The sequence below is a fragment of the Streptomyces sp. NPDC047117 genome, assembly GCF_040643545.1.
In the GTDB taxonomy this organism is placed as follows: domain Bacteria; phylum Actinomycetota; class Actinomycetes; order Streptomycetales; family Streptomycetaceae; genus Streptomyces.
Genome location: NZ_JBEYUN010000018.1, coordinates 57,672 through 115,342, shown reverse-complemented (window position 1 = coordinate 115,342; position 57,671 = coordinate 57,672). Strand labels below are relative to the sequence as shown.

Genomic DNA, 57,671 nt, shown 5'->3' with positions numbered 1-57,671 from the left:
GAGCCGTTCTTCGCGAACTTCACCATCTCGGCGGTCGGGACGGTGGCGAGGAAGCGTTCCGCGGCCTCGACCTCCACGATGGACGGGCGGACGAAGTTGCTGCCGCGGTCGAGTTGGCGGCGTACCGCCTCGGTCACGCGCGGGTGGGCGTGGCCGAGGCTGACCGACCTCAGCCCTGACCCGTACTCGATGTAGCGGTTCCCGTCGACGTCCCACACGTGGGCACCGCGGCCGTGGCTGATGACCGGGGCGAGGTGCTCGGGGTACTGGTCGTCGCCCTTGGCGTAGGTGTGCGCCCCGCCGGGGATCAGGGCGTGCAGCCGCTCGTTGGCCGCCCGGGACCGGGGCAGGAGGAACTCTTCGGTGTCCACGGTGACTTCAGCTCTCCTTCTGCTTCAGGGCCTCGGCGAGGCTCGGTGCCTCCCGGTCCCGCTGGGACATCGAGGTGACCGGCAGCGGCCAGGGGATGGCGAGTTCCGGGTCGTCGTGGGCGATCGTCACGTCCTCGGCCGGATCGTGCGGGCGGTCGATCCGGTACGAGGTGTCGGCGGTCTCGGTGAGCGCCTGGAAGCCGTGCGCGCAGCCCGCCGGGATGTACAGGGTCACCTGCGTCTCGCCGGAGAGATCGAAGGAGGCCACGTTGCGGTAGGTCGGCGAGTCGGGCCGCAGGTCGACGACGACGTCGAAGATCCGCCCGTACGAGCACCGCACCAGCTTGGCCTCGCCCGCACCGGAACGCAGGTGCAGACCGCGCAGGACGCCCCGGACCGAGCGGGAGACGCTGTCCTGGACGAAGGCGTACGGGTCGAGGCCCACCGAGCGGATCACATCGGTGTCGAAGGTGCGGCAGAAGAAGCCGCGTTCGTCGGCGTACGGCGTCGGCTCGAAGAGGTACGCACCGGCGATTGCCGGGACTTCGATCGCTTTCATGGAGTCTCCTGGAACAGGGTCCTGGTCAACGCGTTGAACTGGTCGTGGAGTTGTCGGGTGGCGAGCTGGTTGCGTCCGACGAGAAGCTGCCGCAGTTCCGCCGATCGCTTCTCCAGCTCACGGAACTGTTCGAGGAGTCGGTCGGCGTCGACCTCGCGGGCCGAGTGGCAGTACGCGGCGAGGCCCATCCGGTCCATGAGCGCTTCGCTCTTCGCCGCATAGCTGAGTGCGAGCACCGGTGTACCGGTCTTCAGCGCGCAGATCAGGTTGTGGTAGCGGACCGCCACCACGGTGTCGGCAGCCGCCATCTCTGTCATCAGGTCGGCCAGTGAGGCCGGCTCGGCAGCGGTGACCAGCGGCGAGTCCACCGCTTCCAGGATCGCGTCGACCACCGACACATCGCACTCGTCGCCGGTGAGCAGCCGGACCGGCCTGCCCTCCTCGACCAGCGCGCGGACGAACCGGATCGTCCCGTCGAGGTAGCGGCGGTATATCGCCTCGGCCCGGGCGCGGTCGTCGTTGCCGCCGTGGAAGTCCATGACGCCGACGCAGACCAGGCCCGGCGTCGCGTTCGCCCCGGGCGTGGGCAGGGCGAACGCGAGGTCCGGGTAGACCTCGTCGCGTGCGGTGTCCACGCCCATCGCGCGCATCGCGTCGCGGGACAGGCCGTCGCGGTACGAGCGGTAGGTGGCAAGCCGTGCCGACCAGCGCACCAGGGCGCGGGTCGGCCGCTCGGAGATCGTGTCCGCGCCGACACCGACCAGTGCGACCCGGGTGCCGAACAGCCGGCCGGATGCGCAGAGCAGGAACAGCGAGTACGGGAAGCCCCACGGCCGCAGCGGCAGTGTGGCCTCCAGGACGCCCATGCCCGGCACGATCACCACGTCGTGCCGGCGCACCCAGGCGGCGGTGCGGAAGACATCGACGAGTTTGCCCAGGCCCTTCGCCGCGATCGCGGCCGCACGCGACGCGGTCCGGTACTCGCCGCGGTTCCAGTGCAGCCGCGTCGCGGGTATCCCGTACCGGGTCGTCACGGCCTCCGGGCCGCCGCACAGCGCGTCCACGACCGCCTCCGGGTGCTCGGCGCCGAGGTACCCGAGGACGGCCTCCAGCGATCCGTCGTTGCCGAGGTTGCCGGAGCCGAGCAGGCCGAACACCCCGACGCGTACCGGGGGCCTTCTCGGGGACGTCACCCCTGCCTCCCCTCGCGTCCGGCGACGATCGCGTCGACGGACACGCTGAGCAGCGCCGGATCGACCGGAGCCCGGTCCTCGACCCGCTCGCCCGCGCCGCCCGGCCGGACCCGGCTGGTCAGCCACGCGGCCAGGTGGCGGTGGCACGCGCGCCGGTCGGCAGCGGACAGCGGCGCCCGCCGGATCGCCGAGGCGAAGCCCCAGATGTACTCGGCGAGCAGCCGGGGCGTCGGGTGCAGCGGGCCGGCCCGGCGGGGGTCCAGGTTGACGCACCGGGAGCGCTTGGACGGGTTCGCCCGCTCGGCGCGGGTGGGGTGGTCGCGGCGGAAGTACAGCAGCTCCGGCACCTGGTGGAAGGCCCCGTGCAGGGTGATCTCGGCGACGTACGTGCGGTCCGCGTGGTGGTAGCTGTCCATCGGCTTCACCCGGCGCAGCACATCGGCCCGCATCACCCCGTAGAAGTCGTCACCGCCCGGCTCGAACAGCAGGCTGCGGAACCGCTCGGGCGGGTGCGGCGAGTCGGTGGCGAGCCCGTACTCGTAGGGGACCTTCACCCGGCCGTCGCCGTCGATGACTGCCTGGCCGGTGTGTGCGAGGATCACGTCCGGCCGCTCGTCCAGCGCCTCCACGCAGCGCCGCAGCAGGTCACGGCCGTACAGGTCGTCGTGCGAGGCCCACTTGAACAGCTCGCCGCGGGACTCGGCGAGTACCCGGTTGTGGTTCGGCGTGGCGCCGATGTTGCGGGGCAGCCGGAGGTACCGGATGCGTGCGTCCTGCGCGGCGTACTTGCGGCAGATGTCCTGGGTGCCGTCGGTCGAGGCGTTGTCGGAGATGACCAGTTCGAAGTCCTCGTAGGTCTGGCCGAGCAGCGCGTCGAGGGACTCGGCGAGGTACTCCTCGCCGTTGTACACGGGCAGGCCGATGCTCAGCCTGGGTCGGGCGGTCATGAGGTCCTCACTTCGGGGTGGGGGTTGTGGTGGTGCTCGCGCAGCGCGGACCGCAGTTGCAGCCACCACACGGCCGAGCCGCTGACGGTCGCGGCGGCGACGCCCCAGGCCGAGCCGACCGTGCCGGCCGCGACCGCGCCGCCGAGCCCGCCGCCGACGTAACAGGCGGAGGCGAACAACTGGCAGCGCAGGCTGCGCCGGGCCGCGCCGAGCGCGCGCAGTCCGGCAGCAGCGCCGGTGCCGAGGCCTGCACCCGCGACGCCGAGGGTGATCGGCACGATGAGCAGTGCGGCGGAGTGCCAGACGTCGCCGAGCACGAGTGCGCCGAGCCGGTCCGGCATCAGCAGCAGGGCTCCGCCCCAGAGCAGTGCGGCGGCGGCCTGCCCGCCGCCCAGCAGGAGGCAGAACCTGCCGAGGCGGTGCGGGGCCTGCCGCAGCACCCGTGCCGCCTCCGGGACGGTGACCAGCGACAGCCCCATCAGCACGGCGAGGAAGGGGCCGAGCAGCAGCTCGGCGCCCCGCACCGCACCCACCGCGCCGACTCCGACGATCGCGCCGAGCCCGTAGGCGCGCAGCTGGCTCGCGCCGCTGAGGCTGACGTTCTCGACCAGGTACCGGTAGCCGAGGTCGCGCTGCTCGCGAAGCCATCCGCGCGCTCCGGACAGCCGGGGCCGGATGCCGGACTGGAGGCAGCCGTACGCGGCGGCCACCGCGGCGGACGCGCCCCAGGCCAGCACGAAGGCGGCCACACTGCCCACGCGGGCCGCCACGAGCATGGCCGGGACGAGCGCGGCGCCCCACACGAGGTCGTTGACGAACGCCTTGCGCCCGGTGCCCGCGGCGAAGAACGCGAACCGCCAGGCGTCCTGGAGCAGCAGCCCCGGCAGTACGACGCCGAGGCAGGCAAACGCGGACCCCACGCTGCCGCCGAGAGCGAGGCCGGCCACCAGGCACGCCGCGCCGATGGCGGCCCCGACGCCGAGCGCGGTACCCGACGACCGGGCCACCCCCCGGCGCCAGGCCGCTTCCGGCACGCCGCTGAAGCGCACCACGAGCGGGTCGGTGGCCAGCCCGCGGGAGACGTTGAGCACCACGCCGTAGGTCACCCAGGCGAGGCTGAACACGCCGAACGCGGTCACCCCCAGCGAGCGGGCCACGTAGATGCCCACCACGAAGTTGGACATGCTGGAGGCCGCCTGGTCGGCCAGGCCCCAGGACAGCCGGCCGACGAGGGCCCGTTTGGCGGACCCGGCCGGTGCCGCCGCGGTCGCCGCCGGCTGTGGATTCTCCCCCTCGGTGGTCATCTGCTTCATGCCTTGATCAGCCCGGCGCCGTGCAGGGCGTCGGCCGCGTCGGCGACGGTGTCGAACGGCAGCCCGGACCGCTCGGCGACGTCCAGCAGAGTGTGGTCGCCGTCGGAGAGGTTGAGTACCCAGAGCATGGCCATCTGGGCCTGCTTGGTGTCGCTGCGGCCGCCGAGCGCGTCGTACAGCCCGCGCCGGCCCAACTGCGGTTCGCCGTAGGGGCTGAGGTTGAGGTACCGCCGGTTGCGGTCGAGGACGGTGAATGCCTCGCGGCAGACGGCGAGCGTGTCCGCCATCGCCTCAGGGGAGACGAAGTCCGGGTTGTCCGCCGAGGTGTGGTACTCGGGGTAGCTCGCGTACGGGGTGCGGGTGAGCGAGCCCACGCCGAGATCGAAGCCGGGCGAGCAGTACTGCCGCTCGTCGTAGCCGTACGGGGTGAACTCGGCTATACGGTGCGGACGTTCGGAGGCTTCGAGCACATGCCGCAGCACCCGGTCGATCTCCGCGTCGCCACGCCTGCTCTGCTTGTACGTCAGTTGGCCTCTGTCGCCGGCACAGGCCAGCACCAGGCCGTGCTTGACTTGATAAACGCGGTCCTTGTTGCGGGCCAGCCACGTGATCGCCCCGATGGTGCCGGGCGCGTAGATGAACCGGTAGGTGTAGTACGGCGTCGTCTCCGCCAGTGCGCGGGCCAGGAACGTCGCCACCGCGATGCCCGCAAGGTTGTCGTTGGCCAGCGACGGGTGGCAGACGTGGCAGGAGACGATCACTTCGTCGGGGACCTGACCGGGGACCACGTGCTCGGCGTAGGTGAGGTGGCCGTCCGCGAGTGTGGAGTCGATGCGAACCTCGTACTCGCCGTCCGGCATCGCGTCCAGGGTCTCCTGGGCCAGGCAGAACCCCCATTCCGGCTTGTAGTAGCTGGTGCGGTACGGCACCCAGGCCGGGTGGTCGGGAAGGGTGTGCAGGTGGTCGCGCAGCTCGGAGAGGGGCATGGTCCGCGACACCGGCACGCTGTAGCCGAGCACGTGCAGGCTGGACGCGGCGAAGTCGACGACCCGGTTGCCGGAGGCGTCGGCGATGTACGCGTCCCGGATGTTCCACTCCTGCGGCACCGTCCAGTCGAGCACCTGCGTCCCGGTCGGCACCTCGTGCACCTGCAACGGGAGGTACTCATTGACGATGTCCAGGGTGGCGCGCACACCGTCGCCGGTGATGCTCCGGCAGAGCGGGTACAGCCGCTCCACCAGAGCATGCATCTCCTCGCCGACAGCGGTCATCGCCGCCACCGCAGGGTGTCGTCGACGGAGCCGGCGTCGGAGGCCGCGCGCAGTACGGCGAGGCGGGTGAAGCGCTGCTCGAAGTCCTCCCGGGTCAGCCCGTGTGTCCGGTAGGCGTCGGCGAGTTCCCGTGCGCCCTGCTTCACCGTCCACTCGCAGTCGAAGCCGGGGATCGCGGTGCGGAACCGGGAGAAGTCCACCCGGTACGACCGCGGATCGGCGCCGTTCTCCCCGGTGATCCGCACCTTTGCGCCGGACACCGCCTCGGCTACCTGCTCTGCGATCTCCGCGACCGTGACGTTGTTGACCTCGCTGCCGATGTTGAAAGCGCGGTCGTGCACCGCTTCGCGCGGCGCGGTCAGCGCGGCCGTGAAGGCCCGTGCGATGTCGGCGGCGTGCACCAGCGGGCGCCAGGGGGTGCCGTCGGAGAGCACCAGCACCTCGCCGGACAGGAGCGCGTGGCCCACCAGGTTGTTCAGCACGATGTCGGCGCGCAGCCGGGGCGAGTAGCCGAAGGCCGTGGCGTTGCGCATGTAGACCGGGGTGAAGTCGTCGTCGGCCAGTGCGTGCAGGTCGTCCTCCACTCGCACCTTGGACTCCGCGTACGGCGTCACCGGGCGCAGCGGGGCGTCCTCGCCCACCAGGTCGTCGCCGCCGGCGGCGCCGTAGACCGAGCAGGTGGACGCGTACAGGAAGCGCCGCACTCCGGCCTCGCGGGCCAGCCGGGCGAGCTGTACGGAGGCGTGATGATTGATGTCGTAGGTGAGTTCCGGTGCAAGCGATCCCAACGGGTCGTTGGACAGCGCGGCCAAGTGGATCACGGCGTCCACCCCGGCCACGTGTTCGGCGGTGAGGTCGCGCAGGTCCACCCGGTGTCCCTGCGGGTCCGCGGGCGGCGGGCCGAGCACGCAGTCGGCGAACAGACCGGCGTCGAGGCCGACGACTTCGTGTCCGGCGGCCGTGAGAACCGGGGCCATCACGGTGCCCAGGTAGCCCTGGTGTCCGGTGAGCAGTACGCGCAAGGTTCAGTCCCCCAGGTGGAAAGTGCCGAGATCGAGCGTGAGTTTGGTGACGGCGAACGCCTCGGCGTATCGCTCGTGACATTCGATGCCGCGGATCCGCGCGAGACCGAGGAATGCCTCGCGGTCGTACCAGGGCCGGTGCCGCTGCGAGGGGTAGTGCTCCGCCAGCAGCCGCACCTTCTGTTCGGCGATCGCCGGCGACAGCGGTTGGTACGCCGCCATACGGCCGAGATCGCCGTCCCACTTGACGATCTCGTAGCCGAGCACGAGGTGGTCGCGGAACGCGGTGGGTATCAGCTGCGCCAGGCCGCGGTGGTCCTGGTGCGCGTCCTCGGTACGCGGGGCCAGGATCAGATCGGGGTCGGTCTGCGCGCGCAGTTCCTCGACCGCGGCCTTGGCCTCGTCCCAGTGCGCCTGCTGCCGGCCGTCGGGCAGCTTGAGCACGGTCAGCCGCAGGTCGGCGCCCGGGCAGAAGGCGGCGAGCGCGGCCTGCTCCTCCTGCTCCCGCTCGGTGCCGCCGCCGGAGAGCACCAGTGCGTCGACGCGGATGCCCGGTCGCGCGAGGCACAGCGTCAGCAGCGTGCCGCCGGCGCCGATGGCGATGTCGTCGCAGTGCGCGCCGACCGCGACGATCCGGTCCGGACGACCGGCTCCGAGCCGGATCATGCGCTCACCCCGGCATTGTCCCGCTCCCACACGGCCCACGGCCGGTCGCCCCGGGCGTACGCGGCGTCGAGCGCGGCCTTCTCCTTCACGGTGTCGGTCGGCTTCCAGAAGCCGCGGTGCTGGTGCGCCACCAGCCGTCCGCGCTTGGCCAGTTGGGCGCATCCGTCGGCGACCAGGTCCCCGTTCTCCGGTATGTGGTCGAAGACCTCCTGGCGGAGCACGAAGTAGCCGCCGTTCTCCCACAGGGGCATGTCGCTCACCGCGGTGATTCCCCCCACCAGGCCGTCCTCGCCCAGGTCCACGCAGTGGAACGAGGACTGCGGCGGCACGACCATCATCGACGCACCGGCGTCGCGCCGGGCGAACCGGTCGATCATCTCCGGCAGCGGCGCGTCGGTGAGCACGTCGGCGTAGTTGGCGAGGAACATCTCGTCGCCGTCCAGGTGGTGCCGCACCCGGCGCAGCCGCTCCCCGATCGGTGACTCGATGCCGGTCTGCGCGAACGTGATCGTCCAGTCCGAGATGTCGGTGGACAGCAGTTCGGTCCGGCCGCCTCTGAGCACGAAGTCGTTGGACGTCGTCTCCTCGTAGTTGAGGAAGAAGTCCTTGATGTGTTGGGCCCCGTAGCCGAGGCACAGGATGAACTCGGTGTGCCCGAAGTGCGCGTAGTAGCGCATGACGTGCCAGATCAGCGGTCGCGGTCCGACCATCGCCATCGGCTTGGGCACGTCGTCGGAGGCGCCGTTGCGCATCCGCATCCCGTAACCGCCGCAGAACAGTACGACCTTCATCGCTTGACCTCGACAATGCTCAGTTCCGGGATGGGAAAGACAAGGCGGCCGCCCCACTCGTGCACGTACGACAGCTGCTCGACCAGTTCGGCCCGCAGGTTCCACGGCAGGACGAGGACGTAGTCCGGCTTGTCGGCGGCGATCCGCTCGGGCGGCAGGATCGGGATACGGGTGCCCGGGGTGAACCTGCCGTGCTTGTAGGGGTTGCGGTCGACCGTGTAGGCGAGCAGGTCGGGACGGATGCCGCAGTGGTTGAGCAGGGTGTTGCCCTTGCCCGGGGCGCCGTAGCCGACGACCGTCTTGCCTTCCTCGGCCGCTGTGATGAGGAACTTCAGGAGATCCCGGCGCACCTTGGCCACCCGGGCGGAGAACTCGGTGTACCCGGACAGCTCCTGCAGCCCGGCGGCCTTCTCCCGGGCCAGTACGTCTGCCACCCGCTGCGTCGGCTCCCCTGCCACCGCCTCCGGCCGGGCCCACAGCCGGATCGAGCCGCCGTGCGTGGGCAGCAACTCGACGTCCACGAGGGCGAGTCCACCAGTGGCGAGGGCCCGGATCGCGGACGCGACGGTGTAGTACTGGAAGTGCTCGTGGTAGATCGTGTCGTACTGGTTCTCCTCGATCAGGGTCAGCAGGTGCTGCACCTCGATGGAGACCCAGCCGTCGTCGGCGACCAGGGCGCGCAGTCCCCGGGTGAACCCGACGACATCGGGGATGTGTGCGTACACGTTGTTGGCCACGACCAGATTCGCCGGGCCGTGCTCGGTGCGGACGGCCGAGCCGGTGTCCGGGCTCAGGAATTCCGTGAGCGTGGGCACGCCCGCGTCCCGCGCCGCCGCGCCGACGTTCACCGACGGCTCGATGCCCAGGCAGCGGATCCCCCGGTCCACCACGTGCTTCAGCAGGTACCCGTCGTTGCTCGCGACCTCCACCACGAAGGCGTCGGGGCCGAGCCCCACCCGCTGTACGGCGTCGTCGACGAACGTGCGCGCGTGCTCCACCCAGGAGGTCGAGTAGGAGGAGAAGTACGCGTACTCCGTGAACGTCTCCTCCGGCTTGATCAGCGGCGGGATCTGCGCGAGCCAGCAGTCGGTGCAGACCCGCAGGTGCAGCGGGTAGGCCGGCTCCGCCGTGTCCAGTTGGTCCGCGGCGAGAAAGCTCTCGCACGGTGGCGTCGCGCCGAGATCGACGACGCTCGCCGGCGTCGCCGAGCCGCAGAGTCGGCATCGTGTCATTTACTTGCCCCCCATTGTTTCCGTCCGACCCGCGATCGCGGTGCGGTACTCATCCACCAGGCGCTCCAGCCCGACGGCCGGGCTGAAGCCCTGTTCGTAGCGGCGCCGGGCCGCCTGTCCCATCTCCCGGTTGCGGTCCGGTCCGGCCGCGATCCGGCGTATGCAGGACGCGAGCGAGGCGGGCTCGCCCGGCCGGTGCAGCAGCCCGGTCACCCCGTCCTCGACGAGTTCGACGAAGGCGCCGTGACCGGCGGCGACGACCGGGACCCCGGCCGCCATCGCCTCCACGACCACCAGGCCGAACGCCTCCAGCCACGTCGAGGGGGCCACCACGGCGACCGACCGTGCGATGGCCATCTGGCACTCCGCCGTGTCGTACAGGCCGACATACCGCACGTCGTCCCGGCCCGCGGCCCAGGCGGTCACCTCACCCTCCAGCGGCCCCGTACCGGCGATCACCAGCGGCACGCCCACCCCGCCGGCCGCGGCGAGCTGGTCCCACGCGGCCATGAGCTGCCGTACGCCCTTGGCCTCGGCGAGCCGGCCGAGGTAGAGCACGTGCTCGCCCGTGGCCGTTCGGCGGGCTTCCGGGTCGGGCACGAAGTTGTGCTTGACCGCGAGCCGCTCGGGCGGCATGCCGGCGCCCACCAGGATCTCGCGCTGCGCCGCGGAGATGCAGAGGAACCGCGCCACGCCGGACCACCACCGCCGCCGGTTGACCGACAGGCTGACCGCGAGCGGCACCGTCGCCAGCCGGGAGCCGCGGTAGCAGCCGTGCCGGACCGCGGGCAGCGGCGTCGATCCGACGCAGTCGGTGCACGGCCGGCCGTCCCGTTGCAGCGTGCCGGGCGGGCAGATCTGGGTGTAGTTGTGCAGCGTGGCGACGGCGGGCACGCCGGCGTCGGCGCAGGCGGCCAGGACCGCGGGCGACAGGAGCGGGAAGACGTTGTGGACGTGGACGACGTCAGGGCGCTCGGTGCGCAGCCGGGTGGCGAGTTCCGCGCGTACGGCCGGGTTCCACGGCACCAGCAGCGGTATCGCGGCCTTGCCGGGCAGGGACCGGGTGGCGATGTCGTCGCTGCGCCGCTCGAACACCTCGACCCGATGGCCCGCGCCGCGCAGCAGCGCCACCTCCTGGTCGACGACCTTGTTCTCCCCGCTCGGCTGCGCCGAGGCGTAGCGGTTGTGCACCACGAGGACGTGCATGCTCAGATCACCTCCGATCTCTGGGCCCGTCGCGGGATGCGTCGTCGAGGGCCTTCGGGCGTGGAAAGGGGACCGGCCGCGGCAGGTGCCACCAGCAGCGAAGCGGCGACGGCCAGATGCAGCAGATACGGCGAGGCGTCGCCGAGCCCTGCCTCGGTGTACGACGCGATCGCGCAGTAGCTGATCAGGAAGATCGCGCAGGCCCTCGACAGCGACGGTGGCCGCAGCAACGCGACACCGCCCAGCACGATGACGACCGCCGCCACCAGGACGACGCCGGTCAGCCCCTGTTCCTGGTAGACGGCCAGCCAGCTGTTGTCGATCGGCAGCCCGCCGAACGACTTGTCGCCCAGCCCCACTCCGAACAGCTGCTCCACGGTCGACCGGGGCGCCGCCAGCAGGGCGTCCCAGACCTTGGCCCGGCCGGTGAGGTTGGAGAAGTTCTCCTGGCTCTGTCCGCGCAGGAACCACGCCTGGAGCGCGGAGCTGAACGCCACCGCGGCCACCACGGCGCACAGCACCGCCCAGCTGAAGAACCGGCGCGCCGCGGCGCTGGTCAGGAGGAGCGAGCCGATCGCCAGCGCCAGCCCGATGAGCAGGCCGACCGTGGCCGTCCGGGTATGGGTCAGCGCGAGCAGGACCACTGCCGGCACGATGACCACCGCCGCGCTGGTCCTGTCGGTCCGGCGGCCCAGCAGGAGCAGCACCGTGAGCCCGATGATCACCGCGGCGTACTGGCCGATCTGCGGCGGCGTGAGCGGCCACAGCGCGCCGACGAGGCGTCCGCCGTACAGCTCGGGCATGGCCGCGCCCGGTGAGACGACCAGCCCCGCGGCCACCGACCCGAGCACCGCGAAGTACATCCGGATGTGGTGCCGGACGAACGTCGGGCCACCGTCCCACCAGCGGCTGAGCAGCCAGAGTGTGCCGACGAAGAGCGCCAGCCGGGCACACCGGAACAGCGCGCCGAAGCCGGACTCCAGGTGCGCACTGGAGAGCACGCTCGTCACCAGCAGCAGGGTGAGCAGGCTCAAGTAGGCGCTCGCCCGGATGCGCAGCCGGGAATTGAGCGCGAGCGCCAGCGAGAACGCGACGGCCAGCGCGCCCATGGTGACCAGCTGGATGAGGGAGCGGGGAATGGGGATGATGGTCTCGGCGCCGGCGGAGCCGAGTGTGTTGAGGACCAGCAGCCCCCAGATGATCCCGACGGTCTTCGGTGTGCCCACGGAGTCCCGGTCCATCTCAACCACCGGCCCGTGGGGCGAAGGTGCTGCCCGCGTCCTGCTGGTACGGCGTGCTCTGCCACTGCCCGGAGTCGATTACCCGGCTCGGGTCGTGGGCGACGAACTGCCATGGGCCGAGGTACGTGTTGTCGTGCCAGCGGTTGTGCTGCTCGCCGGTGATCGCCTCGGCCACCCGCTCGCCCTGGTACGGCGACCAGTCCGGATAGGTGCCGTAGTTGGCCAGCACCGCCATGCGGTCGCACTTCACCGTGCACTTGACGACGGACTTGTCGAGTACGAAGCGGTTGTTGTGGATGTCCACCCGCTGGGTCTTCCACCGGCAGTCGGCGTAGAGCGGTGCGGTGGCGATCGCCGGCTTCGCGCAGCGGTCGGTGTCCCGCACCAGCAGTGTGCAGTCACCGGAGGAGGTGTTGGCCGGGCTGTTGCAGAACCGGTCGGCGTTCTCCCACAGGGTGATCCCGGACCAGTTGTTCTCCAGCACGTTCCGGTAGATCTCGATCTTGTCGGTGCGGGCCCGGACCCGTGGTTCGCCGCCGGACTCGGAGAGGTAGACGGTCGCGAAGGGGAAGGTGTCGCCGCGGTCGGCCGCCCTGCGGCCCTCGACCCAGTTGTTCCGCCGGATCGTGTTGTTGCGGATGACCGCGTTGTAGCTGGTCTCGTAGATCAGCGCGGCACCGTCGTTGGCCTCCAGCACGTTGTTCTCGATGCGGAAGTCGTTGTTGTTGGTGTCCGCCCACAACCCCGTTCCGCGGTTGTCGTGCACCCAGTTGCCGCGCACATCAGCGCCGTTGACGGCCCAGAACTTGATGCCCCCGGTACAGCCGCAGCCCTTGCGCCGCCGCTCCCAGTCGCCGGTGTTGTTGCCCACGACCTCGTTGCCCTCGACCACCAGGCCGCCGATGCGGCCCCCGGACTTGTACGCGTTCATGCCGTACTGGCCGTTGTCGCGCAGGCAGCTGGCGCGGACCCGCTGGCGGTCACCGGCCATCAGCCCGGCACCGGAGTTGTGCTGGATCGTCGCGTGCTCGATCACCCAGCCGTCGGCCGAGTCATGGTTGACCACGCCCTCGTTCTGCGGCGCGACAAAACCCTGCACGGTCAGGTAGCGCAGGGTGACGTCGCGGGCGGTACCGCCGAACGCGTACTGGTTCTTCTTGCGGCCGTCGAGCACCGCGCCCGGCGCGCCGAGGTAGCTGTTCCCCTCCTTGGGGATGACCTGGGCGTAGCGGTCCGGGTCGAGCCGGTGCCTGCCCGGACGAAGCCAGAACGTGGTGCCGGGCGGACTGCTCTTGGTCTTCGCCGCCAGGTCACCGACCATCGCCGGGTCGACCGTCACCGCGCCCGCGGGTGCCTTTACCGGCCCGGCCGCGGGCTCGGCGCACACCCGGGCCACGGGCGTGGCCGACGGCGTGGCGGTCGGCTTCGCCTCTACGTCCGGTGTGCTCTCACAGCCGGCCATCGCCAGCAGGGCCAGCGTCAGCGGTGCCGCCGCCCACGCCCAGTGCCGTCTCTTGCTCCCCACGCGCGCCCCTAGCCGTGGAACCTGAGCACGGTGGTGAACTCCCCGGACGGCACAGTGCCGTCGGCACTGTGCCGTCCGGGGAGGGCGGTGCCGATCAGCGTGGTCGAGGGTTCCTTGCGCCCGAATCCGGCGGAGTACCAGCCCAGCATGGGGTACCCCCTGTCCGAAGAGCTCGGGGAAGGTCCGGTCTCGCCGCGATGCGCCTGCCAGGACAGCTGCGCGGGCAGGTCGAGCACCGCGGAGCGGTCCTCGCCGTCCCGGGTCCAGGTGAGCACTGCCCGGTTGCCGGTCAGGTCCGCGGTGATCGCGGGGCCGAGGTGGAATGCGAGGCGCACCTCGGCCCGGTGCGGTCCGTGTACCTCGTCCACCACCCGCAGCTCCTGGCTCGCGGCTGTCAGCTCCACCCGGCGACGGTGCACGGACGGCCCGTAGCCGTCGTGCTCCGCGCGCCAGCGGGCAGTGCTCCCGCCGGAGGTGTCCACGGCCAGGACACGGCTGCGGGCATGCCGGGTCCACAGGAACGGGCCGCCGGACACGGACTGGTCGGCGCCGTCCAGCTGCAGGGTGTTGTGGCCGAGGGTCGACCGGAAGTACTGCCGCCACTCGGGTTGCCCGTGGTAGCAGTACGTTCCGGGGTCGGCGAGCACGTCGACCCCGTCGTGCCGGACCTCCACGGACAGCGCGTCCGCGTGGGCATGTGCGGCGATGGACAGGAAGCCGTGCGGACCGCCGTCGCAGCGGCACCAGATCTCGCCCGTCTCCCCCGGACCGCGCAGGATGGTGAGCCCCGCGTCGGCGAAGTGGTCCGGCCGGCTCGCCGGGCGGGTCACGGACCAGGCAGTGGGCTTGATGAGCGCGGCCAGCAGCGGGGTGCGCACATCGGTGCCGGTCACCGCCGGCCACCAGGCGAGACGGCCGAACACGGCGTCCCCGGTGGCCAGCAGCGAGGCCCAGCGGTCGGTGCCCGCGCCGTCCACGACCAGGCCGTGCCCGTCGTCCGCGTCCCCCTGGCGCGGCGGCCGCAGCCGGCTGTCCACGACGGCGGCGAGCGCGTCGGTCATCCGCAGCAGCACCAGCCGGACCGTCGCGGGGACGGGCACGCCGGCGGCATCCGCCTCGGCCACCGCGGCCAGACCGAGCTCCAGGACGAGCCCGTGGTACTCGGTGGCCAGCTCGCGGTTGAGGCCGGAGAGGAAGGTGTTGCCGCGCAGGTGCCGCTCCAGGGACCGTAGCGCGCCGGCTCGCCAACGCCCCGAGGCGGGGAACCAGTCGAACGCGCACGCCGCGGCGAACTGCCCGGCGGCCTCGGCGATGACGTGGTTGTTCGCCGAGGACCCCCGGCTGGGGAAGGCCGCCAGCCAGCGCTGGTGGTGCCAGATCTGGCTCAGCGCCACCGGGTTGTCCTCGAACAGCCCGGCCGCGCCCGGCCAGCCGTCGAGCAGCCGGCGGATCCACACCCAGGACAGCAGCCGGATGCCCAGCTCGATGCCGCTGATCCAGTGCACGCCGCGCAGCGGCGGGTTGGCCGCCCACCACGACCGCAGGTGTTCGGCCACGCGCTCGGCGTAGCGCTCGTCCCCGGTGAGCGCGTAGGCGGCGGCGAGCACGGTGAGGTACTGGTGCCGGGACGGCTCCCAGATCTGCTTGATGTCCCCGACCGCGTCCTCGTTGCGGTACGGCACGTCGAAGGCGTAGCCCGACGAAGCCCGGCGGCCGGTCTTCGGGTCGCGCCACCAGTCCGGGTCGACCAGGTCGTCACGGACCACACCGAAGTACTCGGCGTGCCCGGCCATCAGCCGGTCCGCCTCGGCGAGGAGACGCTTCGCGGCGTCCGGTGGCACCGCGGCCATCGTCCCGGCGGGCAGGACGGCGGTGAACCGGGCGCCGGTCACGTTCGGGCAGTCCGGCAGCGACGACCTCCACTGCCGTCTGCGCACCGCGTCGACCGCCCGGCCGCCGATCTCCCGCGGTTCCATCCGGGAAAGGCGGCGTAAGTACCAGCCCGCACTCATGGTCATCGCGCCCGCTCCAACGTCACCGGAGCACCGGCGGCCAGACCGGTCTCCACGGCGAGGGTGGCCGCGGTGGTGGCGACCAGCGACTCCAGCGGCACCGGCATCGGCCCACCGGTCCGCACGGCCTTGATGAACGCGGCCAGCTCGGCGTTCTGCCCCTTGTCCCGGGCCTTGGGCAGCCTGGAGCTGACCCACCGCTTGCGCCCGTACACCGAGGCGCGGACGAAGTCGTCGAGCCGCAGCACCTTGCCGTCCGCGACCAGGTCCAGCGTCTCCTTGGGGAAGCCGGGCGCGCCGGTGGTGACGTAGCTGATGGTGGCGGTGGACCCGTCCGGGTAGCGCAGCACGACCTGCAGGTCCTCGTTGCCGGACGGGGCGACCGCGTACACGGAGACCGGGTCGGCGTCGAGCAGCCAGCTCGCCGTGTCGATGAAGTGTCCGCCCTCCCCGGCGAACCGCGTGCCCTCGGTGCCCTGCTGGAGGTACCAGCTGCCGTGCTGCAGCCGGCCCGCGTTGACCAGGTAGCGCAGGCTCGCCGGACCGGTCCGGGCGCCGAAGCGCTCCTTGGCCTCCTGCAGCAGCGGGGCGAACCGGCGGTTGAAGCCCACCTGCAGCCGGTCGTTGCCGGACTCCTCCACCGCCGCGAGTACGCCGGACAGCTCGTCCTCGGTGAGGACCAGGGGCTTCTCCACGAACACCGCCTTGCCGGCCAGCAACGCCTTGCGGGTCAGTTCGGCGTGCGAGCTGTGCCGGGTGACGACGAACACCGCGTCGATGGTCTTGTCGCCGAGCACGGCGTCGAGGTCGGTGGTCGCCTGGGCGAAGCCGAACTTCCGCTGCGCGTTGGCCGCGGAGAGCGCCGTCGTGGTGGCGACGGTCCACAGTGCGACGCCGTCGCGCTGTGCGAGGTGCGGCAGCAGCATCGACGTCGCGTAGTTGCCCGCGCCGACGAACGCCAGCCGCAGCGGTGCGTTGGCGGCCAGGACCGGACGCCGCTGCACGTGCACCGCGGGCACGGCCACCGCCGGGGCGCCCGCTGCCTCCGCTTCCTTCTCCTGTCCGGGGTACTGGAACAGGACGGCCACGGCCTTCAACTCGCCGTCCTTCAGGCGCCGGTAGGTCTCGACGGCATCGTCGAAGTCGGCGATGTGGGAGATCAGAGGCTCGACGTCGACGCGGTTGCGGGCGACGAGATCGAGGAAGCACGCCAGGTTGCGCCGCTCGGTCCAGCGTACGTAGCCGATCGGGTAGTCCCGGCCCTCCAGCTCGTACTCCGGGTCGTAGCGACCGGGACCGTACGACCGCGAGAACCGGACGTCGAGCTCCTTCTCGTAGTACGCGTTCCACGGCAGGTCCAGCCGGCACTTGCCGATGTCGACGACCCGGCCGCGGTCCCGGCAGAGCCGCGCTGCCAGCTCGACGGGCTGATTGCTGCCGCCGCCGGCGGCCAGGTACACCTGGTCCACACCGTGCCCGCCGGTGAGCTCGGCGACGGCGGTCTCCACAGTCGCGGACGCGGGATCACCGCAGGCCGCGGCGCCGAGCCGCTCGGCGAGCTCGCAGCGCACCGGGTCGGGATCGGCACCGACGACGCGGACTCCGGATGCGGCGAGGAGCTGCACCACCAGCTGCCCGATCAGGCCGAGACCGATGACCAGGGCCACTTCGCCGAGCTGCGGCTCGCCCTGGCGGACGCCCTGCAGTGCGATCGACCCGACGGTGCCGAAGGCCGCGTGCCGTGGCGCGAGGCCGTCAGGCACCGGGGTGTAGAGGTTCTTCGGCACCCAGTTCAGCTCCGCGTGCAGCGCGTGCTCGTTGCCGGCACAGGCCACGAGGTCGCCGACCTTCACGTCGTCGATCCCGGCGCCGACCTGCTCGACCACCCCGCACAGCGAGTAGCCCAGCGGCGTGTAGGAGTCCAGCTTGCCCATCACCTTGCGGTAGGTGGCGGGCACCCCGTTGGTGGCCACGCTCTGCATGACCTTGGCCACCTGGTCGGGGCGGGAGCGGGCCTTGCCCAGCATCGACATGCCGGCCTCGGACACCTTCATCAGCTCGGTCCCGGTGGATATCAGCGAGAAGGCGCTGCGGACCAGCACACCGCCCGCCTTGCACCCCGGCACCGGCACGTCGAGCACCGTCAGCTCGCCGCTCTTGTAGTTCTGCACAACCTGCTTCACCCGAACTCCTCTGAATTCCTAAGCCGTTGACCGATTGCTCTGACCGGACCCAGAGGTCGCGTCGCGATACCAGTACTCAAGGGTCAGTACGTGCCACAGATGCTTGGAGAAGTCCCGCTGCCCGGCGGCGTCCTCGGCGACCATGCGCGCCAGCGCGTCACGGCGCAGGAACCCGGACCGTACGAGCTCTCCGTCGTTGACCACCTCGCGCACCAGCGGCGCCAGGTCCCGGCTCATCCAGGCCCGCAGCGGGGCGCTGAACAGGCCCTTGGGCCGGTACACGATCTCCCGGGGCAGGATCGAGGTGGCCGCCTCCTTGAGGACGGCCTTGCCCTGCCGCCCCACGATCTTGCGGTCCCCCGGCACGGCGAACGCCGCCCTGACCACCTCGACGTCCACGTACGGCACCCGCACCTCGGTCGACGCGGCCATGCTCGACCGGTCCGTGTACGCGAGGTTCAGCCCCGGCAGGAACATCCGGGCGTCGCCCAGGCACATCCGGTTGACGAAGTCGTCGAGGCCGTTGTCCTCGTAGACGTCCGCATGCTCGGTCAGCACGTCGTCGACCGTCCCGGCCAGGTCCGGATCGACCAGCGCGAGCAGCTCGTCCTGGTCGTACATGGTGTAGCTGCGCCGGAACGCGGTCTCCTCCGGCAGGTCGGCGAAGGAGAGGAACCGCTTCGCGAAGCGCACCGACCGGTATCCCCGGCGGGCCGAGGCGACCGGCAGCCGGTCCACGACCCCGGACACACCGCGCCGCAGCGGGCGCGGGACGCGCTGGTAGCGCAGCGCGAGCAGGTTGGCCAGGTGCTTGCGGTACCCGGCGAACAGTTCGTCGGCGCCCATCCCCGAGAGCATCACCTTGACCCCGGCCTCGCGCGCTGCCGAACAGATCAGGAACGTGTTGATCGCGGCGGGATCACCGATCGGCTCGTCCAGGTGGTACGTCATCCGCGGCAGCAGGTCGAGCACGTTCGGGGCGATCTCGATCTCGTGCAGGTCGACGCCGAACCGCTCGGCCACCTGCCGGGCGTAGCGCAGGTCGTCCGGCATCGCCTCGAACCTGGCGTCCTCGGCGCGGAACCCGATCGTGTAGGCGGAGATGCCGGGCTGATGGCGGGCCGCCAGCGCGGTCAGCCAGCTGGAGTCGAGGCCACCGGAGAGGAAGGTCGCCACGGGGACGTCGGAGAGCAGGTGGCGCCGCGTCGACTCCTCGACGATGGCGGCCAGGTCCGGCTGCTCGCCGCTGCGGGCCCGCTCCTGCCCCTCGGCGGCGACGTCCTTCAGGTTCCAGTACCGGCCGCGCTCCACCCGGCCGTCGGGCCGGCACCGCAGCCAGCTCCCCGGCGGCAGCTTCTCCGCCGCGCGGAACGCGCAGCGCGAGTCCGGCACCCAGTAATAGAGGAGCGAGGCCACCAGCGCCGCATGGTCCACCTCCAGCGACTCGCCGGTGGCAGTGGCCAGCGCCTTGAGCTCGGAGGCGAACACCAGCCCCGCACCACGCCGCAGCAGGAACAGCGGCTTGATGCCCAACTGGTCGCGTGCGAGCACCAGTTCGCCGGTGCGCTCGTCGAAGACGCCGAACGCGAACATGCCGCGCAGCCGGGGCAGGCAGTCCGTGCCCCAGCGCCGCCAGGCCTCCAGCAGCACCTCGGTGTCGGAGGTGCCGCGGAAGCGCACCCCGGCGGCCGCAAGTTCGGCACGCAGCTCGGGCGCGTTGTACAGCTCGCCGTTGTACGTCAGGGCGAGGCCGTCCGAGACCATCGGCTGGGCGCCGGTCCCGGACAGGTCGAGGATGGCCAGCCGGCGGTGCCCGAGGTGCACTTCGCCGTCACCGGCGGCGTGGCTGTACCGGCCTGCGCCGTCCGGCCCGCGGTGGGCGAGGGTGTCGGTGAGCCGGTCGGTCACGACCTTGCCGTCCGGCCATCGGTAAGTACCTGCGATGCCACACATGTGCTACCGCGCCTCCTGGTCGTTGTCCGGGACCCGTGCGGCCGGCATCGGCAGCCGCTCCGACCGGTGCCGGCCGGTCCCCACTGCGTCAACGGCGTGGGAGGTACCCCCACCGTTCTGCCGGGCCGGCCGCTCGCTGTGGCCCCGCAGCGCGCTGTGCAGCCCGTCCCACAGCGTGCCGTCGGTCCGGTCACGCGGATCGGGATCGATCAGCACCACACCGAGCACCGCAATGCGCTGGTCCGCGAGCTGTCGCGCCACGGTGTGCAGCCATGCGGCACTGCCGTGCCCGGCCCGCACGACGAGTACGGCCCGGCTGCCGAGGTACGGGAGGTCCGTCCACGCCGTACCGGGCGCCACGGAGCCGACGCCGACCACCGGCCCCGCCGCCCCCAGCGCCCCGGTGAGGTCCGTGGCGATCACGCCCGTGCTGCGCGCACTGCCCAGTTCCAGCAGCGACACCGGTTCGGCGGAGCCGCGCACGGTGCGGGCCAGGGTCGTGGTGAGGCGTTCGTATGCCGCCCGGGTCCGCCGGCGCTGCCACCGCCTGCCCGACCGGCGGGGCAGCTCCGCGACGACCGAGGCACCCAGGTTCGCCGCGATGTCCCGGCGCAGCACGGGGCGGTCCGCCACCACCGCGCCGACCGCGGACAGCGCGAGTCCGAGGACGAGCCCGAGGACGAGCCCGATCGCGCCGTCGGTGGCAGCGGCCTTGGGCAGGGAGTGCCGCACCGCGCGCGGAGCGTCCACGATCTGCGTGCCGGCGACGACCCGGGGCGTGCCGATGCGCGCCTCCTCGGCGCGCTGGCCGTAATCGGCGATCCGCGAGGTGAGCTCGGCGCGGCGGGCGAAGAGCGACTCGGTGCTCGCCGGTGCTTCCGGGTCGCTCTCCGGCGACCGGCCGCCGATCGCCTTGTTGACCTCGGCGAGCTCGTCCCGCATGCGGTCGCGCTGGTCGTCCAGGGCCTTGGCCTCGGCGTTCGCGGACTCCCGCATCCGCTTCACATGGTCAGCAATGAACGCATCGGCCAGCGCCTCGGCCCGGGCCACCGCTTCCGCGTCGCTGTCAGCCGTCACATCGATCTGCAGCAGGTTGTTGGTCACGCCGGTACCCCGGTAGTCCTCCATGAAGTCCTCCGGCTTGTCCGAGGACTTGAGGGACCGCAGGGCCTTGCCGGCGATCCGCGAGGTGCCCAGCACCGCGACATCGGTGCGGATCAGCGTGCCGGTGTCGTTCGGCTGGTCCTCCCGGTGCGCGACCAGCACCTTGGTCACCGCGCTCGGCGGCGGGGGCAGCAGGACCGCCACCGCCGCGCCGGCCAGCAGTCCCAGCAGCGCCAGGGAACACCAGAAGCGGCGGCGTCTGCGCACGGCGACCACCAGCGCCTGCAGGTCGAGCAGCGGAGCGGCGGACGGCGACTCCGCAGTCGTACTCGTCGTCACACCGAACCTCCCGCCGCGTGACCGCGCACCGCGAGGGCCGGAGTGGCGTTGTCCGGCAGATCGCCGGCAGACCGCGTCGGACGGGCCCGCACCGGGCCGGCGACGACGGTGCCGACGACCTCATGCCGGGCGTCCGCACACGCCTCGGCGAGACCGGCGAGCTCCTCCGCGGTCCAGCTGCCCGCGCTGAGGACGACCAGGGCACCGGATTCGGTGTCGCGGTCCGGCACGATCGGCCGGTCCACCGCGACCTCCACCACCCGCAGCAGCAGAGCGTTTTGGGTCTCGGCAGCGAGCTGCCCGGCCGCCCGGCGGGCGATCTCGTCGCCCTCCGGTACGACAACGAGCAGCCGCCGGGGGGCCGGCAGCTCGTCCAGGAGGCGAGCGCACACCCGCCGGTAGCGGATCCGCCTGCCTGCCTCGTCACCGGAGCCGGGCGGGGCCGGTACGTCCCACCGGGTGTCGACGCCGAGGAGGCTGCGGAGCCGAGCCCGCAGGCCATGGCCTTCCGACCGGTGCGCACGCCGTTCCTCACGTACGTCGCCGAGCTCATCGACAGGTACGTCAACGGTGCCGAGGAGCGCCGAGCCCAGCGCGGCGGTGATCTCCGCTTCGGTGCGCAGCCGGCGGTTCATCCGTACGGCGACGAGGTGGCCGACGACCGAGAGCAGGAAGAACAGCAGCGCCCCGGCGGCGATGAGGTGCATCCTCGTGGGCGGTGCCGCACCGGTCGGCCGGGCCGCCGGGCCCATGACGACCATGCCGGCCTTGTCGTTCGCCGGGTCGGCCTCGTCGAGCTTCGTCATGGCCTCCTCCAGGGAGGTACGCAGCTTCTCGAGCGAGGTGCGGGCCTGCACGCTCTCCACGGTCCGCCCCGGATCGGCCGCCTCGGCCAGGTCGGTGATGCGGCGGTTGGTCTCCACCACCTTCTGCCGCAGCGCCTCGGTCCCCGTGGCCGCGTCGGGGTCGGTGCTGCCGCCCGCGATCCGCGTGGCGAATCCGACGAACTGCTGGGCCACCTGGTCGGAGAGCTGCTGGGCGCGCGCCGGGGTGTCGGCCGTACCCGAGATCGTGATGATGTTCCCGTCGGCGGCCTTGGCGGTCACCCGTTCGCGCAGCTCGTCGCGGCTGATGTCCCGCCGGTCGAGCTTGGCGGCCGCCAGGTCGACCACCGACGAGCTGGTCGCGATGTCCACCTGGGTCAGCAGCTCACGCTCTTCCCACTGCCCGGGCAGCAGTACCGGTGCCGACGCCGTGTAGCGCGGCGGAAACACCAGCGAGGCGCCGTAGCCGGCGACTGCGCCCAGCACGGTGAGTACGGCGAGCAGCCGCCAGCGCCGGCGGAGTATCCGCCCGATCGTGACCAGGCGGATCGTGTCATCGTTCAACGCCGTGCTCTCCGCCCCGTCCGAACCGGGTCGCAGCCGACGCCGAAGTGTGGTCGCGGCACGCAGCGGCGTACGCGGCGAGCAGCGATGCCTGCGAGTTCCGCCAGGAGAGCGGCCCGCTGATCCGCTCCTGGCCGATCTCGCCCATCCGGGCCCGCTGCTCCGGATCGTCCAGCAGCAGCGCGATCAGCTTCGCGAACGCGGCCTCGTCATTGGCGGGCGCGTACACGGCGGCGTCACCGGCGGAGACGCGCGCCTCCCGCAGGTCGAACGAGACGATGGGCCGGCCCATCGCCATGTACTCCAGGACCTTGTTCATGGTCGACACGTCGTTCAGCGGATTGCGCGGGTCGGGAGAGAGGCACACGTCCGCGGTGGACAGGTAGCGCACCAGATCGGCGTCCGGAATGCGCCCGGTGAACTGCACCTGCTCGGAGAGCCCGAGCTGCCGGGACAGCTCCACCATCGCGTCGAAGGCGTCGCCGGCACCGACGAACACCGCATGCCAGTCGGTACGCCCCAGCTCGTCGCGGAGCTTCGCCAGTGCCCGCAAGGCGTAGTCGACGCCGTCCTGCGGCCCCATCACGCCCAGGTAGCACAGCAGATGAGGCTTACCACGCTTCAACTCCAGCTCGGGCGCCACCGGTTGGAACCTGTCGACGGCGGGCGCACTGCGCACCACGAAGACATCCGCCGGCCGCTTGCCGCCACGGCGCAGCGCGACGTCCCGGTAGCTCTCGTTCGTGGCGAGCACGATGTCCGCGGCACGGTAGGTCCGCCGTTCCAGCGCGCACACGGCGCGGTAGAGCAGGTCCTTGCCCCGGCCGAACCGGGAGAGGTACAGCTCGGGCACCAGGTCGTGCTGGTCGAAGACGAACCGCGCGCCGCGCCGCTTCAGCCACAGCGCAGGCAGGAACAGCAGGTCGGGCGGGTTGCAGGCGTGGACCACATCGACCGGGCCGACCTTGCGGGCCAGTCGGAGCGTGTGCCACAACGCCGATCCGTACTCCCGCAGGTAGCCGGCCGGCCCTCCGGTGGCGGCACGCAACGGGTAGCGGTGGATCCGCACCCCGTCGATCACTGCCTCCGCCTCCGTGTCCCGCTTACTGCCCTTCGGGCAGATGACGTGCACGTCCCAGCCCACGTCGCGCAGCGTCGTGCACTCCTGCCACACCCGCCGGTCGAACGGCACCGACAGGTTCTCCACCAGGATCAGCGCGCGCCGGCCCTGTCGCTCGTTTCTGACGTCACCAAGCAAGGCCCACGTACCCCGGTTCGGTCCGGCGCGCCTCGGCGTCGGGAAGGCGGATGAGATCGATCAGCATCGAGCCGTCGTCGCTGTGGGGCAGCGCCGACAGCACGGCCGGGTCCTTGGTCCCGACCAGGCACACCTCGGCGTGGTCGGCGACCTCCTCAACGGAGTCCGCGAGCAGCTGCGCGAGGTGCGGCAGCCGCGTCTCGATGTACTCGCGGTTCGCGCCGATCAGCCGCGAAAGGCTCACATTGGCGTCGTAGATCTTCAGGTCGTAGCCCTTGCCGAAGAGCCGCTCCGCCAGCTCGACGAGCGGGCTCTCGCGCAGGTCGTCGGTGCCGGGCTTGAAGGACAACCCGAACAGACCCACCCGGCGCTTGCCGGTGCGCTCGACCAGCTCCACCGCGCGCTGGAGATGGGCGGAGTTGGAGGGCAGTACGTGGGAGAGGATGGGTACCGAGATGTCGGCCCGCCGCGCCGCGTACACCAGGCTGCGCAGGTCCTTGGGCAGGCAGGAGCCGCCGAAGGCGAAGCCGGGCCGCAGGTAGGCGGGGCTGATGTTCAGCTTGCGGTCGGCCAGGAACACATCGATCACCTGGTGCGAGTCCACCCCGAGCGCCTGGCACACCGCGCCCAGCTCGTTCGCGAAGCCGATCTTGAGACCGTGGAACGCGTTGTCCGCGTACTTGATCGCCTCGGCCGTCGGGACCGGCACCCGGAACACCTCGCCGGGCAGGCCCTCGTACAGCGCCGCCACCGCGTCGCCGCTCGCCGCGTCGAGCTCGCCGATGACGGTCTTGGGCGGGTCGAAGAAGTCCCGCACGCTCGTGCCCTCGCGCAGGAACTCCGGATTGACCGCGACCCCGAAGTCCGCACCGGCCGTGCCGCCGACGTACTTCTCCAGAATCGGCACCAGCAGGTTCAGGCAGGTGCCCGGAAGCATGGTGCTGCGGAACACCACGGTCTGCCGCCCGCCCCGCTCGGCCAGCGCGGCACCGATCTGCTCGGTGACCCGCTCCAAATACGTGGTGCACAGGCTGCCGTTGGGCTCCGAAGGCGTGCCCACGCAAACCAGCGACACCTCGCTGCCCATGATCGCCTCGCGGACGTCCGCGGTGGCCCGTAACGCCCCGCTCGCCACCACCTCGGCGATCAGCTCGCCGATCCGCTCCTCGACCACCGGCGCCTTGCCGTCGTTGACCAGGTCGACCTTCACCTGGTTGACGTCCACCCCGATGACCTCGTGGCCCATGCTGGCCAGGCACGCGGCCGACACACAGCCCACGTAACCGAGCCCGAAGACGCTTACTCTCATGCCTCGCCCCTCCCCCTACTCAGGCCCTTGTGGCCTGCGGTCCCCCAAGGCAGGCCCTCGCGGCCTGCCGTCCACGCGCTGGCCGTACGACGTCGCCGTCCCCCGCACATCGGTGAGCGCACAGGCGCCATCAGTAGGCCCCCTGTCCGTGGAGCACCGCGCGCAGCGTCTTCCACAAGATCACCGTGTCCAGGGCGAGCGACCAGTCCTCCACGTACCGCAGGTCGAGGCGGACCGCCTCCTCCCACGGCAGGTCGCTGCGCCCGCTGATCTGCCACAGCCCGGTGAGTCCGGGCTTGACCAGCAGCCGCCGCCGGATGTCCGGGTCGTACGCGGCGCACTCCTCCGGTAACGGAGGCCGCGGGCCGACGAGCGACATCGATCCGGTGAGCACGTTGAACAGCTGCGGAAGCTCATCGAGCGAGTACCGGCGCAGCACCTTTCCCACCCGGGTCACCCGCGGATCCCGGCGGACCTTGAACAGCAGCCCCGCGCCCTCGTTGCGGTCGGCCAGTTCGGCACGTGCCCCGTGAGCCCCGGTGACCATGGTGCGGAACTTGAGAATGGTGAACTCGCGGCCGTCCTTGCCGACCCTGCGCTGGCGGTACACCGCCCCACCGCGGCTGTCCGCGAGCACGAGCACCGCGATGAGCACCATCAGCGGCGCGAGAAGCAACAACAGGATCGCCGCGCCCATCCGGTCGACGGCCTCTTTGACCGCCCGGCGCCCCCCGGTGAAGGTCGGCATGCTGACCCGCAGCAGCGGTATCCCGAGCACCGCGTCGACGTGCAGTCGCGGGCCCGCCACCTCCATCAGCACGGGGGCCACGACCATCTCGGCATCGCTGCCTTCGAGGTTCCAGGCCAGCCGCTGCAGCCGGTCCGGCGACCAGTGCGGGTCCGGTGTGACCGCGACGACCCGGTAGCCGTCGTGGCGGACGTGCTTGGCGACGTCCGTCAGCCGGCCGACTACCGGCACGCCGTCCAGCTGATCACCGTCGAGCCCGCGACCGTCCGTCGTGCACACCGCCTCCACCCGCCAGCCGAGGTGCGGGAACTTGCGGGTCCGGGTGATCAGGTCGCGTACGGTGTCCGGGCTCCCGGCAGCGAGCACCGGTCTCAGGCACAGCCCCTGCTTCCGCTGCTTGTGCAGCCGGAGACGGAGCAGATACCGCTCGGTCATGGTGACGAGCGCGATCGCCGGGATCGCGACGAAGATCCAGAGCTTGATGTTGCGCGAGGTGAGGGCGATCCCGCCGAGCGCGAGGACGACGGTCGCCGTGAACAGCGAGCGTCCCAGCCGGCGGAACTCCTCGGCGCCCTGGCCGAGCACCGCCGGAGCCCACGACCGGCTCACCGCGAGCGCGCCCAGCACCAACAGCTCGGTGCCGAAGGCGAGAATCCCCCACTTCTCATGCCAGTTGGCCGCGTCCCGCACCCCGAAGAAGTTGCCGATCGCCGCCACGACCAGGCCGGTGGCCACGGTATCGCTGGTGATCACGGTACGCCGGTACCGCTGCTCCCAGTCGTTCGCCGGCCGGCCGACCGCCCCGTCCGCCAGACGCCCGCGCGCCGACGGAAAAGGGCCGACCAATCCCCCCTGCCGCACAGAAACCCCCCGGTCCCCAGTGGTATGTGCTCGACTGACGCGTTCCTCGCCTCGGGAGGCCCCCGCCCCAACCATCCGACGCCGGAGACACAGTTGCCCGTCGCCCGTAACGACGCCCTACAAGTCACCATTTGTCGCTTCGTGTCACAGCATCTGAAGCACGGTCAATCTAGAGCATCAGAGCCCCCCTGAAGAGGGAGATGTGTGGAATTTGTGGTCAAGATTTGGAGACGATGAAACCGATCAATGACGGGCCGGTGACCACCCACGGGCGCCTTGATGGCAAAGACACGTGTGTGACCTGTGGTAACGCACGTGACAGGCGCGCCACGAAGACCCACTCGGCGGCCTACGGTCGCCGCCGCCCGCTCACGGCGGGCGTTGCCGGTCCAGCGGGTCACGCGGCCGCGCAGCACCGGCTGGATTCCGCCCATGACTGCTGTGGCCACATCTCTCCGTGAGTCCGACATGGAACAGGAGTGCCGGGACGACCTCCAACGGGGATACTTCGCACGGGCGTTGAGCCGACGGGGGCGCAACGGGGGCACGGAGGTCACAGTGGCGGAAGGTGAGGGACGGCACGCCGAGGAGGCGGAGTCAGCGCTGGTCTCGGCGGTCGTCCGGGTCAAGGGAGCGGATGGCGCGGTCGGCGGCGCGGGCTTCCTCATCGCTCCGGATCTGGTGCTGACCTGCGCCCATGTGGTGTCGGACGCGCTGGACCGGCCCCGCGCGTACACGGTCGGGGCCGGGGCCGAGGTCACGGTCGATCTGCCGCTGGCCGGGAACGCCGAGGATGTCGACGGGGGCGACCACGGTGCCGAGGTCCAGCGCTGGATACCGATCAGGGCCGACCAGACCGGCGACATCGCCGTCCTGAGGTTGCGCAGCCGCATCCCCGGGGCCCGTCCGCTGCCCATGGCCGACCCGGAACGCGGCGTATGGGACCACGACGCGCGCGCCGTGGGCTTCACCGAGGACACCCCGGGAGGGGTCTGGCAGAGCGGCAGATTCCGGGGCCCCACCCGCCAGGGCTGGATCCAGCTCTCGCGGGCCAACGGCGAGGCCGTGCACGTCAAGGGGGGTTTCAGCGGAAGCCCTGTGTGGGACGACGAACTGGGCGCCGCGGTCGGCATGATGGTGGCCGCACAGCCGGTGCGTGAAGCCCAGCAGGCGTTCGTCCTGCGGATGAGGACCCTGCTCAAGGAAGCGCCCGAACTCGCCCCGTTCGTGGCCCCGGCCACGCCCTTCCGAGGCCTGTCCACCTTCCAGGAAGACGACGCGGATGTCTTCTTCGGCCGGGACGACGACATCGAGCGAGTGGTCACCGCTGTGCGCGGCGAAAAGCCCACCGTCACGGTGTACGGGCCGTCGGGCTGCGGCAAGTCGTCACTCGCGCTGGCTGGTGTGGTACCGAGGATGCGGCGGGACGGTTACCGGATCCTGCGGGTGAACGCCGCGCACGTCGCTTCCCCGCGCGCCGCGCTGGCCACCGAGCTGTTCGAGATCGCGCGGTCGGCGCAGGACGGGCCACCGCGCGCGGACAGCGCCCGGCAGGTGGAGTCGTGGCTCGCCGAGTTGGGCCTCGCGGACGCCGCCCACCGCGCCCTGGGCTCGTCGGCCGGCCGGCTCCTGGTCGTACTCGACCAGGCCGAGGCCCTCCTCGACAGGGCCGGTGCCGTGACCGAGGAGACCGCCGGGTTGCTGTTCCCCGAGCGGCAGCGGGACGGCATACGGGTACTGGTCACCCTGCGGGCCGACTTCGTGGAAGCGGCGCTGAACCACCCGCACCTGGGCACCACACTGAAGAGGGGCGTGACGATCCCGCTCACGCCGATGTCCCGGGAACAGCTCGAAGAAGTGATCAGTGAGCCGGTCAAACGCGTCCCGGCCGTGGAGTACGACCCGGGCCTCGAGCGGCGCATTCTCGACGACGCGGGTGGTGAGCCGGGTATCCTGCCCCTGCTGGGATTCGTCCTGACCCAGCTGTGGGACCACAAGGCCGCCGGACGGCTGCGGACCACGACGTACGAAGAGAGCGAGGGCGTCTCCGGCGCCCTGCGGCTCCATGCCGAACAGGCATGGAAGGAGTGCGTCGAGAACAACCGCGAAGGCAAGGAGTCCGGCAAGGGCCCCAGCGAGAACAAGGGGGAGGACGAGAAGGAGGCGCTGCGGCTGCTCACCGGCCTGGTCCGTGTGCTGCCGGGCGGTAAGGCACCCCTGCGCCGCATGCTCACCCGGGAGGAAGCCGGTGAGACGCGATGGCGGATCGCCGAGTCGCTCGCCGCGCGACGGCTGCTCGTCCTGCATGGGGACGAGGGTGAGCCGCAGAGCGTCGAACTCGCCCACGAGGCGCTGATCAGCGCCTGGCCGACGCTCGCGCAGCAGGTCAGGACCGACGAGGAGTTCCTGGCCGGCCGGGCGGAACTCGAGCACGACCTCACCCGCTGGCAACGGGCGGACAGGTCCCCGGACCTGCTGCCCGGCTCGCTGCAACTCCTGGCCCTGCACCGCCGACTGCACGGCCGGGAGGACGAGCTCTCCCCGGCGGAACGAGAGTTCCTCGACCTCGCGCGGCGGCATCACCGTGCGCGGCGCAACCGCGTGCGTGCCGTGTGGACCACAGGCGTACTGGTCCTCGCGCTGATCGCCGCGCTGGGAACCTCCCTCGTCTACCAGTCACGGGTCAGCGCGGAACGGGATGCCGATGCCACGTCACGCGCACTGGCCAGCATTTCGGATGGAGTGGCACAGGCCGATCCCGGCCAGGCGGCCCTGGCCGCGATAGCGGCGTACGACACGGCGCCGACGCAGGAAGCCAGGAGTGCGCTGCTGCGCAGATACGACCACTTCAAGGACGCCGCGTGGGCGCTGACCGGGACCGAAGGGAGGATCGAAGGGGTTGCGACGAGCGCGGACGCCACAGTGGCGCTGGTGACGTCCGGGGGCGCGCGGGCGGCCCTCTTCATCCGCAGAGCGGGACATCAGATCCTGCGCAAGCAGCTCCGTCTCCGGGCGAACGCCGTCGCACCGATGGTCAGCCAGGACGGGCGGCGGATCGCTTACGTGTCGGAAAAGGACGGGACTGTGGTCTGGCACGACGTCCGGACCACGGCGAAGAACCCACTGGGCGCCGCACACGAGCTGTCCGGCGGCGGGTTCGATGTCGCCGCGAACGGAGCTCTGAGAAGTCCGGGCGGCCTCGCGGACTTCTCCCCGGACGGCAGCCAGGTGGTCGCGGTGGCCACGGACGGGACGCTGCGCCTGTGGGACCTCGATACGAACCGAACCACACGGCTGCCGGGCCGGGTCCCGGCCCTTGAGGCGGTGTGGTTCGGCCCTGACGAGAACACGCTCGTGGGCCAGCGCCGCGACACGACGGGCAAGGGGACGTCGATCGTGTCCATCGACATCAGCAAGGGAAAGTCACGTGAGCTGGCGGATCATGTCTACACCTCGCCGGTGAGCAGCGTCGCGTCACTCGGCCTCTCCGCCGACGGCGGTGTACTGGTCTCCTGCGGCGACAAGCGCGGCACCACCGCGACCTACCGGGCCGTGCGGGTGGCGGACGGCCGGGAGCTGCGGCGCTACACGCCCAAGGGCTTCAACAGCTGCTTCCACATCGCCGTGCACAAGGCAGGCGAACGATTCGCGTACGACAGGGGGTCGGAGTCCGGGGAATGGACGGTGGTCGACACACGGAGCGACAAGGAGGCGGAGCCGCGCAGCGGCCCCCATTTCAGCTCCTCCGGGGGCGCCAGAGACATTCCCCTGCTCGACGGTCCGGACGGCCCACTCGTCGTCGGGTGGACCAAGACCGAGGTCAGCGCGTCGACTCTGAAATCCGGCGACGGCGTACTCCTCCCACCAATGCTGCTCGACGACGGGAAGAGGATGCTGGCGACCCTGGCCGGCCGGCGCGGCGACGTACTGGCGCTGATGGACACCACCAGTCGGCACAAGCCCGTCGCCAAGGCCAAAAGGGACGTCACCGACGGGTCGCACTGGCACAGGCTCGCGGGCAACCGATCCGAAAGCCTGGTGGCGGACCAGGTCGACCGCAACAGGCTGGAGATCCGGGAGATCCCCTCCCTGCGTCGGGTGGCAGAAATCACCACGCTCGTGCCACCCCCCGGCGAAGACGTGGACTTCTTCGAGCAGTTGAGCTTCTCATTCATCAACGACGACGAACTGGTGACGGTTTCCGGCGGCCGGATCGAGCACTGGAACGCCCGTGACGGTCGACGCATGTCGAGGACCATCGATCTCGATGACATACAGCCCACCGACCAGCCGCCGTTCCTGGTGAACGGACAACCCGAGCCGGGCTACGCGCAGGTCATCCTCGACGGCGATCCCACGGTTCGCGCCATCGACCTGCGCACCGGCAAGGAGAACAAGCGACTTCGTATCCGGCTCGGCAGGGACGCCGTCAGTGCCAGGCTCGACAGGAGCCGGCGCTACGCGGTCGTAACGACGGAAGGCTCCATGATGGAACTCTGGTCGGTGCGACCGGGAGAGCGGCCCCGGCGGTTGATGGGCCCGTTCGGGCCGCTGGACAAAGAACAGGGCTCCAGCACCTACGGATTCCTGGGAGACAGCTCGGAATTCGTCCTGGCCAACGGTGATTCGGTGCGCTTCCTGCGGGCGGAGAGCCCGTCCCACAGCGAATCCTACGACTTCGAAGGCGGGCAGAGCTTCCTGGACATCTCCCAGGACGGGAAGATGCTGCTACGGACGACGGGAGGAGGCATGGACTTGTTCCGCCTCGACCCCAAACTCTGGAAACGCCACCTGTGCGAGGTCCTCGGCCACGGCCTGACCGAGGACGAACGCAGCAGACTGCCCTCGGGGATGCCACACACCATCTGCCCGGCCTGAGACGCCGTTCACGCTTCATACGCCGAGATACGCCGAGAGGGCTCCGGGAGCGTCCCTCGAACCCCCTTACTCCGTGCAAGCGGCGCCGGACGCGCACCGACATTCATCGCGGCTCAGCCGTACCTGGCGTCCCGGGTGCTTTCCCCGCCAGCGGACAATGGGCTCTTCAAGAGCCTCCGGCCGCTGGGGGCGGAGCAGAGTCAGGGCATGAGCGGCGGATCATGTCGGGGCCACGGGCTTGTGGCGGGTACGACGACTGTGCCGTGGCCAGCCACCACCTCCCGGATTCGCTACGGATACGATCCGTCGGACAGAACCTCAGGAGGGGAAGCGTGGCCGAGACCAGCACCACCCGATCCGTCGCCAGTGAAGCGCAAGAGGCACCACAAAGTCGGCTGCGGCGCCTCATGCGCTACATCCCCCTGATCGCCCCCGTCCTGCTCTGGGCCGTGCCGTGCTGGGTTCTCCTGCACACCGGCCAGCACTGGCCGCTCCCCGTCACGCTGATCGGCACCACACTGTTCGCCCTCGGCCTGATCGGTATGCCGCTCGCGATGATGCGCGGCCACGGGCGGCGCCAGCAGGACCGGGCGGCGATCGTCGGCGACACGCTGCTGGGCAGCATGTGGGTCTTGTTCACCTGGTCCGTTCTGCTCGGCGTCCTGCTGCGGCTCGCCCTCACCGTGGCCGGCGTCGGTGCCGGACAGGACCGGGCGCGCATCGTCACCTGGGCCGTCCTCGGCGTAGTCGCCGTACTGCTCGCCTGGGGGTACGCCGAGGCCCGACGCGTGCCACGCGTGCGCCGACTCGATGTGCAACTCCCCCGCCTGGGCACCGGGTTGGACGGCACCCGAGTCGTCCTGATCACCGACACCCACTATGGTCCGCTCGACCGCACCCGGTGGTCGGCACGGGTCTGCGAGACGGTGAACACCCTGGAGGCCGACCTGGTCTGCCACACCGGCGACATCGCGGACGGCACCGCCGAACGCCGTCGCGCCCAGGCCGCCCCACTGGGCACCGTGCAGGCGACTCGGGCCCGTGTCTACGTCACCGGCAATCACGAGTACTACAGCGAGGCCCAGGGTTGGGTCGGCCTGATGGACGAGCTGGGCTGGGAGCCGCTGCGCAACCGCCACCTGCTGCTCGAACGCGGCGGTGACACCCTCGTGGTCGCCGGCGTCGATGACGTCACCGCCGAGTCCTCAGGACTGGCGGGCCACCGCGCCCACCTCGACGGAGCCCTCCACGGCGCCGACCCCGACCTCCCCGTCCTCCTCCTCGCCCACCAGCCCAAGTTCATCGACCGCGCGGCGGCCCACGGCATCGACCTCCAGCTCTCCGGGCACACCCACGGCGGCCAGATCTGGCCCTTCCACTACTTGGTCCGCCTCGACCAACCGGCCCTCGCCGGCCTCAGCCACCACGGCCCCCGCACCCTCCTCTACACCAGCCGCGGCACCGGCTTCTGGGGCCCGCCCTTCCGCGTCTTCGCCCCCAGCGAGATCACCCTGCTCGTACTCCGCTCCCCACAGCAGCCCCCCTCGTCCTAGAGGGTTGAGCAAGCCGGCACGTCCGCCCGGAGAGGCCCAAGAGCGGCGTTCTAGCCGAGGAAACTCAGCCGAACCTGCCGACGAGGATTGTCGGCGTTCGTGTCCGCCAACCCTCGCCGAGGCAATCGGCGCATTCACCAATAAAGCGCGCCACAAGTCCCGAGGCGACGAGGCGGCGGCCCGTCCCGGGGTGCGAATGGGAGCAGCCTCATGGCCCCTCCAGGTACGGTGCCAGGTGATGCAGGCGGGTGTAATAGTCGGGATGCGAGGACAGAAGCTTCCCTGAGATGCTGGGCTTGCCACCGCGAGCCGTGGCTCCAGTGTCAATCGCTGCCGCACTGCCGCACCCGGACAACGCGAAAGCCTTTACACGTCCGCTTTCCCGTTCTACCGCCTGCATCATGTGCAACACCTCGGCGAGCATCGGCCCGAAACCGGCCGCTGCCGCATGGTGATCTGCCCGCAACTCGGCCCGACGCGCCAAAGCGGCGAGCAGATACGGGGTAACGACCAGCGGAAGGGCGACGAACCAATAGGACAGTGCGGCCACCAGCACGGTGCTGCCCACCGCCAGGAGCAGCACTGCCGCCCAAATTCCCATGCGTCCACGACCAATGACGGCGACGATTCGCATAAGCCCCCGTACAGCGGACCACGCGAGCCGTGCCGGAACCGCGTACCAATGCCCCAGTAACGAAGACCATGTGTGACCACGAACATGGTGCCCCAGTTCATGGGCGAGGACCGCGGCCAGCTGACCATCGGACAGTCTCTCCAGCGCAAAGCGGGTAACGCCCACGATGTGGCCCGCCGCGGCCAGTGCGTTGAGATGATTGCTGTCCTCGATCCACAACTCGTAGGCACGGCCCTCGATGCCCGTCCGAGCTGTCACTTCTCGCCACAGCGGTTCCAGCCGACCCATTTCCTGCGGGGTTGGGTGACGGAGGCTCAGCAGATGGCGGGCCAGGACTCTCTCGGTGGGCCGGTGGAATGCCATGGCGCCCGAAACGAGCCAAAGCAGACCCCCCAGCCAATCCACGGCAGGAAGCAAGGCGTGGGAGAGCACCGCCACGATGGCCAGACTTACGAGGAACGAGGGCAGATACAAGAGCAACTGCCCCCAAGCCGTGGCATCAATGCCCCGCTGCCGCTTTGCGAGGTGCACCCGTCCACGGCGACGGCGTTCCTCATGCGGTGGACGCCTCCCCGCGCCCGGATCGAATCGTGTTGCCGATTCGCCGATGAAATGGTCGGCACCAGGCTGCGCCGCGCTACCGGGGTACTGCGACAGGGGTGGAATGGCCTCGCCCTGACAGCGCGGAGGCGGCGACGCCACAGCATCCGGGTAGTCCGAAGGCTCGGCACGGGGAGTGCGGCGGGAGCAGGCGGCATCGGAAGGGGTGACCATGGGCTCTTCCTGTGTATTCGTACGACCGGAACGTGATGGCACCGTGAGAAGCGGGTCGTCGGGGGGTCTTCAGCCAACGAGCCGCGCGACGGGCAAGAGCAGCATTCCCGCGCAATAGGCGCCCAGGCCGGCACGGATCCACCGGTGTTTGGCTCCGACGATGCGGCTGTTCTGAGCCAACGCCTCGAGTACTCCCTCGGTCTGATGCGCTTCGGTGACGGCGAGCGCCTCAGCGAGCCGGCAGTCGTTCGTGGCCCGGCTGATGTCTCCGAAGTACGTCAAGGGCCGTCCAGGAGACCACCGGCCGGTGCCGTAACGGGGCACAACGGCGAGGAGCAGGCACACCAGCGCCCCGGCCAAGGCGGCCATAGCCGCCCACAACAGCACACTCCCGGCGGCGGAGAGCCGTAACGGAAGCCGCCCTCGGGCCGCGAGCAGACCGACGAGCAAGCTCACCGTCATACTCATGACTCCCAGAAGCAGAGATGCCTTGCTGTCCGCACGGGCCGCCTCGGTCCGCAGTTCCGCGAGCAGACGGGCCCCCGCGACCGGAGCTTCGGTCCCACCGCAGCTCATCGCCCCTCCTCGGAGCTGTCGGCGGACGCCACGTTCCTCTCCTTGCGGAAACCCACCGAGGGATCGTCGGTACCGGCCCAGGACACAGCCTCCTTTGTGGCAGGAGCTGCACCAGCGATGTTGCGGGCGAGAAACCCCTCCATGATCTCCACGGCCTGCTTGTTGAGACCCGCCCGCTGGTAGTCCTCCAGGTTCCCTTCCTTCAACACCAGCAGGGCGGCCTCGGACTGGTGTCGGATCAGGTCCGCCTGATCCTTGCGCAGATTCTCCAGCACCAGCCGCGAGTCCTCCGGGTGCTCCGCCAGATGCAGGGCCCACATCGCCACGCCACCTCGCTGTAGATACTGCTCGTAATAGCGGATCTTGGCTGCCTCCAGCTCCCTCACCCTTTCCTGCTGGCAGCCCTGCAGCATGACCAGCTCATGCTCGTGCCTCGCCTGCTCCACGTTCCGCTCCGCCCTGGCCCGGTCCTCCTGCAACGCCAAGCCGTGCGACAGACCCAACTGTTCATCGGCGTACCGGATGCGGCGGACCTCCTGCTGATGGACGATCGCGGCATCGTCCAGTCTCAGCCGGACGGCCCACGACGTGCGCAACCCGGCCTCGCCTCCCAGCTCGCCCGCGTCGGCGATCGCCCGGCACACGGCGCGTTCGGCACCCGCGCTCTCCTCGATGGGGAAGCTGCGGCTGACCGGGCGCATCAGCCGCTCCAGGCTGCGCTTCAAGAGGGCGGGCACGTCTCGCTCTCCACTGGCCACGAACTGCTCCGGCCGGGAGACCTGCCAGGTCAACTCCACCTCTACGGTGAAATCGAAGGCATCGATGTTGCTGGGCATCAGAAGTGAAGTAGCGCAAGTGTGCACCCCCATGTCGACTTCATAGACCGCGGTGTACCGCCTGACGGCGAACAGAGAGCGCGCTGGTCGGCGGGGCGGCAGATAGACCTCGAAATCCCCCTTGTCCGTGGTGAAGACCAGCGCATTGTCGATCCGGCTGTAACCCCTGCGGTGGTCGAAACGGGACAGCTGACGCACAGTCAGTACTGGATCGGCCAGGTCACTGTGCCGGTCCGCGCCCTGGTGCCAGTCGGTCTCGCGATGGAGGTCCGCCATTGCTCTTTTCTCCTCACTCAGTGGTGATCCGGAACTTGGCGGCCCGCGGCCGCAGGTGGGGCCGCGGCGCCTCGCAGCGCGGCCATCAGGCGGCCGGCCACCGCGGGCGGGTCGCCCCCGCGTCGCCCGCACAACGTCCCGAGCATGTGGTCGAGGCGCTTACGGTCCTCGAGTGATGCGACGAGCGTGGGAAGCAGGATGGTCAGTTGCCGCTCGATCTGCGCATCGCTATCCGCCTCGAGGACCCAGCCGGCCAGGGCCTTCAACGCGTCGGCGGTGTACCGGAGATCGGCCAGGGCGGTCTGCCACAGCAAGATCATCCGCTGCCCGTCCTCCGCGCCCGATGAGGCGGCCTCCGCGTACCACCGCAACAGCAGCCGGCTGTCGGCGCGTGTGCATGCGAGCACGAACGCGTGCAGCGCCAGCTGCCGGCCGGACGGCTCGTCCTGGAGCAGTTCGAGCAGCCGCCGCAGCACCTGGCTGCGCACCGGATCCGATTCATCGCTCAGCAGCAGCGCGACGGATTCGGCGATGTGCTGCGCCTCCTGATCGTCGCCCCCGGTGCGGGCGGCATCCGCCAGCGCCTCCAGCGCTTCGTCGGGCATGCGGGGGCCCACGAGGGCATAGGCCCGGATGGCTGTCCAGCGAGGACGTGGTTCGGCCTCGTCGTCGCACCAGGATCGTAGGATCCGTGGGATGTTCGGGGCACCGACGGCGTACGCCGTCGCCAGAGCGTTGGCGGCGACGAGACGGTCGCGGTAGAGCTTCGACGTCGCCCAGCCTTCGATGAGCAGAGCCATCGCCGACGGCAGGTCGGTCTCGGCCAGCACGGCAGCGGTCACTGCCGCACGGGTGCGCACCAGCGGCCGTCCGTCCTGGGCGAGCTTCCGGAGCCACGCGAGCAGAGCCGGCCGCGCAGAGGGGTGGCTCGTCCACACTTCTCGGAGGACCTCGCCCGCAGCTCTGCGCTCCTCGAAGCGGGCCATGCGCTGGAGCACAGGGCCCCACTCGGTATGTTCTTCCTGCCAGTACTCGACGGCTCGGGCCAGACGCAGGCGCTTGGTGATGGACGTCCCGAAGATGCCGACGCGGGGCTCGCTCCCGGCGTCCTCGGTTCTCTGGAACTGCCCGTACAGGGAGTCGCTGAGCTCTGCGGTCAGGGCATAGGCGGCCTCGTCGAACGCCGCCAGGGAGATGAGGAACGCCTTGTCCCGGAGTTGGGTTTCATCGCTTCCGAACCATTCCTGGACCTGGTCCCGGACCAGCATCGGGCCGACGCCCGCCAACTCCTCATAGGTCATGGTGCCGTCCGCGTGCGCGGCCAGGGCCTCCGCGAACGCCGCCGCCTCCCGCAACTGGTGGTCGTCCCGGCCGAGGAACTCCCGGGAGAGCGCCAGGGCCAGCAACTCGTTCTCCTTCCGAGGGTCCTGTACTCGGGCGTGCAGGTGCGCCCGGAGCACGGCCTGGGGCGAGGGCGGCTTCCACGCGACGACGTCTACGCCCCGCAGGGTCGCGAACAGGTCGACGGTGATGACCATGTAGGCGTCCTTCTCCCGGAGGCCGTCCCGTACGGCCCACAGGTCGATGTCGCGCAGCGGGTTCTCCTTGCTCGTCACCAGATCGCTGATGAGGTAGCCGAGCGAATCGCCGTTCATCTCGTCCGGCAGCGCCGTCGGCCGGGTGTTGGGATCGATGGCGCGTACACGCGCGACGTCCAGGGATCGCAGCAGCATCAAAGCGGCGCTGCGACGGCCGGTGAAGGGCGCGCTGGACAGAACGAGAACCCGTTCCTCGCGCAGCCGGTCGCGAAGGGGGTGCACGAGTTCCTCGTACCCGGCGAACACCTGCGCCAGGTGTTCGAGTTCGGACGACGGGATGTTGCCGGAGGTACGGGTGGCGGCGCCAATACGGTAGTGGTGCTCCACCTTGGTGCCGAGGACGACGTCGCCTACGACACTGCCCCCACTGACACCGGTCTGAGCGCCGCCGACCAGGCTGCCACCGACGAAGGCCGGTACGTGTTCGTACAGCTCCCGCCTGGCGGCCCAGGGGTCCTGCGGGCGATCATCCGCCGCGTTGGCGTGCTCGCCATTCGTCTGCTCCTGCCTGTCGGCCGCCGGGTCGGTGTCATCCTGGGACGCATCCCCAGGCTTGTCACCGGGTTGCTCGCTCACGGCCGCTCGCTCCCGCTCTCACGCCGGGTACTGCCCATGATCACGTCGCCTGTGACGCGGCCGCCGCTGACTCCGGTCTGGTCACCAATGACCTGGCTGCCGCCGAATGACACGGTCCCCCCGTTGAACGTGACGTCCACCCCACCCTTTGCGGGCGCTGCGCCAGGCGCTTTCCCGACTGCGTCGTCCTGCGTACCCGAGCCATCGCTCCCGCCGGACGGGGGCTCCGAGGCAGGGGCGGTGATGCCGTACGGGAGCGGACCGTGCAGCCACAGCTCGAGCCGGTCCTTCTTCACGGCCACGGGAGCGTGGTGGAACTCCTCCGGGCGCAGGCCGCGGTGTCCATGACGGACCACGCCTTCGTAGACGGAGGGCGACACACCCAGCGCGCAGTCCGCGTCCCGCTGTGCGAGGGCCTTACGCAGGACCTCGGAATCGAGCAGCCGGCAGGACTGATTGAGATCGTGACCGACGAGCCCACCGACCGTGCCGCACTTCGGATCGAAGGCGACCTCTCCCGCGGCCAGGACCATCCGCAGCCGCATCTGTGCACTGCTCGACGCCAGCCGGTTGTACTGGCGCAACGCATCCGGAGTAGTCGTCAGCAGAGCCCGGAGCAGCGCAGTTTTCGGGATGTCGGAACTGACCAGAACGATCAGCCCGTCCCCGCGGTCCTCGCGGTACTGCATGTTCCGCTCGACACCAGCCTCGGCGAGGGTGTCCTCCACCGCATTGTGCAGTTCCCGGCGCAGGCAGGCCTGCGCCACATCGTCCCGTCGGCTGAAGTCCTCGATGTCTAGCAGCAGAATGGTGCGGTTGACGGGGTCTCTCAAGGCCAGGCTCATACGTGCCTCTCGGACGGTCGGGCTCGGTCCGAAGCACTATCCCGCGAGGGTCTGACAGTGGAGAAGGAACACCTGCACACAGCCTCTGTAACCGATGGCACACAACCCGCATCGGCTGCGTGTCCTTTGACTATCCGCCGCCGGCTATCCGGCGCAGCTGGTCCGGGCGAACGATCACCAGCCCCCTCCGGCTGGTGCGGACGATGTCGCGCTCCCGCAACTCCTTCAGAAGCCTCGCCACCGCCTCGCGCGAAGAGCCGACCGCACCTGCCAGCTCATGTTGGCTGAGGCCGGCTGTCAATCGCACACCCTCTGCGTCCTCCGCACCGTGTGTGCGCGACAGTTCCAGGAGCAGGAGCGACAACCGCTCACGAACCCCGAGGGCTCCTTGCTCCACACGTCGCCGGTCGCTGGCGCGTGTTCTGTCCCCGATAAGGCTGAGCAGCTGGAGAGCAGTTTCCGGAAACTCCGCAAGATGGTCCAGGAACTCGCCGCGCTCGATCGCGACGGCCTCGACCTTGCCGATCGCAGTGACCATCGCCGAGCGTGGACGGCCACTGACCGCGGAGGCTTCACCGACGACGTCGCCCGGCCCTCGCAGGGCGAGTAGGGCTTCGTAGCCGTTGGCCGCGGAGTGGGTGACCTTGGTCCAGCCGGCAAGAATGATCATCACGTGGGTGGACGGTTCGTTCTGATGCACCAGAACAGACCGTGGGCTGTACACCAGGGGCCGCCCCAATGCCAGCAGCGCGACGCGTTCGGGGTGTTCCAGCCGGGCCAGGAACGGAACTTGGTCGTCGAGTCTGCCGGCTCGCGGGGGCGCCGCTGACCGGGTTACCCGGGGAACGGCCGCCGAGCCGTATCGCCCTCGCTCAGGCTCGGCCGTGCCGTGAGTCTCCATCCGCACTCCCCCCAGGCCAGGCAGTTCCGCCGCACTCCAGAGGAGCCTTCCCCTCACTCCGCTCATCCAGCCTATGACAAGAGGAACAGAGCGACCCGGTGGCATGCTTCCCCCCTGGCACCGATCTGCGCCTTGCCCCGAGTGAACGGGCCTGACGAGCGCCGTCCCTCAGCCGTTCCCAGGGAGCACCCGCAGCTGCCACGGCGTACGCCGCGCGTCCCGTCGGGGGCTTCATCAGCGCCGCGTTACGTCCGGGCCATGAGGCACCCGCAAGGTGAGCGCCTCACCGCTGAACGGCAGTCCTTCCGCGAAGCCCGCGCCGGGAAGCCGCGGAGATGTTCGCGGACGTGCACGACAACGCCGTTCTGGCCAAGCAGCTACGGGCCACGGAGCGCTTGATACAGCACTGACACCGCGCACCGCCTCGTCCCCGCCCCCCACCGCGGACGAGCACGCGCTTTCCGCCTTCTGCTCGCAGAACGTCGCACCCGTAAGTACGACAAGATGCAGTTCGGCGACACGCGTTAGCCGAGGAAGCTCAGTCGAACCTGACGCCGCGGATTGTCCCCGTTCGTGTCCACCAGGCAGATCGACTGCCACGTGCCCAGGGCGAGGGTGCCGTTGGTTACGGGGAGGGTGGCGTGGGGTGGGACGAAGGCGGGGAGGACGTGGTCGCGGCCGTGGCCGGGGCTGCCGTGGCGGTGGCGCCAGCGGTCGTCGGCGGGGAGCAGGTCCTGGAGGGCGGCGAGCAGGTCGTCGTCGCTGCCCGCGCCGGTTTCGATGATGGCGATGCCGGCCGTGGCGTGCGGGACGAAGACGTTGAGCAGGCCGTCGCGGCCGGCCGCCGCCTCGGCGAGGAACGCCGAGCAGTCGCGGGTGAGGTCGTACACGGTCTCGCCGGAGCCCGTGCTGATGTTCAGTACGTGGGTCGTGAATGCGTTACTCATACTCCCCATGATCGGCGATCCCGCGGAAACCGCCGAGCTGACACACTGCCGCAACAAAGGTCCACGGGCCGAGACGCCGATTGACCGGCCTTCGTCCGCGCGGCTACGTTCTGCGACATGTCTACGTCAGCCTTGCTCACCACGCGCGGTCACATCGACCTGCTGCGAGTGGCTTCCGCCGCCTGTCGCGGCTGCTGACGCACTTTCAGGTCAGAGCCCGGCCGCCTGGCCGCTGCCCACCGTCGTGGCACCCCCACCCTCACCGTGGCCGTCGCGCCCATAGCGTTCGTCGCACCCGTTTCCTTGCTCTGCTGTGCGTCTGGATGCGCATGCGTACGTAGTACCTGAGGGCGGGGGCGGCGTGGCGGTGTGGCGCGGTGCGTTGCGCCGGGCTGGGGGCCTTGCCCTTTCGCCGCTCCCCCTTTCTTGCCTCTCGCTCGTGGAGCCTTCATGTCGCTCGATCAGGCCGCTGTGGCCGATCAATCTTCTTCGCCGCCCGGTGTATCTCCTGTGTCAGTTTCTTCGTCGGCGGATGCTTTGGCGGAGTCGTCGTCCCCGGTTTCCGGCGGTGTCTCCAGGGCCGCGCCCGAGCTCGTTACGCTCGTCCCGGTTTCGGCGCGGCGGCGCTCCGTGCCGCGGTGGCTGCGGCGCACCGTGGGGCCGGTGGGACTGCTCGTGCTGTGGCAGGTGCTGAGCGGGACGGGTGTGCTGCACCCCGACATCCTCGCCTCGCCCGGCACCATCGCCCGTACCGCCGGGGGCCTCGTCTCCGACGGCACTCTCCCCTCGGCCATGCTGGTGTCGGTTCAGCGCGTACTGGTCGGGCTGGTGCTCGGCGGGGTCGTCGGTATCGCGCTCGCACTCGCGTCCGGGCTGTCGCGTCTGGGTGAGGACCTGGTCGACGCGACCGTGCAGATGCTGCGCTCCATCCCCTGGGTCGGCGTCATCCCGCTCTTCATCATCTGGCTGGGCATCGGCGAGGCGCCGAAGATCGCGCTGATCGCGCTGGGGGTGGCCTTCCATCTGTACCTGAATGTCTACGCAGGGGTCCGTGGCGTGGACGCCCAGCTGGTCGAGGCGGGGTCCTCACTGGGGCTGGGGCGCTGGGGGTTGGTCCGGCACGTCGTACTGCCGGGAGCGTTGCCGGGCGCGATGACCGGGCTGCGGTACTCGCTCGCGACCGCGTGGCTCGCGCTGGTCTTCGGCGAGTCGGTCAATGCCGACGACGGCATCGGCTTCCTGATGAACCAGGCACGGGAGTTCTTCCGTACCGATGTGATCGTGGTCTGCCTGATCGTCTACGCGCTGCTCGGCCTGCTCGCCGATTTCCTCGTCCGTACCCTCGAAAGGCTGCTGCTGCAATGGCGACCGACGTTCACGGGGCAGTGAGCCCGAAGACCGCGGGAGCGCCCGCTCCCGATGCGGCTCCGGATGCTGCTCCCCATATCGATACCAGTGCCGATGTCGATACCAAAGGCGATGTCGATACCAATGCCGATGTCGACGGTGGTTCCGCCGCTGTGCGGGTGGCCGGGCTCACTCGGTCGTTCGATGGGCGTGCGGTTATTGATGGGCTTGAACTGACCGTGCAGCCCGGCGAGTTCGTTGCGTTGCTCGGTCGCAGTGGCTGCGGGAAGTCGACCCTGCTGCGGGTCCTGGCCGGGCTCGACCGGGAGATCGAGGGCGAGGTGTCGGTACCGCGTCGCTCCGCCGTCGCCTTCCAGGCGCCGCGGCTGATGCCGTGGAAGAAGGTGTGGCGCAACGTCCTGCTCGGGCTGCCCGGCCGTCCCGAACGCGCCGTTGCCGAGCAGGCATTGGGCGAGGTGGGGCTTGCTCACCGTACGGACGCGTGGCCCAAGACGCTCTCCGGTGGCGAGGCCCAGCGTGCGTCGCTGGCCCGGGCGCTGGTGCGCGAGCCCGATCTGCTTCTGCTGGACGAGCCGTTCGGCGCGCTCGACGCGCTGACCCGTATCAAGGCGCAGCGGCTGGTGGCCGAGTTGTGGCAGCGGCGCGGGTGCGCGGTACTGCTGGTCACCCATGACGTGGAGGAGGCACTGCTGCTCGCGGACCGCGCGGTCGTCATGGACCAGGGTGTGCTCGCGTACGAGACCGCCATCGATCTGCCGCGTCCCCGGGACATCACCGATCCGCGGTTCGCTGAACTGCGCGGCCGGCTGCTGGAACGGCTCGGCGTGGACGACACCGAGGTCACCCATGAGGGGCCCGAGAGTCGTGAGAGTGGCAAGAGTGCCGAACGACTTGCACATCCCGCTGGCGTCTGACCGCCCCATCGGCTCGACACCTACCCGTCCACCCACCTACCCGCCTGCCCACCCGATCGCCCGATCGCCCGATCGCCCGATGGCGAACAGAACGACGAACGGAAACGCTGTGATGAGATCCCGCCGACCGGTCCCCGCACTGGCCCCTGCCGCCGCCCTGCTGCTCCCGCTCGCGCTGCTGCTGACGGCCTGCGGTGGCGCGTCCCGGGCGGACGGCGGCTCCGCGGGCGGCAAGGGCAGTGGCTCCGACGGCAAGGGTTCGCTGACCCTGCGCGTCGGTGACCAGAAGGGCGGTTCGGAGGCGGTGCTGCGTGCCGCCGGTGAGCTGGACGACCTGCCGTACCGCATCGAGTGGTCGACCTTCACCTCCGGCCCACCGCTGCTGGAGGCGCTCAACGCGGGTGCCGTGGACATCGGTGGGGTCGGCAACACACCGCCGGTCTTCGCGGCCGCCGCGCAGCAGAAGCTCAAGGTCATCGCCGCCACGCACAGTTCCTCGGCCGGCGAGAGCATCCTCGTGAAGAAGGACTCGCCGCTGAAGCGGCCGGCCCAGCTCAAGGGGAAGACCATCGCCGTCGCCCAGGGCAGCTCGGCCAACTACCAGCTCGTCGCCTCGCTCAAGAAGGCCGGGCTGACGACCAAGGACGTCAAGCTCAGCTATCTGCAGCCGGCCGACGCGCTGGCCGCGTTCACTCGGGGCCGGGTGGATGCCTGGGCGGTGTGGGACCCGTACACGTCACAGGCGCTGGACCAGGCCGACGCCCGGGTGCTGACCACGGGGAAGGGCGTCGTCAACGGTCTGGCCTTCCAGGTCGCCGCGCCCGCCGCGCTGGAGGACAAGAAGAAGGCCAAGGCGCTCAAGGACTACAACGAGCGGTTGCGGCGCGCCCAGGCATGGGTGTTCAAGCACCCGCAGCGGTGGGCCGAGGCGTGGTCGAAGGAGACGGGGCTGCCGGAGAAGGTGGCGCTGGACGCGGTCCGGCGTACTCGCGGCACTGCCGTACCGGTCGCCGTCGACAAGGCCGCCGTCGCCTCCGAGCAGCGCATCGTCGACACGTTCGCGGACATCAAGCTGATCCCCCGCTCGTACGACTTCAAGGAGTACGTCGACACCCGCTTCAACGGCGACCTGCCGCCGTCGAGCACGGCTCCGCGGTCGTACGAGTCGCAGGAGTCGCAGGAGTCGCACGAGGGGAAGGGCCACTGAGGGGGCCGCCCTCCCCCGCGGGAAGACAACGGCCCCCGCCCTGGTTAGTAGAAATATGGACTACATCAGCGGGGCCCGTGACGTCGAGGTCGTCGTCATCGGTGCAGGTCAAGCCGGACTGGCTGCCGCATTCCACCTGCGGCGGCTCGGCTACGTCCCCGACCAGGACTTTGTCGTCCTCGATCACGCGCCGCGGCCGGGCGGCGCGTGGCAGTTCCGCTGGCCGACGCTGACCTACGGCCGGGTCCACGGCATGCACGCGCTCCCCGGCATGGAGCTGACCGGCGCCGACCCCGCACGCCCCTCCTCCGAGGTCATCGGCGAGTACTTCACCGCCTACGAGGACACCTACGGGCTGCGCGTGCACCGCCCCGTGCACGTCACCGCGGTCCGTCCCGGGCCGGAACCCGACGGCCGGCTGCTCGTCGAGTCCTCGGAAGGGGTGTACGCGACCCGGGCGCTGGTGAACGCCACCGGCACCTGGGACCGCCCGTTCTGGCCCCACCTCCCCGGGCAGGCGCGCTTCCGCGGCCGGCTGCTGCACACCGCCGGCTACCGGGGCCCGCAGGAGTTCGCCGGGCAGCGGGTCGTCGTGGTCGGCGGCGGCACCTCCGCCGTACAGCACCTGATGGAGATCGCCGAGGTCGCGGCGGACACGGCCTGGGTGACCCGGCGGCCGCCCGTCTTCCGGGAGGGGCCGTTCGACGAGGACCGCGGGCGCGCCGCGGTGGCCCTGGTCGAGGACCGCGTCCGCCAGGGCCTGCCGCCGCGCAGCGTGGTCTCGGTCACGGGCCTGCCGATGACCGAGGAGCTGCGCCGGGCGCGGGAGCGGGGCGTACTCGTACGCCGCCCCATGTTCGACCGGATCACCGAGACCGGGGTCCACTGGCCCGAGGGCGCGCGGGAGGACGGCGTCACCGCCTTTGAAGCCGACGCCATCCTCCTCGCCACCGGCTTCCGGCCCGTCATCGACCATCTCGCCCCGCTCCGCCTGCGGGGGCCGAGCGGCGGCATCCGGATGGCCGGTACCCGCGTCGCGGACGACCCTCGTATCCACCTCGTCGGTTACGGGCCCTCGGCCAGCACCATCGGCGCCAACCGGGCGGGCCGGGCAGCGGCGCGCGAGATACGCCAGCTGCTGGAAGCCGGCGTCCCGGCCGCCGCCTGAGCGACCACGCGAACCTTACAAATCAGTCACTCGAACCGCGAAGGGTCGCCCGCTCCTCTGCGTACGATCTCGGGCTCGTCGCCGGAGAAGTCGATGACCGTGGTCGGCTCGGTGCCGCAGTCGCCGGAGTCGACCACCGCGTCCACCACGTGGTCCAGCCGCTCCTTGATCTCCCAGCCCTGCGTCAGCGGCTCCTCCTCGCCGGGCAGGAGGAGGGTGCTGGAGAGCAGGGGCTCACCCAGCTCGGCGAGCAGGGCCTGCACGACGGTGTGGTCCGGGATGCGCACGCCCACCGTCTTCTTCTTCGCGTGGAGCAGCTGTCGCGGCACCTCCTTCGTCGCCGGGAGGATGAAGGTGTAGCTGCCGGGCGTCGCGGCCCTGATCGCGCGGAACACGTCGTTGTCGATGTGGACGAACTGTCCGAGCTGCGCGAAGTTCTGGCAGACGAGGGTGAAGTGGTGGCGGTCGTCGAGGTGCCGGACCGACCGGATCCGGTCGATGCCGTCACGGCTGCCCAGCCGGCAGCCGAGGGCGAAACAGGAGTCCGTCGGGTAGGCGACGAGCGCACCGGACCGGATGCTGTCGGCCACGGTGGTGATGGTGCGCGGTTGCGGGTTTTCGGGGTGCACGTCGAAGTACTTCGCCATCCACCGACCCTAGGCGATGTGATCGGGAGACGCATCAGAGTGCGCGCCGGGCACGATCAGCGGAAGTGATCCGTACCACGAGTCGGACATATCCGGAGTAGCGCAACCGGAGCACCTAAATCCGAATGAAAATTCTGGCGACGGTGGCGGAATTCCACTTGCGTCGATCCATGACTGACCCGCCGAACCGCCTCCCGGCGAGTGATCACGTCCGGCAGCTCCGACGGCCCGGCCGGCCGGATCGGTCTGGACCATTCCGTATTCTCCGGCGGTCGCGCTCGCCCTCCCGAAAGCCGTTGACACGGCGTGGAGCCGCTCGTTCGAATAAGGCGCCCTCGAGCAAACAGGAGTCACATGCGGTGACTTCCGGCTCGGGAATTACGGAGGGGAACGACATGAAGCGCATGCTCCTGACCGCCCTTGGTTCCGCCGCACTGCTCGGTGCGGCCGCCCTCGCCGCCCCGGCCGCAAGCGCCGCGGACGCCGGCGTCCAGGCCACTTACTTCACCATCTACCAGCACGACAACTACGGCGGCGGCTGGTGCAACTTCACCGGTGACGACAGCAGCCTTGCCAACAACTACTGGACCAATGCGTCCGGGGCCTGCAACGACGGCGCCAGCTCGATGAAGAACCGCACCAGCCACGACGTCGTGCTGTACCAGACGAGCGGCTACGCCGGAGACAACTACTTCGCGAAGAAGAACTCCGTCGACGGCGACTTCTCCAACAACAGCTTCGACAACAAGGCCAGCTCCGTCGACTTCCGCTGAGCCGGAAGGGCGGAAGGGCTTATCGACGGAGTGACCGCCCGTCGGAACGCCCGAATGGCGATGCGTCTGAATGACGGAACGTCGGAATGACTGAGTAACCAGCGGGTGGATGCCGGTGACAATCCGGCATCCACACGCTTCCGCGGCCCGAGGAGAACGATGAGAAAGCGCCGGGCGACCGCGGTCGTCTCGCTGGCCCTGCTGGCGGGCTGCGGAACCACCACCCAGGAGGCGCAGCCCGCCCGGGAGGCCCCACCTGCCGTCCCGGCGCCGCCGAGCCCCACCGAGCAGGTGAAGTCCCTGACTCTCCCGTTCGACCAGTACGAGCTGACCCAGAGCCAGTACAACGCTTCGCAGAACGCGACGGACGCCCTCATCCGGCAATGCATGAAGCGGAAGGGCCTGGACTGGGAGGTCATCGAACGGCCGACCCATGTCGCGGATCTGACGAACCGGCGGCGCTACGGAGTGGTGGAGATCAAGGTGGCGCGGGCTTACGGATATCACGCCCCCATTGCGCTGCGTGACCCCGACGGGACGAAAAGGGCGGACGAGAGAAGGCTCCGCACGCTGTCGGCCGCACAGCAGAACGCGGCCCTCGGGCAGGAAAACGGGAAGCAGCGCGGGCAGGGGAACGGAAACAATCAGGATCAGGACACCTGCAACGCGCAAGCCTCCGCCCAACTCGGCGATGCGGGCGGTGACTACACGCTCTTCAATGAGCTGAGCCCGAAGTACCTCAAGGACTCCCAGCAGGAGCCGGAGGTGAAGAGGGCGATGAACGAGTGGTCCCGCTGCATGAAAGCGGACGGCAAGGACTACGCCACCCCGTACGACGCCATGAACACCGAGAAGTGGTGGCAGGACGAGACGGCTCAGATCGGCGGAGCGGAAGAGCGGGCGACGGCCGTTCGCGATGTCCATTGCAAGGAAGAAAGCGGCCTGGTCGACGTCTGGTACGCGGCGGAGAGCGAACTGGAGAAGACGGCGGTCAAGAAGCACGCGAAATACTTCCGGACGCTGGAAGAAGGCAAGGAACGCCACCTGAAGGCCGTCGAGAAGGTCTTGTCGAAGTAAGTCGAGGTAAGTCGAGGTACCGGTTTTGGTCGGCGCCCGCCGCCGCTCAGCCCGGGAAGCGGTCGGTGCTGCGGAGGTGCCAGCGGCGTTCGGCGTAGGCCAGGTCGTCGCGCCACAGGCGTCCCGCGACGGCCCGCATGAGGGGGCGCAGTACGGGGGCCGCCTTGCGGGCAGCGGCGAAGCCGGGGCGCTCGGATGCGGCCACTACCGCTTCGATCACCGCGGTGCGCGGCCGGTTGCGGCCGTCGGGGGCGAGCGGGGTGGCGTGCGTCTCGACCACGGAGCCCTCGCCCTCGCCGTCGGTGATGTGCATGACCACCGTCCGGGGCTCCGGTGCGGTGAACACCGCCCGGACGGGCACCACGAGGCGGCCGGCGAGCCGGAACGAGACATCGACCGCGAAGCCGTCCCCGTCGCTGTTCGCGTCCCCGCACCCGTCCGCCGACGCGACCTCCTCCCTCGGCCCCTTCTCCTCCCCCGACGCGATCTCGTCCATCGGCCCGCACTTCTCCTCCGGCCCGCTCTTCTCCGCCGGGGCCGTCACGACCGTGAGGTCCACGAAGGAGTACGGGTGGAACCAGGCGCCGTGCCACGGGTCGAGGCGGTTGGCCACGACGTCCTCCGGCTCGCAGGTGCCGATGCCGGTGTAGACGGCCGCCACCGACCGGGCGAGCGGCGGACGTTGTGGGATGACCGGTTCGTCGAGTGGTTTCTCGCCGCCGACGTCGTCCAGGCGTACCCAGACCAGTACGCCGTCGTCGTGCACGGGCAGCGGTGACCAGCCGGCGAACGGGCTGCCGTCCAGGGCGAGGCCGTGCCAGTGGCAGACGAGCCGGCCGCAGCGCACGGGGCTGTCGCGCAGCGGCGCACCGAGGTGGGGGCAGGCGCCCGGGCCGGCGATCAGGCGTCCTTCGGGGCCGCGCCAGACGACCACTTCGTGTCCCGCGACGGTACGCGCCAGAGGGCGGGCGGGGCCGACGTCCCGGGTGGCGCCGACCACGAACCAGTTGCCCGAGGGGCGGGCCAGCGCGCGCCGGAGTGCCGCGGCGATCACCGCGGGCTTGGCGTCGCGCCAGGTCGGCCGCTGGCGCTCCCAGGGGACGGGGGAACGGCGCAGGCTGAGCGGGAAGCGCCCGCGTGCGGGACGGTCGTCGGCGGTCATCCGGTCTCCCCCGTTCCGGCCGGGCGCAGGAGCGCCTTCCCCGTGCTCGCCGGGCCCAGAAGTGCCGCGGGCCCGGCGCCCTTCGAGGGCGGAGTCTCGCGCGCCCGGAGTCGTGCGGCCGTCACCCTGGCGAGGCCGTCGAGGGCGACGGCCGCCCGGCGGCGCCTGGGTACGACGGCGCGCCGGTGGAGTACGGCGTGGCCCTCGGCGGCGATGGTGTCCAGGATCGCGCCGTAGAGCACGAAGGCGGTGCGGATGCAGGGGCGCGCCACCGGGTCCAGCATCGCCAGCCCCGGGGCGGCCTCCCGGTACACGCCGCGGGTGAGGTGCTCGGCGGCCCGCAGCGCATCGGTGATGCGGCGGTCGCGCTGTCCGGTGTCCCGGCTCCAGCGGAGCAGCGGGCGGTCGACGCCGTGTGCGGCGAGCAGGTCGGCGGGCAGGTAGATCCGGCCCCGGTCCAGGTCCTCCCCCACGTCCCGGAGGAAGTTGGTGAGCTGGAAAGCGACGCCCAGTGCTGCGGCGTGCGGAGCCGCCCGGTCACGCGGCACGACCGTGCCGAGTACGGGCAGCATCTGCAGGCCGATCACCGCGGCCGAACCGTGCATGTAGCCGCGCAGCTCTTCGTAGGTGGCGTAGTCGGTGACCACGAGGTCGTCACGCATGGACGCCATGAAGTCGGTGAAGTGGCGGGAGTCGATCCCGTACCGTGCGGCGGTGTCGGCGAGCGCGTGCACCACGGGCTCGGTGCTGTGCCCGTCGCGCAGCCCTGTCTCCAGGGCCCGTTGGAGGCGCTGCAGGGCCGCGCGCCGCTCCGTGGGGGTGGCACCGTCGTCGAGGTGGTCCACGATGTCGTCGGCCCAGCGGGCGAAGCCGTACAGGGCGTGCACGGCGGGGCGGCGGGCCGGCGGCAGCAGGCGTGTGGCGAGGAAGTACGTCCTGCCGTGCCGGGCGTTCAGGTACCGGCAGCGGGTGTACGCGTCGCGCAGGGCCGGGTCGGTGATGCCGGCGGCATCCAGTTCGCGGTCGGTCATCGCCGGGTGCCTTCCGTGGCCGGACGCGGGGCCCGGGGGCGGGTGCGGGGACGGGGCGGCGGGCCGGTCACCCGGGCGGCCGCGAGTTTGCCGGAGAGCAGGACGGTCGGTACGCCGACTCCCGGCGTGGTGCCGCAGCCCGCTAGGACGGCGTTCTCGGTGCCGCCGACGAGATTGCGCGGCCGGAACGGGCCGGTCTGCGCGAAGGTGTGGGCGGCGGAGAACGGCGTGCCGGCGGCGTGCCCTTGTGCGTGCCAGTCGGCCGGGGTGACCAGGCATTCCTCTTCGACCGCGGCGGCGAGGCCGGCGAGTCCGCGGCGTTCCAGTTCGCCGAGGAGTCGCGCCCTGTAGCGCGGCGCGAGGTCGCTCCACTGTGCCGCGCTCGGCCCGATGTCGGTGTTGGGGCAGGGCGCCAGGATGTAGTGCAGATGGCGTCCCGGCGGGGCCAGCGAGGGGTCGGTGGCGGTGGGGCGGGTGATGAGCAGGGACGGGTCGGTCATCGGGCGGCCGGTCGCGGTGAGTTCCTCGAAGGTGCGCCGCCAGGCGTGCCCGAAGGACAGCGTGTGGTGCGCCAGGTCCGGCCAGGTGCGGTCGGTGCCCGCGTGCAGGACGACCGCCGAGGGCGAGTGGCGCAGCCTTACGGGGCGGCGCGGGCGGCGGCCCAGCAGCCGGTAGGCGACGGGCAGATCGGGGGTGAGGACGACCGCGTCGCACGGGATGCGGCCCTGGGCGGTGTGGACGGCGGTGATGCGGTCGCCGGAGCGTTCCAGCCGGGTGACGTCGTGTTCGTAGCGGAGGTCGGCGCCCGCCTCGGCGGCGGCGTCCGCCATGGCCTGTGGCAGGGCGTGCATGCCGCCGCGCGGGAAGTACACCCCGGCGACGGTGTCCATGTACGCGATGACGGCGTACGCGGCCAGTGCGCGGGCCGGCGGGACGCCCGCGTACAGGGCCTGGAAGGTGAACACCCGGCGCAGCCGCTCGTCGCGCAGGTGGCGGCCGATCCTCGCGTCGAGCCGGCCGAAGCCGCCCAATGCGGCGAGCCGGGCCAGGTCCGGGTTGAGCAGCTGGAGCGGTGAGTCGAAGTTGGCGTCGATGAAGCGCCGCATCTGTGCCCGGTAGACCTGCTCCAGCCAGCGGCGCAGGCCCCGGTAGCCGGCTGCCTCGCCGGGGCCTGCGAAGCGTTCGATCTCGGCCTCCATGGCCTCGGCGCCGGTGTGCACGTCGAGCCGGCTGCCGTCGGCGAAGTGCGCACGGTAGGCCGGGTGCAGGGGGACGAGGTCGACGCGGGCGCGGAGGCTGTCGCCGACCGCGGCGAAGGCCTCGTCGGCGAGGTCGGGCATGGTCAGCACGGTGGGGCCGGTGTCGATGCGGTAGCCGCCGCGCTCGATCCGGCCTGCCCGGCCGCCGGGCAGCGCGCCGCGTTCGACGACCGTGACCCGGCGCCCGGCGCCGAGCAGGTGCAGGGCGGCGGCGAGTCCGGCGAGGCCGGCCCCGACCACCACGACGTGGTCGGTGGGGCCCGGCAGAGTCCTGGTCATCGTGTTCCTCCGTCGGCCGAGCGAGGTGGCGGACGCTGTGCGCGACGAGCCGTTTCATCTTCACTGCCGGTGCCCCGAGATCGGCGGTCGACACGAGGGCGGGGCGCACTTCGGCGCGAACCGCACTCAGGTGCGATTCGGACAGCCTCTGTAGGGCGGCGGGATCGCTGCGCCTCGGTACGGCGGGAAACGCGCCCTGCACGGGCCCGACATGGGTGCGACATGGGTGTGCCTCCGCGTGCCGCGTCTCCGTCCGGCCGTGTGGCACGGGATCCTTCGGGCAGTCGCGTGTCGGGCGCCCGAACGGTGGGACTCGCACTGCCGCGCGGTCATCTGGCCCGCGACGCCGTACCGGAGGAGGAAGTGCTGTGCTCGACGCCGATGTCGCCGTCGTGGGGGCGGGGGCCGCCGGTCTCTCCCTGGCCCACCGGCTCTCGGCGCCCGGAGGTGGCCGGCGGCCGAGGGTGGCGCTCATCGACGCGCCGCCGGGCCCGCTGCGGCCGCCACGACGGACCTGGTGCTTCTGGGAGCCGGGCGACGGCGCGTACGAGGCGGCGGTCACCGCGTCCTGGCAGCGGCTGGCCGTGCACGACCACCGGGGCGGCACCACGTCCGGGTCCATCGCGCCGCTGCGCTACAAGATGATCCGGTCGGACGACTTCGAAGCGCTGGTGGAGCGCGAACTGGCGGAGCGCCCCGAAGTGCGCCGTATCGAGGCGGCGGTCGAGGCGGTGCGGGACGTGCCCGAAGGCGCCGAGGTGCGCGGTACGACGGCCGGGGGAAGGCCGGTGACCGTGACCGCCCGGTGGGTGTTCGACTCGCGCCCTCTGAAGAGTCTGCCGCCCGCGCGCACCACGCTGCTCCAGCACTTCCGCGGCTGGTTCGTCCGCACCGAGCGGCCCGCCTTCGATCCCCGGGTCGTACGGCTGATGGACTTCCGTACGCCGCAGCCCCCGCACGGCCTGTCGTTCGGGTACGTGCTGCCCACGGGGCCGCACACGGCCCTGGTGGAGTACACCGAGTTCTCCTCGGCACCGCTGAGCACCGAGGCGTACGAGGCGGCGCTGCGCCACTACACCGGGGACGTGCTCCGGCTGGGCAGCCTGTCCGTCACCGGCACGGAGACCGGCGTGATCCCCATGACGGACGCCCCGTTCACGCGGCAGGCCGGGCCGGCCGTCTTCCGGATCGGCGCGGCCGGCGGCGCCACCCGGCCCGCCACGGGGTACACCTTCGCCGCCGTCCAGCGGCAGACGCGGGCCATCGCCGCCGCATACCGCGCGGGGCGCCCTCCCGTGCCGCCCCCGCCGCACCCGGTACGGTCCCGGGCGATGGACTCCGTACTGCTGCGCGCGCTCGACACCGGCAGGGTGGACGGCGCCGACTTCTTCGCGCGGCTGTTCCGGCACGTCCCCGCGGAGCGGCTGCTGCGCTTCCTGGACGGCCGTACGCGCCTGCACGAGGACCTGGCGATCGGGCTGCGCACTCCTGTCCTGCCGATGCTCCGTACGGTGGCCGAGCTGCCGCTGCTGCGCCGTCGGCCCTTCCCAGGGCCGTGACATGCCCCCACCGCCACGCACCTTCGGGTGACCAAGGAGGCCCCATGTTCTTGCCGCGCGACGAGGCGCCCGTCGCCGCCCGCCGTGGCCGCGACCGGCGTGCGCGTGTCCTGCAGCCCTCCCCGGGCCGCCCCCGTATCGAGGGCGAGCCGCCCTCCACGGCGGTGGTCGGCGGGGGCATCGCCGGGCTGGCCGCCGCCACCGCCCTCGCCGAGCGCGGCGTACGGGTGACGCTGCACGAGCGGGAGTCGGCCCTCGGCGGCCGTCTCGCCGGGCGGCCGACGGAACTCGCCGACGGCAGCGGGGCGACGATGAGCCGGGGCTTCCACGCGTTCTTCCGGCAGTACTACAACCTGCGAGGGCTGCTGCGCCGGGCCGACCCCGGATTGAGTGCGCTCACCGCGCTGCCCGACTACCCTCTCCGGCACAGCAGCGGACTGCGGGACGGCTTCCGCCGCGTACCGCGGACGCCGCCCTGGAGCGCGCTGGGGTTCGTGGCGCTCAGCCCGACCTTCCGCGCCCGGGACCTGCTGCGCATGAATCCGGTGGCGGCCCTGCCGCTGCTGGACGTGCGGGTGCCCGACATCTACGAGCGGCTGGACGGCACCAGCGCGCGGGACTTCCTCGATGCCATCCGCTTCCCCGAGGCCGCGCACCATCTGGCCTTCGAGGTGTTCTCGCGCAGCTTCTTCGCCGATCCGCGTGAGCTGTCGGCCGCGGAGATGGTCCTCATGTTCCACATCTACTTCCTCGGGTCCAGCGAGGGGCTGCTCTTCGATGTGCCCGGAGAGCCGTTCCCGGCCGCTCTGTGGGAGCCGCTCGCGCGCTATCTGCGGGGCCACGGTGCCAAGTTGCTTACGGGCAGCGCCGTGGGCTCCGTGGAACCGGCACCGGAGGGCGGGTTCACCGTGACCGGTCCGGCAGGCGCCCGACACCACGACGCGGTGGTGCTCGCGCTGGACACCGGAGGACTGCGTTCCCTGGTCCACCGCTCCCCCGGCCTGGGGGACGCCGGGTGGCGCGGGCAGGTGTCCCGGCTGCGTACGGCACCGCCGTTCCTGGTGTCGCGGCTGTGGCTGGACCGGCCCGTCGCCGCGGGCCGGCCCGGCTTCCTCGGGACGAGTGGGTACGGCAGCCTGGACAACGTCAGCGTGTTGGAACGGTGGGAGGGCGAAGCGGCCCGTTGGGCCGCCCGCACCGGCGGCTCCGTGGTGGAGCTGCACGCCTACGCACTGCCCGAAGGGGCCGACCACGAGCGGGAACAGGAGCGACTGATCGCCCAGCTGCACGCGGTGTACCCGGAGACGCGCGCGGCCCGTGTGGTCGACGCACGGCACGAGTGGCACGCGGACTGCCCGCTGTTCCCGGTGGGCGGGTACGCCGACCGGCCCGCGGTGCGCACGCCGCACCCCGCCCTGATGGTCGCGGGGGACCTCGTCCGTACGGATCTGCCGGTGGCGCTCATGGAACGCGCGGCGACCTCCGGCTTCCTCGCCGCCAACGCCCTCCTGGAGCGCTGGGGCGTACGGGGGCAGACGCTGTGGACCGTCCCGGACCAGGGGCGATCCGCCCCGCTGCGGACCCTGGCGAGGTGGCAGCGGGGCAAGTGACGAGCTGTCAGGGATCGATGGTTGCCGTCATGACCCTTCAGAGGGCGGCGGCATGCTGTCGATGTGGGCGGCCAGCGCTTCGTGGGCCCGGTTGAGCACGCCGGTCGCCCGGGGGAAGTCCTTCAGCTGGCCTCCGATGATGTTCAGCGCGGGGAACAGACAGTCCGGCGGCACGTCACGGGCCGCGAGGATGTCCGAGGTCCAGCGGATGAAGTCGGTGAAGAGGGTGTCGTCGTCCACGTAGAGGGTGGTGGCGAGGAAGTTCACGATGTGCGCGACGTCCTCGGCTGTGTACTGCCGCTGCCGTTCGGTGTAGGTCTTCATGGCGGGCACGTGGTCCTCCAGCGCGCCCAGGGTGTGCTGGACCAGTTGGACCGCGGCCTTCGTGATGAGCGTGTACTCCTGATCGTCCAGGTGGGCCAGGTCGTCGACCGGCTGCCGTACGGCCGCGGGGTCCGGCCGGGTGAGCCCCTCCTCCAGCCGGTCGGCGACGCCGCGCGCGTCGTCGGCCCAGACCGCGCCGAGCCGGTGCGCGTACCGGCCGTCGTGGCCGAGTGCGGCGCCGCCGGCCAGCACGGGAACCCCCGCCGACCGGCAGGCGTTGATGGTGGTGTGGACGGTGGGGAGCCGGTCGGCGAGGGAGGCGGAGAGCGCGACGGCGTCGGCCCCGGTGCGGTAGAGGTGTGCGATGAGGTGTGGGGTGGGGACATGGGCGCCGAGGAAGTCGACCTGCCAGCCGCGCAGTTTGAGGACTTCGGCGAGCAGCCGGGCGGGCAGGGCGTGCCACTCGCCCGACACACAGGCGATGGTCAGCCGCCGGTCGGCGGTCCGGCCGCCGAGGCCCCGGCGGCCGGCGATACGGAGGGCGAGCGCGGCCATCACGTGGTCGTTGATGGCCGTGGCGGCGTGTTCCTGCGCGACGGTGATCCGGTTGGCGGCCCACTCGGCGCCGATCCGCTGTTGGACGTGCGCGATCGTGTCGAGCAGGACCGCCTCGGCGGCCAGACCGTCGTCGAGGGCGTTGAAGGCCACCTGCGCGGCCGTGTATTCGTCGCCCTCGGAGACGGCTTCCCACAGCCGGGCGCGTACGGCGTCCAGCTCGGGAGCCGAGCCCGAGGACGAGGAGGAGGGAGTATTCATGTCGTGCACCTGCCTTATAGGTGTCTTACCTGCCTCATAGGTGTGTGTTCGCCGCGGCGGCGTGCGCGGTGCGGGGCGCGGTGATGGCGACGACGGCCATGTCGTCGTGGCGCCCCTGACCGATCCACTGCGTGGCGAGCATCTGAATCCGTTCGACGACCGCTTCGGCGGGCATGCCCAGGCACTCCGCCAGGGCGTTCCGCAGCCGCCCCTCGCCGAACATGGCACCGCCCAGCGGCCCGCCCTTGGCCTCCGTGATGCCGTCGGTGTACATCAAGCACGTCTCTCCGGGGGCGAGTTCGACCTCGGCCGTTCGTGCGTCGATCGCCGGCAGCACCCCGACGAGGGTTCCGTGTGTGTCGGCCTCCTCGACCGTGCCGTCGGTGCGCACGATCATCGGTGCCGGATGCCCGGCGCAGGTCAGCCGCAGCCGCACCCGGTCCGCGACGCGCAGCGCCGAGGCCAGGACGAGGGTGGCGAAGCGGGTGTGGTGGGAGGTGACGAGCGCGCCGTTGAGGAGGTTCAGGACGCGGAGGTGGTCGTCGGCCATGGGCAGCAGCGCCTGCAGCGTGTTGCGGATCTTGCCGGTGAGGACGGCGGCTTCCAGGCCCTTGCCGCACACGTCGCCCAGGACGACGAAGGTCTCCTGCCGGTCGTCGCTGCCGGGGTGGACGTCGTAGAAATCGCCGCCCACCCGGGCCCCTTGGCCGGAAGGGCGGTAGCCGCCGGCGAACTGCACGCCGTGCACCTGACGCAGGGTGGGTGGCAGCAGCTCCCGCATCAGGGTGGCGGTGATGCTCGCCTGCTCGGCGTAGAGCCGGACGACGGACCACGCGGCCCCGGCACGGGCCGCGAACAGCCGGGCGAAGGACTCCTCGCTCTCGCTGAAGCCGACGCGCTCCTCGCGGCGCAGCAGGATCAGTGCGCCGGTGGGTACGCCGTGTCCCGGCAGCGGTGTGACCACCACCGAGCCGACGGGGCCGGCCAGGGCGCCGGGCACCAGCCAGTCGGGAAGCGAGCCGGGGTCGATCCAGCAGCCGGACACCGGCGGCAGGCCCTGCAGCGCCTCGCTCAGCCCGGGCACCTGACCGGGGTCCGCGTCGACGGCCCGGCGCACCACGGCGCCCTTGGCGTTGCTGGTGATGACGGACAGCCGGTGGCCGGTCGTCGAGGGGATCACCACCGCGGCGTCCGCGAGGTGACGCGCGGCCAGTTGGGCGGTCACCGTCATGCACCGTTCGACGTTCATGCAGGCCAGCAGGGCGTTGGAGACCTCCGACAGCAGCAGGGCTCGCTGCCGCTCGGTCCGCAGGTCCTCCTCGGCCCGCCTGCGGTCGGTGTCGTCGACCAGCCACCACACGACCTCCCCCTCCTCGCCGAAGGTCGCGTACGCCTCGAAGCTCCGCCCGCCGGCGTCCCCCTGTACCGGCCGCATGCCTTCGCGGCGCGGGGACAGCAGGGCTTCGCGCCCGTGGGAGAGGAGGAGGTCTATGAGGTGGCGGTGCGCGTCGGCCAGCCAGGCCGGTACGACGTCGTACAGCCATGCCCCGGAAGCGGCGCGCGGAAAGAGGAGCACGGCTGCGCGGTTCAG

At 71.0% G+C, this 57,671-nt stretch carries 44 protein-coding genes and 1 pseudogene (2 of these 45 cut by a window edge); 11 read left to right on the top strand and 34 right to left on the bottom strand.

Features of this window, described 5'->3' with window-relative positions; genetic code table 11:
* The 21 genes and pseudogenes from ABZ840_RS29530 to ABZ840_RS29430 form a co-directional block, all read right to left on the bottom strand.
* Window positions 1–371, bottom strand: the 5' end (the start) of a protein-coding gene (locus ABZ840_RS29530; RefSeq protein WP_361564327.1) for a glutamate-1-semialdehyde 2,1-aminomutase. It extends 955 nt beyond the left edge of the window; the window shows 371 of its 1,326 coding nt (coding positions 1–371); its start codon is at window positions 369–371; its stop codon lies beyond the left edge, outside the window.
* 7 nt (window positions 372–378) lie between these two features.
* Window positions 379–930 carry a dTDP-4-dehydrorhamnose 3,5-epimerase gene (rfbC, locus tag ABZ840_RS29525; protein ID WP_361564324.1) on the bottom strand — a complete coding sequence of 184 codons (552 nt, stop codon included), beginning with the start codon at window positions 928–930 and terminating at the stop codon, window positions 379–381.
* A complete protein-coding gene (locus ABZ840_RS29520; protein ID WP_361564321.1) occupies window positions 927–2,123 on the bottom strand; it encodes a polysaccharide pyruvyl transferase family protein in 1,197 nt (398 codons plus the stop codon). The genes rfbC and ABZ840_RS29520 overlap by 4 nt, the downstream gene beginning before the upstream one ends.
* Entirely contained in the window at window positions 2,120–3,070 is a 951-nt protein-coding gene (locus tag ABZ840_RS29515; protein WP_361564318.1) for a glycosyltransferase family 2 protein, read from the bottom strand. The genes ABZ840_RS29520 and ABZ840_RS29515 overlap by 4 nt, the downstream gene beginning before the upstream one ends.
* Window positions 3,067–4,374, bottom strand: a complete 1,308-nt coding sequence (locus ABZ840_RS29510; RefSeq protein WP_361564500.1) for a hypothetical protein — start codon at window positions 4,372–4,374, stop codon at window positions 3,067–3,069. The genes ABZ840_RS29515 and ABZ840_RS29510 overlap by 4 nt, the downstream gene beginning before the upstream one ends.
* A 5-nt stretch (window positions 4,375–4,379) precedes the next feature.
* The gene (locus ABZ840_RS29505; RefSeq protein WP_361564316.1) at window positions 4,380–5,654 is read right to left on the bottom strand and encodes a DUF4910 domain-containing protein; all 1,275 of its coding nucleotides are present in this window, start codon (window positions 5,652–5,654) and stop codon (window positions 4,380–4,382) included.
* On the bottom strand, window positions 5,651–6,676 hold the full coding sequence (locus ABZ840_RS29500; protein WP_361564313.1) for an SDR family oxidoreductase: 1,026 nt from the start codon (window positions 6,674–6,676) through the stop codon (window positions 5,651–5,653). The genes ABZ840_RS29505 and ABZ840_RS29500 overlap by 4 nt, the downstream gene beginning before the upstream one ends.
* A 3-nt stretch (window positions 6,677–6,679) precedes the next feature.
* Window positions 6,680–7,342 carry a PIG-L deacetylase family protein gene (locus ABZ840_RS29495; protein ID WP_361564310.1) on the bottom strand — a complete coding sequence of 221 codons (663 nt, stop codon included), beginning with the start codon at window positions 7,340–7,342 and terminating at the stop codon, window positions 6,680–6,682.
* On the bottom strand, window positions 7,339–8,133 hold the full coding sequence (locus ABZ840_RS29490; protein ID WP_361564307.1) for a glucose-1-phosphate cytidylyltransferase: 795 nt from the start codon (window positions 8,131–8,133) through the stop codon (window positions 7,339–7,341). Before ABZ840_RS29490 ends, ABZ840_RS29495 begins: the two co-directional genes overlap by 4 nt.
* Window positions 8,130–9,365 carry a class I SAM-dependent methyltransferase gene (locus tag ABZ840_RS29485; RefSeq protein ID WP_361564305.1) on the bottom strand — a complete coding sequence of 412 codons (1,236 nt, stop codon included), beginning with the start codon at window positions 9,363–9,365 and terminating at the stop codon, window positions 8,130–8,132. The genes ABZ840_RS29490 and ABZ840_RS29485 overlap by 4 nt, the downstream gene beginning before the upstream one ends.
* A complete protein-coding gene (locus ABZ840_RS29480; protein ID WP_361564302.1) occupies window positions 9,366–10,571 on the bottom strand; it encodes a glycosyltransferase in 1,206 nt (401 codons plus the stop codon).
* A 2-nt stretch (window positions 10,572–10,573) separates the two neighbouring features.
* Window positions 10,574–11,812 carry an O-antigen ligase domain-containing protein gene (locus tag ABZ840_RS29475; protein ID WP_361564299.1) on the bottom strand — a complete coding sequence of 413 codons (1,239 nt, stop codon included), beginning with the start codon at window positions 11,810–11,812 and terminating at the stop codon, window positions 10,574–10,576.
* A 1-nt stretch (window position 11,813) separates the two neighbouring features.
* Window positions 11,814–13,337 carry a right-handed parallel beta-helix repeat-containing protein gene (locus ABZ840_RS29470; RefSeq protein ID WP_361564297.1) on the bottom strand — a complete coding sequence of 508 codons (1,524 nt, stop codon included), beginning with the start codon at window positions 13,335–13,337 and terminating at the stop codon, window positions 11,814–11,816.
* 8 nt (window positions 13,338–13,345) lie between these two features.
* Window positions 13,346–15,355 (bottom strand): alginate lyase family protein, encoded by a 2,010-nt coding sequence (locus ABZ840_RS29465; protein ID WP_361564294.1) that lies wholly within the window; start codon window positions 15,353–15,355, stop codon window positions 13,346–13,348.
* Window positions 15,352–17,532 (bottom strand): bi-domain-containing oxidoreductase, encoded by a 2,181-nt coding sequence (locus ABZ840_RS29460; RefSeq protein ID WP_361564292.1) that lies wholly within the window; start codon window positions 17,530–17,532, stop codon window positions 15,352–15,354. The genes ABZ840_RS29465 and ABZ840_RS29460 overlap by 4 nt, the downstream gene beginning before the upstream one ends.
* 18 nt (window positions 17,533–17,550) lie before the next feature.
* A complete protein-coding gene (gene asnB / locus ABZ840_RS29455) occupies window positions 17,551–19,485 on the bottom strand; it encodes an asparagine synthase (glutamine-hydrolyzing) (RefSeq protein WP_361564290.1) in 1,935 nt (644 codons plus the stop codon).
* 3 nt (window positions 19,486–19,488) lie between these two features.
* Window positions 19,489–20,928, bottom strand: coding sequence for a Wzz/FepE/Etk N-terminal domain-containing protein (locus tag ABZ840_RS29450; RefSeq protein ID WP_361564287.1), 1,440 nt, complete (start codon window positions 20,926–20,928; stop codon window positions 19,489–19,491).
* Window positions 20,925–22,316: a Wzz/FepE/Etk N-terminal domain-containing protein gene (locus tag ABZ840_RS29445; RefSeq protein WP_361564284.1), complete on the bottom strand. Its 1,392-nt coding sequence runs from the start codon at window positions 22,314–22,316 to the stop codon at window positions 20,925–20,927. Before ABZ840_RS29445 ends, ABZ840_RS29450 begins: the two co-directional genes overlap by 4 nt.
* Window positions 22,313–23,574 (bottom strand): annotated as a pseudogene (locus tag ABZ840_RS29440) (glycosyltransferase family 4 protein). The gene ABZ840_RS29445 and the pseudogene ABZ840_RS29440 overlap by 4 nt, the downstream one beginning before the upstream one ends.
* Window positions 23,564–24,883 (bottom strand): nucleotide sugar dehydrogenase, encoded by a 1,320-nt coding sequence (locus ABZ840_RS29435; RefSeq protein ID WP_361564282.1) that lies wholly within the window; start codon window positions 24,881–24,883, stop codon window positions 23,564–23,566. Before ABZ840_RS29435 ends, ABZ840_RS29440 begins: the two are co-directional and overlap by 11 nt.
* Window positions 24,884–25,013: 130 nt before the next feature.
* Window positions 25,014–26,492, bottom strand: coding sequence for a sugar transferase (locus ABZ840_RS29430; RefSeq protein WP_361564279.1), 1,479 nt, complete (start codon window positions 26,490–26,492; stop codon window positions 25,014–25,016).
* Between the two features lie 558 nt (window positions 26,493–27,050).
* Between ABZ840_RS29430 and ABZ840_RS29425 the strand changes: the two genes are divergently transcribed.
* Complete coding sequence (locus tag ABZ840_RS29425) at window positions 27,051–31,370, top strand: trypsin-like peptidase domain-containing protein (protein WP_361564277.1); 4,320 nt, start codon at window positions 27,051–27,053, stop codon at window positions 31,368–31,370.
* Between the two features lie 332 nt (window positions 31,371–31,702).
* On the top strand, window positions 31,703–32,923 hold the full coding sequence (locus tag ABZ840_RS29420; RefSeq protein WP_361564275.1) for a metallophosphoesterase: 1,221 nt from the start codon (window positions 31,703–31,705) through the stop codon (window positions 32,921–32,923).
* Between the two features lie 208 nt (window positions 32,924–33,131).
* Here the strand turns inward: ABZ840_RS29420 and ABZ840_RS29415 are convergent, their stop codons facing one another.
* The 7 genes from ABZ840_RS29415 to ABZ840_RS29385 all read right to left on the bottom strand — a co-directional run bounded on the left by ABZ840_RS29415 (window position 33,132) and on the right by ABZ840_RS29385 (window position 40,886).
* Complete coding sequence (locus ABZ840_RS29415) at window positions 33,132–34,331, bottom strand: M48 family metalloprotease (RefSeq protein WP_361564273.1); 1,200 nt, start codon at window positions 34,329–34,331, stop codon at window positions 33,132–33,134.
* 69 nt (window positions 34,332–34,400) lie between these two features.
* Window positions 34,401–34,799, bottom strand: a complete 399-nt coding sequence (locus tag ABZ840_RS29410; protein ID WP_361564270.1) for a Pycsar system effector family protein — start codon at window positions 34,797–34,799, stop codon at window positions 34,401–34,403.
* A 104-nt stretch (window positions 34,800–34,903) separates the two neighbouring features.
* Window positions 34,904–36,019, bottom strand: coding sequence for a PE-PGRS family protein (locus ABZ840_RS29405; RefSeq protein WP_361564267.1), 1,116 nt, complete (start codon window positions 36,017–36,019; stop codon window positions 34,904–34,906).
* 17 nt (window positions 36,020–36,036) lie between these two features.
* Complete coding sequence (locus tag ABZ840_RS29400) at window positions 36,037–38,193, bottom strand: hypothetical protein (RefSeq protein ID WP_361564264.1); 2,157 nt, start codon at window positions 38,191–38,193, stop codon at window positions 36,037–36,039.
* Window positions 38,190–39,038 (bottom strand): hypothetical protein, encoded by an 849-nt coding sequence (locus tag ABZ840_RS29395; RefSeq protein WP_361564261.1) that lies wholly within the window; start codon window positions 39,036–39,038, stop codon window positions 38,190–38,192. Before ABZ840_RS29395 ends, ABZ840_RS29400 begins: the two co-directional genes overlap by 4 nt.
* Window positions 39,039–39,168: 130 nt before the next feature.
* Complete coding sequence (locus ABZ840_RS29390; protein ID WP_361564497.1) at window positions 39,169–39,819, bottom strand: Crp/Fnr family transcriptional regulator; 651 nt, start codon at window positions 39,817–39,819, stop codon at window positions 39,169–39,171.
* Window positions 39,820–40,463: 644 nt separating this feature from the next.
* Window positions 40,464–40,886 (bottom strand): secondary thiamine-phosphate synthase enzyme YjbQ, encoded by a 423-nt coding sequence (locus ABZ840_RS29385; RefSeq protein WP_361564259.1) that lies wholly within the window; start codon window positions 40,884–40,886, stop codon window positions 40,464–40,466.
* A gap of 117 nt (window positions 40,887–41,003) precedes the next feature.
* Between ABZ840_RS29385 and ABZ840_RS29380 the strand changes: the two genes are divergently transcribed.
* The 5 genes from ABZ840_RS29380 (at window position 41,004) to ABZ840_RS29360 (ending at window position 45,543) form a co-directional block, all read left to right on the top strand.
* Window positions 41,004–41,084, top strand: coding sequence for a putative leader peptide (locus tag ABZ840_RS29380; protein ID WP_361564494.1), 81 nt, complete (start codon window positions 41,004–41,006; stop codon window positions 41,082–41,084).
* 252 nt (window positions 41,085–41,336) lie between these two features.
* A complete protein-coding gene (locus tag ABZ840_RS29375) occupies window positions 41,337–42,275 on the top strand; it encodes an ABC transporter permease (protein ID WP_361564256.1) in 939 nt (312 codons plus the stop codon).
* The gene (locus ABZ840_RS29370) at window positions 42,248–43,168 is read left to right on the top strand and encodes an ABC transporter ATP-binding protein (RefSeq protein ID WP_361564253.1); all 921 of its coding nucleotides are present in this window, start codon (window positions 42,248–42,250) and stop codon (window positions 43,166–43,168) included. The genes ABZ840_RS29375 and ABZ840_RS29370 overlap by 28 nt, the downstream gene beginning before the upstream one ends.
* A gap of 112 nt (window positions 43,169–43,280) precedes the next feature.
* Window positions 43,281–44,375: an ABC transporter substrate-binding protein gene (locus tag ABZ840_RS29365; RefSeq protein WP_361564250.1), complete on the top strand. Its 1,095-nt coding sequence runs from the start codon at window positions 43,281–43,283 to the stop codon at window positions 44,373–44,375.
* Window positions 44,376–44,430: 55 nt separating this feature from the next.
* A complete protein-coding gene (locus tag ABZ840_RS29360; protein ID WP_361564248.1) occupies window positions 44,431–45,543 on the top strand; it encodes an NAD(P)-binding domain-containing protein in 1,113 nt (370 codons plus the stop codon).
* Window positions 45,544–45,569: 26 nt separating this feature from the next.
* On the opposite strand, the gene ABZ840_RS29355 is transcribed toward ABZ840_RS29360, so the two are convergent.
* Window positions 45,570–46,190, bottom strand: coding sequence for an L-threonylcarbamoyladenylate synthase (locus ABZ840_RS29355; protein ID WP_361564245.1), 621 nt, complete (start codon window positions 46,188–46,190; stop codon window positions 45,570–45,572).
* Between the two features lie 395 nt (window positions 46,191–46,585).
* Here ABZ840_RS29355 and ABZ840_RS29350 point away from each other — a divergent pair, with 395 nt between their 5' ends.
* Both ABZ840_RS29350 and ABZ840_RS29345 read left to right on the top strand, forming a co-directional pair.
* Window positions 46,586–46,963, top strand: coding sequence for a peptidase inhibitor family I36 protein (locus tag ABZ840_RS29350; RefSeq protein ID WP_361564243.1), 378 nt, complete (start codon window positions 46,586–46,588; stop codon window positions 46,961–46,963).
* 105 nt (window positions 46,964–47,068) lie between these two features.
* Window positions 47,069–48,040, top strand: a complete 972-nt coding sequence (locus ABZ840_RS29345) for a hypothetical protein (protein ID WP_361564240.1) — start codon at window positions 47,069–47,071, stop codon at window positions 48,038–48,040.
* Window positions 48,041–48,086: 46 nt separating this feature from the next.
* Here ABZ840_RS29345 and ABZ840_RS29340 read toward each other — a convergent pair whose 3' ends face one another.
* Genes ABZ840_RS29340 through crtI form a run of 3 tightly spaced genes read right to left on the bottom strand, consistent with a single transcriptional unit; the run spans window position 48,087 to window position 51,771 of the window.
* On the bottom strand, window positions 48,087–49,202 hold the full coding sequence (locus tag ABZ840_RS29340; protein WP_361564237.1) for a DUF5914 domain-containing protein: 1,116 nt from the start codon (window positions 49,200–49,202) through the stop codon (window positions 48,087–48,089).
* Complete coding sequence (locus ABZ840_RS29335) at window positions 49,199–50,233, bottom strand: phytoene/squalene synthase family protein (RefSeq protein ID WP_361564235.1); 1,035 nt, start codon at window positions 50,231–50,233, stop codon at window positions 49,199–49,201. Before ABZ840_RS29335 ends, ABZ840_RS29340 begins: the two co-directional genes overlap by 4 nt.
* Window positions 50,230–51,771 carry a phytoene desaturase family protein gene (gene crtI, locus ABZ840_RS29330; RefSeq protein WP_361564233.1) on the bottom strand — a complete coding sequence of 514 codons (1,542 nt, stop codon included), beginning with the start codon at window positions 51,769–51,771 and terminating at the stop codon, window positions 50,230–50,232. Before crtI ends, ABZ840_RS29335 begins: the two co-directional genes overlap by 4 nt.
* 368 nt (window positions 51,772–52,139) lie before the next feature.
* Here crtI and ABZ840_RS29325 point away from each other — a divergent pair, with 368 nt between their 5' ends.
* Window positions 52,140–53,330, top strand: a complete 1,191-nt coding sequence (locus tag ABZ840_RS29325; protein ID WP_361564230.1) for a lycopene cyclase family protein — start codon at window positions 52,140–52,142, stop codon at window positions 53,328–53,330.
* Window positions 53,331–53,374: 44 nt separating this feature from the next.
* Window positions 53,375–54,940 carry an FAD-dependent oxidoreductase gene (locus tag ABZ840_RS29320; protein ID WP_361564227.1) on the top strand — a complete coding sequence of 522 codons (1,566 nt, stop codon included), beginning with the start codon at window positions 53,375–53,377 and terminating at the stop codon, window positions 54,938–54,940.
* A 27-nt stretch (window positions 54,941–54,967) separates the two neighbouring features.
* Here ABZ840_RS29320 and ABZ840_RS29315 read toward each other — a convergent pair whose 3' ends face one another.
* Together ABZ840_RS29315 and ABZ840_RS29310 are read right to left on the bottom strand one after the other, a co-directional pair.
* Entirely contained in the window at window positions 54,968–56,080 is a 1,113-nt protein-coding gene (locus ABZ840_RS29315; protein WP_361564225.1) for a cobalamin B12-binding domain-containing protein, read from the bottom strand.
* A 34-nt stretch (window positions 56,081–56,114) separates the two neighbouring features.
* Window positions 56,115–57,671, bottom strand: the 3' portion of a protein-coding gene (locus ABZ840_RS29310; RefSeq protein ID WP_361564222.1) for a GAF domain-containing SpoIIE family protein phosphatase. The gene runs 111 nt beyond the window's last position; only the last 1,557 of its 1,668 coding nucleotides appear in the window; the start codon falls outside the window, past its right edge; its stop codon occupies window positions 56,115–56,117.

What these genes read in the sequence shown, in the direction of transcription:
- rfbC (WP_361564324.1), bottom strand. Translation starts at nt 930, where the DNA reads ATGAAAGCGATCGAAGTCCCGGCAATCGCCGGTGCGTACCTCTTCGAG.
- ABZ840_RS29515 (WP_361564318.1), bottom strand. Translation starts at nt 3,070, where the DNA reads ATGACCGCCCGACCCAGGCTGAGCATCGGCCTGCCCGTGTACAACGGC.
- ABZ840_RS29510 (WP_361564500.1), bottom strand. Translation starts at nt 4,374, where the DNA reads ATGACCACCGAGGGGGAGAATCCACAGCCGGCGGCGACCGCGGCGGCA.
- ABZ840_RS29505 (WP_361564316.1), bottom strand. Translation starts at nt 5,654, where the DNA reads ATGACCGCTGTCGGCGAGGAGATGCATGCTCTGGTGGAGCGGCTGTAC.
- ABZ840_RS29495 (WP_361564310.1), bottom strand. Translation starts at nt 7,342, where the DNA reads ATGATCCGGCTCGGAGCCGGTCGTCCGGACCGGATCGTCGCGGTCGGC.
- ABZ840_RS29490 (WP_361564307.1), bottom strand. Translation starts at nt 8,133, where the DNA reads ATGAAGGTCGTACTGTTCTGCGGCGGTTACGGGATGCGGATGCGCAAC.
- ABZ840_RS29485 (WP_361564305.1), bottom strand. Translation starts at nt 9,365, where the DNA reads ATGACACGATGCCGACTCTGCGGCTCGGCGACGCCGGCGAGCGTCGTC.
- ABZ840_RS29480 (WP_361564302.1), bottom strand. Translation starts at nt 10,571, where the DNA reads ATGCACGTCCTCGTGGTGCACAACCGCTACGCCTCGGCGCAGCCGAGC.
- ABZ840_RS29475 (WP_361564299.1), bottom strand. Translation starts at nt 11,812, where the DNA reads ATGGACCGGGACTCCGTGGGCACACCGAAGACCGTCGGGATCATCTGG.
- ABZ840_RS29465 (WP_361564294.1), bottom strand. Translation starts at nt 15,355, where the DNA reads ATGACCATGAGTGCGGGCTGGTACTTACGCCGCCTTTCCCGGATGGAA.
- asnB (WP_361564290.1), bottom strand. Translation starts at nt 19,485, where the DNA reads ATGTGTGGCATCGCAGGTACTTACCGATGGCCGGACGGCAAGGTCGTG.
- ABZ840_RS29435 (WP_361564282.1), bottom strand. Translation starts at nt 24,883, where the DNA reads ATGAGAGTAAGCGTCTTCGGGCTCGGTTACGTGGGCTGTGTGTCGGCC.
- ABZ840_RS29415 (WP_361564273.1), bottom strand. Translation starts at nt 34,331, where the DNA reads ATGGTCACCCCTTCCGATGCCGCCTGCTCCCGCCGCACTCCCCGTGCC.
- ABZ840_RS29410 (WP_361564270.1), bottom strand. Translation starts at nt 34,799, where the DNA reads ATGAGTATGACGGTGAGCTTGCTCGTCGGTCTGCTCGCGGCCCGAGGG.
- ABZ840_RS29405 (WP_361564267.1), bottom strand. Translation starts at nt 36,019, where the DNA reads ATGGCGGACCTCCATCGCGAGACCGACTGGCACCAGGGCGCGGACCGG.
- ABZ840_RS29395 (WP_361564261.1), bottom strand. Translation starts at nt 39,038, where the DNA reads ATGAGCCTGGCCTTGAGAGACCCCGTCAACCGCACCATTCTGCTGCTA.
- ABZ840_RS29385 (WP_361564259.1), bottom strand. Translation starts at nt 40,886, where the DNA reads ATGAGTAACGCATTCACGACCCACGTACTGAACATCAGCACGGGCTCC.
- ABZ840_RS29380 (WP_361564494.1), top strand. Translation starts at nt 41,004, where the DNA reads ATGTCTACGTCAGCCTTGCTCACCACGCGCGGTCACATCGACCTGCTG.
- ABZ840_RS29375 (WP_361564256.1), top strand. Translation starts at nt 41,337, where the DNA reads ATGTCGCTCGATCAGGCCGCTGTGGCCGATCAATCTTCTTCGCCGCCC.
- ABZ840_RS29370 (WP_361564253.1), top strand. Translation starts at nt 42,248, where the DNA reads ATGGCGACCGACGTTCACGGGGCAGTGAGCCCGAAGACCGCGGGAGCG.
- ABZ840_RS29365 (WP_361564250.1), top strand. Translation starts at nt 43,281, where the DNA reads ATGAGATCCCGCCGACCGGTCCCCGCACTGGCCCCTGCCGCCGCCCTG.
- ABZ840_RS29360 (WP_361564248.1), top strand. Translation starts at nt 44,431, where the DNA reads ATGGACTACATCAGCGGGGCCCGTGACGTCGAGGTCGTCGTCATCGGT.
- ABZ840_RS29355 (WP_361564245.1), bottom strand. Translation starts at nt 46,190, where the DNA reads ATGGCGAAGTACTTCGACGTGCACCCCGAAAACCCGCAACCGCGCACC.
- ABZ840_RS29350 (WP_361564243.1), top strand. Translation starts at nt 46,586, where the DNA reads ATGAAGCGCATGCTCCTGACCGCCCTTGGTTCCGCCGCACTGCTCGGT.
- ABZ840_RS29340 (WP_361564237.1), bottom strand. Translation starts at nt 49,202, where the DNA reads ATGACCGCCGACGACCGTCCCGCACGCGGGCGCTTCCCGCTCAGCCTG.
- ABZ840_RS29335 (WP_361564235.1), bottom strand. Translation starts at nt 50,233, where the DNA reads ATGACCGACCGCGAACTGGATGCCGCCGGCATCACCGACCCGGCCCTG.
- crtI (WP_361564233.1), bottom strand. Translation starts at nt 51,771, where the DNA reads ATGACCAGGACTCTGCCGGGCCCCACCGACCACGTCGTGGTGGTCGGG.
- ABZ840_RS29320 (WP_361564227.1), top strand. Translation starts at nt 53,375, where the DNA reads ATGTTCTTGCCGCGCGACGAGGCGCCCGTCGCCGCCCGCCGTGGCCGC.
- ABZ840_RS29315 (WP_361564225.1), bottom strand. Translation starts at nt 56,080, where the DNA reads ATGAATACTCCCTCCTCCTCGTCCTCGGGCTCGGCTCCCGAGCTGGAC.